The organism is Shewanella vesiculosa (assembly GCF_009994065.1).
GTDB lineage: Bacteria > Pseudomonadota > Gammaproteobacteria > Enterobacterales > Shewanellaceae > Shewanella > Shewanella vesiculosa.
On the sequence record NZ_JAACSD010000007.1, the window covers coordinates 346,028 to 403,698 of the forward strand.

At 40.6% G+C, this 57,671-nt stretch carries 53 protein-coding genes and 1 pseudogene (2 of these 54 running past the window's edge); 23 read left to right on the plus strand and 31 right to left on the minus strand.

The window, feature by feature from the left end; genetic code table 11:
* The 4 genes from infC to GW828_RS09600 form a co-directional block, all read left to right on the plus strand.
* Positions 1-253, plus strand: the 3' portion of a protein-coding gene (gene infC / locus GW828_RS09585; RefSeq protein WP_124014861.1) for a translation initiation factor IF-3. It extends 290 nt beyond the left edge of the window; 253 of the gene's 543 nt are visible here — the last part of the coding sequence; its start codon lies beyond the left edge, outside the window; it ends in the stop codon at positions 251-253.
* A gap of 82 nt (positions 254-335) precedes the next feature.
* A complete protein-coding gene (rpmI, locus tag GW828_RS09590) occupies positions 336-530 on the plus strand; it encodes a 50S ribosomal protein L35 (protein ID WP_011496149.1) in 195 nt (64 codons plus the stop codon).
* A gap of 15 nt (positions 531-545) precedes the next feature.
* Positions 546-902: a 50S ribosomal protein L20 gene (gene rplT / locus GW828_RS09595; RefSeq protein WP_025823422.1), complete on the plus strand. Its 357-nt coding sequence runs from the start codon at positions 546-548 to the stop codon at positions 900-902.
* 444 nt (positions 903-1,346) lie between these two features.
* Positions 1,347-2,540, plus strand: a complete 1,194-nt coding sequence (locus GW828_RS09600; RefSeq protein WP_182697353.1) for an amino acid aminotransferase — start codon at positions 1,347-1,349, stop codon at positions 2,538-2,540.
* A gap of 109 nt (positions 2,541-2,649) precedes the next feature.
* Here the strand turns inward: GW828_RS09600 and yvcK are convergent, their stop codons facing one another.
* Entirely contained in the window at positions 2,650-3,585 is a 936-nt protein-coding gene (gene yvcK / locus GW828_RS09605; RefSeq protein WP_124014863.1) for a uridine diphosphate-N-acetylglucosamine-binding protein YvcK, read from the minus strand.
* A gap of 268 nt (positions 3,586-3,853) precedes the next feature.
* Here yvcK and GW828_RS09610 point away from each other — a divergent pair, with 268 nt between their 5' ends.
* Positions 3,854-4,672 (plus strand): glucosaminidase domain-containing protein, encoded by an 819-nt coding sequence (locus GW828_RS09610; protein WP_124014864.1) that lies wholly within the window; start codon positions 3,854-3,856, stop codon positions 4,670-4,672.
* Positions 4,665-5,312 (plus strand): DUF2987 domain-containing protein, encoded by a 648-nt coding sequence (locus tag GW828_RS09615; protein WP_273058075.1) that lies wholly within the window; start codon positions 4,665-4,667, stop codon positions 5,310-5,312. The genes GW828_RS09610 and GW828_RS09615 overlap by 8 nt, the downstream gene beginning before the upstream one ends.
* Positions 5,313-5,373: 61 nt before the next feature.
* Here GW828_RS09615 and ttcA read toward each other — a convergent pair whose 3' ends face one another.
* From ttcA to ccoN, 11 genes and pseudogenes are all read right to left on the minus strand, one after another.
* The gene (ttcA, locus tag GW828_RS09620; protein ID WP_124014866.1) at positions 5,374-6,318 is read right to left on the minus strand and encodes a tRNA 2-thiocytidine(32) synthetase TtcA; all 945 of its coding nucleotides are present in this window, start codon (positions 6,316-6,318) and stop codon (positions 5,374-5,376) included.
* A gap of 90 nt (positions 6,319-6,408) precedes the next feature.
* Entirely contained in the window at positions 6,409-7,338 is a 930-nt protein-coding gene (gene uspE / locus GW828_RS09625; protein ID WP_273058074.1) for a universal stress protein UspE, read from the minus strand.
* A gap of 98 nt (positions 7,339-7,436) precedes the next feature.
* Positions 7,437-8,186, minus strand: a complete 750-nt coding sequence (gene etrA / locus GW828_RS09630; RefSeq protein WP_273058073.1) for an electron transport transcriptional regulator EtrA — start codon at positions 8,184-8,186, stop codon at positions 7,437-7,439.
* 337 nt (positions 8,187-8,523) lie between these two features.
* On the minus strand, positions 8,524-9,213 hold the full coding sequence (locus GW828_RS09635) for a sulfite exporter TauE/SafE family protein (protein WP_182697356.1): 690 nt from the start codon (positions 9,211-9,213) through the stop codon (positions 8,524-8,526).
* 128 nt (positions 9,214-9,341) lie between these two features.
* Positions 9,342-9,491, minus strand: a pseudogene (ccoS, locus tag GW828_RS19275) (cbb3-type cytochrome oxidase assembly protein CcoS); the annotation flags it as partial.
* A complete protein-coding gene (locus GW828_RS09645; protein WP_273058072.1) occupies positions 9,488-11,881 on the minus strand; it encodes a heavy metal translocating P-type ATPase in 2,394 nt (797 codons plus the stop codon). The gene GW828_RS09645 and the pseudogene ccoS, both read right to left, overlap by 4 nt.
* 56 nt (positions 11,882-11,937) lie before the next feature.
* Positions 11,938-12,417 carry a FixH family protein gene (locus GW828_RS09650; protein ID WP_124014871.1) on the minus strand — a complete coding sequence of 160 codons (480 nt, stop codon included), beginning with the start codon at positions 12,415-12,417 and terminating at the stop codon, positions 11,938-11,940.
* Between the two features lie 116 nt (positions 12,418-12,533).
* On the minus strand, positions 12,534-13,502 hold the full coding sequence (gene ccoP, locus GW828_RS09655; protein ID WP_273058071.1) for a cytochrome-c oxidase, cbb3-type subunit III: 969 nt from the start codon (positions 13,500-13,502) through the stop codon (positions 12,534-12,536).
* A gap of 5 nt (positions 13,503-13,507) precedes the next feature.
* A complete protein-coding gene (locus GW828_RS09660) occupies positions 13,508-13,684 on the minus strand; it encodes a cbb3-type cytochrome oxidase subunit 3 (RefSeq protein ID WP_124014873.1) in 177 nt (58 codons plus the stop codon).
* 9 nt (positions 13,685-13,693) lie between these two features.
* On the minus strand, positions 13,694-14,320 hold the full coding sequence (gene ccoO / locus GW828_RS09665) for a cytochrome-c oxidase, cbb3-type subunit II (RefSeq protein ID WP_124014874.1): 627 nt from the start codon (positions 14,318-14,320) through the stop codon (positions 13,694-13,696).
* 12 nt (positions 14,321-14,332) lie between these two features.
* Positions 14,333-15,760: a cytochrome-c oxidase, cbb3-type subunit I gene (ccoN, locus tag GW828_RS09670; protein ID WP_124014875.1), complete on the minus strand. Its 1,428-nt coding sequence runs from the start codon at positions 15,758-15,760 to the stop codon at positions 14,333-14,335.
* 270 nt (positions 15,761-16,030) lie between these two features.
* On the opposite strand from ccoN, the gene GW828_RS09675 reads away from it, so the two are divergent.
* The 3 genes from GW828_RS09675 to GW828_RS09685 all read left to right on the plus strand — a co-directional run bounded on the left by GW828_RS09675 (position 16,031) and on the right by GW828_RS09685 (position 18,614).
* Complete coding sequence (locus tag GW828_RS09675) at positions 16,031-16,483, plus strand: hypothetical protein (protein ID WP_273058070.1); 453 nt, start codon at positions 16,031-16,033, stop codon at positions 16,481-16,483.
* 426 nt (positions 16,484-16,909) lie between these two features.
* Complete coding sequence (locus GW828_RS09680; RefSeq protein ID WP_165870017.1) at positions 16,910-17,167, plus strand: hypothetical protein; 258 nt, start codon at positions 16,910-16,912, stop codon at positions 17,165-17,167.
* A gap of 139 nt (positions 17,168-17,306) precedes the next feature.
* Complete coding sequence (locus GW828_RS09685) at positions 17,307-18,614, plus strand: tyrosine-type recombinase/integrase (protein ID WP_273058069.1); 1,308 nt, start codon at positions 17,307-17,309, stop codon at positions 18,612-18,614.
* A 602-nt stretch (positions 18,615-19,216) separates the two neighbouring features.
* On the opposite strand, the gene GW828_RS09690 is transcribed toward GW828_RS09685, so the two are convergent.
* From GW828_RS09690 to GW828_RS09700, 3 genes are all read right to left on the minus strand, one after another.
* Positions 19,217-19,465 (minus strand): DUF2171 domain-containing protein, encoded by a 249-nt coding sequence (locus GW828_RS09690; protein WP_182722947.1) that lies wholly within the window; start codon positions 19,463-19,465, stop codon positions 19,217-19,219.
* Between the two features lie 376 nt (positions 19,466-19,841).
* Entirely contained in the window at positions 19,842-23,675 is a 3,834-nt protein-coding gene (gene putA, locus GW828_RS09695) for a bifunctional proline dehydrogenase/L-glutamate gamma-semialdehyde dehydrogenase PutA (RefSeq protein WP_273060403.1), read from the minus strand.
* A gap of 507 nt (positions 23,676-24,182) precedes the next feature.
* Positions 24,183-24,596, minus strand: coding sequence for a hypothetical protein (locus GW828_RS09700; protein WP_259396221.1), 414 nt, complete (start codon positions 24,594-24,596; stop codon positions 24,183-24,185).
* Positions 24,597-25,448: 852 nt separating this feature from the next.
* On the opposite strand from GW828_RS09700, the gene GW828_RS09705 reads away from it, so the two are divergent.
* Entirely contained in the window at positions 25,449-25,886 is a 438-nt protein-coding gene (locus GW828_RS09705) for a SirB2 family protein (protein ID WP_273060406.1), read from the plus strand.
* Positions 25,887-26,121: 235 nt separating this feature from the next.
* Here the strand turns inward: GW828_RS09705 and GW828_RS09710 are convergent, their stop codons facing one another.
* Entirely contained in the window at positions 26,122-28,515 is a 2,394-nt protein-coding gene (locus tag GW828_RS09710) for an EAL domain-containing protein (RefSeq protein ID WP_273059822.1), read from the minus strand.
* Positions 28,508-29,416: a phosphate/phosphite/phosphonate ABC transporter substrate-binding protein gene (locus GW828_RS09715; RefSeq protein ID WP_273059824.1), complete on the minus strand. Its 909-nt coding sequence runs from the start codon at positions 29,414-29,416 to the stop codon at positions 28,508-28,510. The genes GW828_RS09710 and GW828_RS09715 overlap by 8 nt, the downstream gene beginning before the upstream one ends.
* Positions 29,417-29,633: 217 nt before the next feature.
* Between GW828_RS09715 and GW828_RS09720 the strand changes: the two genes are divergently transcribed.
* A complete protein-coding gene (locus tag GW828_RS09720) occupies positions 29,634-30,395 on the plus strand; it encodes a spermidine synthase (RefSeq protein ID WP_273059825.1) in 762 nt (253 codons plus the stop codon).
* An 11-nt stretch (positions 30,396-30,406) separates the two neighbouring features.
* Here GW828_RS09720 and GW828_RS09725 read toward each other — a convergent pair whose 3' ends face one another.
* The 5 genes from GW828_RS09725 to GW828_RS09745 form a co-directional block, all read right to left on the minus strand.
* Positions 30,407-31,075: a glutathione S-transferase gene (locus GW828_RS09725; RefSeq protein ID WP_273059827.1), complete on the minus strand. Its 669-nt coding sequence runs from the start codon at positions 31,073-31,075 to the stop codon at positions 30,407-30,409.
* A gap of 164 nt (positions 31,076-31,239) precedes the next feature.
* A complete protein-coding gene (locus tag GW828_RS09730; protein ID WP_124014888.1) occupies positions 31,240-31,590 on the minus strand; it encodes a cupredoxin domain-containing protein in 351 nt (116 codons plus the stop codon).
* Positions 31,591-31,600: 10 nt separating this feature from the next.
* A complete protein-coding gene (locus tag GW828_RS09735; protein WP_273059830.1) occupies positions 31,601-33,847 on the minus strand; it encodes a heavy metal translocating P-type ATPase in 2,247 nt (748 codons plus the stop codon).
* Positions 33,847-34,317, minus strand: a complete 471-nt coding sequence (locus tag GW828_RS09740; RefSeq protein ID WP_273059832.1) for a MerR family transcriptional regulator — start codon at positions 34,315-34,317, stop codon at positions 33,847-33,849. Before GW828_RS09740 ends, GW828_RS09735 begins: the two co-directional genes overlap by 1 nt.
* 289 nt (positions 34,318-34,606) lie before the next feature.
* A complete protein-coding gene (locus GW828_RS09745) occupies positions 34,607-36,016 on the minus strand; it encodes a LysM peptidoglycan-binding domain-containing protein (RefSeq protein ID WP_273059834.1) in 1,410 nt (469 codons plus the stop codon).
* Between the two features lie 356 nt (positions 36,017-36,372).
* Here GW828_RS09745 and GW828_RS09750 point away from each other — a divergent pair, with 356 nt between their 5' ends.
* Both GW828_RS09750 and GW828_RS09755 read left to right on the plus strand, forming a co-directional pair.
* Positions 36,373-37,947 carry a YjjI family glycine radical enzyme gene (locus GW828_RS09750; protein WP_273059836.1) on the plus strand — a complete coding sequence of 525 codons (1,575 nt, stop codon included), beginning with the start codon at positions 36,373-36,375 and terminating at the stop codon, positions 37,945-37,947.
* A complete protein-coding gene (locus GW828_RS09755) occupies positions 37,940-38,830 on the plus strand; it encodes a YjjW family glycine radical enzyme activase (protein ID WP_273059838.1) in 891 nt (296 codons plus the stop codon). Before GW828_RS09750 ends, GW828_RS09755 begins: the two co-directional genes overlap by 8 nt.
* Before the next feature lie 34 nt (positions 38,831-38,864).
* Here the strand turns inward: GW828_RS09755 and GW828_RS09760 are convergent, their stop codons facing one another.
* Positions 38,865-39,788 carry a LysR family transcriptional regulator gene (locus GW828_RS09760; RefSeq protein WP_273059839.1) on the minus strand — a complete coding sequence of 308 codons (924 nt, stop codon included), beginning with the start codon at positions 39,786-39,788 and terminating at the stop codon, positions 38,865-38,867.
* 586 nt (positions 39,789-40,374) lie between these two features.
* On the opposite strand from GW828_RS09760, the gene GW828_RS09765 reads away from it, so the two are divergent.
* The 4 genes from GW828_RS09765 to GW828_RS09780 all read left to right on the plus strand — a co-directional run bounded on the left by GW828_RS09765 (position 40,375) and on the right by GW828_RS09780 (position 43,140).
* Positions 40,375-41,016 (plus strand): peroxiredoxin, encoded by a 642-nt coding sequence (locus GW828_RS09765; RefSeq protein ID WP_273059841.1) that lies wholly within the window; start codon positions 40,375-40,377, stop codon positions 41,014-41,016.
* Between the two features lie 67 nt (positions 41,017-41,083).
* Positions 41,084-41,953 (plus strand): MBL fold metallo-hydrolase, encoded by an 870-nt coding sequence (locus tag GW828_RS09770; RefSeq protein ID WP_182697393.1) that lies wholly within the window; start codon positions 41,084-41,086, stop codon positions 41,951-41,953.
* 17 nt (positions 41,954-41,970) lie between these two features.
* Positions 41,971-42,720 carry a sulfite exporter TauE/SafE family protein gene (locus GW828_RS09775; protein WP_182697394.1) on the plus strand — a complete coding sequence of 250 codons (750 nt, stop codon included), beginning with the start codon at positions 41,971-41,973 and terminating at the stop codon, positions 42,718-42,720.
* 15 nt (positions 42,721-42,735) lie between these two features.
* Positions 42,736-43,140 carry a rhodanese-like domain-containing protein gene (locus tag GW828_RS09780; RefSeq protein WP_273059844.1) on the plus strand — a complete coding sequence of 135 codons (405 nt, stop codon included), beginning with the start codon at positions 42,736-42,738 and terminating at the stop codon, positions 43,138-43,140.
* A 111-nt stretch (positions 43,141-43,251) separates the two neighbouring features.
* Here the strand turns inward: GW828_RS09780 and GW828_RS09785 are convergent, their stop codons facing one another.
* The 3 genes from GW828_RS09785 to GW828_RS09795 all read right to left on the minus strand — a co-directional run bounded on the left by GW828_RS09785 (position 43,252) and on the right by GW828_RS09795 (position 46,304).
* Positions 43,252-44,118 carry an MBL fold metallo-hydrolase gene (locus GW828_RS09785; RefSeq protein ID WP_273059846.1) on the minus strand — a complete coding sequence of 289 codons (867 nt, stop codon included), beginning with the start codon at positions 44,116-44,118 and terminating at the stop codon, positions 43,252-43,254.
* Positions 44,119-44,374: 256 nt separating this feature from the next.
* Positions 44,375-45,019 carry a Tll0287-like domain-containing protein gene (locus GW828_RS09790; RefSeq protein WP_273059848.1) on the minus strand — a complete coding sequence of 215 codons (645 nt, stop codon included), beginning with the start codon at positions 45,017-45,019 and terminating at the stop codon, positions 44,375-44,377.
* On the minus strand, positions 44,997-46,304 hold the full coding sequence (locus GW828_RS09795) for an NAD(P)/FAD-dependent oxidoreductase (RefSeq protein WP_273059850.1): 1,308 nt from the start codon (positions 46,302-46,304) through the stop codon (positions 44,997-44,999). The genes GW828_RS09790 and GW828_RS09795 overlap by 23 nt, the downstream gene beginning before the upstream one ends.
* A 257-nt stretch (positions 46,305-46,561) precedes the next feature.
* Between GW828_RS09795 and GW828_RS09800 the strand changes: the two genes are divergently transcribed.
* Complete coding sequence (locus GW828_RS09800) at positions 46,562-47,884, plus strand: sigma-54 interaction domain-containing protein (protein WP_273059852.1); 1,323 nt, start codon at positions 46,562-46,564, stop codon at positions 47,882-47,884.
* A gap of 26 nt (positions 47,885-47,910) precedes the next feature.
* On the opposite strand, the gene GW828_RS09805 is transcribed toward GW828_RS09800, so the two are convergent.
* The 3 genes from GW828_RS09805 to GW828_RS09815 all read right to left on the minus strand — a co-directional run bounded on the left by GW828_RS09805 (position 47,911) and on the right by GW828_RS09815 (position 50,390).
* Positions 47,911-48,441, minus strand: coding sequence for a NifB/NifX family molybdenum-iron cluster-binding protein (locus GW828_RS09805; RefSeq protein WP_273059854.1), 531 nt, complete (start codon positions 48,439-48,441; stop codon positions 47,911-47,913).
* 272 nt (positions 48,442-48,713) lie between these two features.
* On the minus strand, positions 48,714-49,970 hold the full coding sequence (locus GW828_RS09810; protein WP_273059856.1) for a Y-family DNA polymerase: 1,257 nt from the start codon (positions 49,968-49,970) through the stop codon (positions 48,714-48,716).
* Between the two features lie 6 nt (positions 49,971-49,976).
* On the minus strand, positions 49,977-50,390 hold the full coding sequence (locus GW828_RS09815) for a LexA family protein (protein ID WP_124014913.1): 414 nt from the start codon (positions 50,388-50,390) through the stop codon (positions 49,977-49,979).
* Between the two features lie 303 nt (positions 50,391-50,693).
* Here GW828_RS09815 and GW828_RS09820 point away from each other — a divergent pair, with 303 nt between their 5' ends.
* The 4 genes from GW828_RS09820 to GW828_RS09835 are packed head-to-tail and all read left to right on the plus strand — an operon-like array spanning position 50,694 to position 54,145.
* Positions 50,694-51,806, plus strand: a complete 1,113-nt coding sequence (locus tag GW828_RS09820; RefSeq protein WP_182697400.1) for an MlaE family ABC transporter permease — start codon at positions 50,694-50,696, stop codon at positions 51,804-51,806.
* 2 nt (positions 51,807-51,808) lie between these two features.
* Positions 51,809-52,573: an ABC transporter ATP-binding protein gene (locus tag GW828_RS09825; protein WP_182697401.1), complete on the plus strand. Its 765-nt coding sequence runs from the start codon at positions 51,809-51,811 to the stop codon at positions 52,571-52,573.
* A complete protein-coding gene (locus GW828_RS09830; RefSeq protein WP_273059860.1) occupies positions 52,570-53,541 on the plus strand; it encodes an MlaD family protein in 972 nt (323 codons plus the stop codon). The genes GW828_RS09825 and GW828_RS09830 overlap by 4 nt, the downstream gene beginning before the upstream one ends.
* Before the next feature lie 19 nt (positions 53,542-53,560).
* Positions 53,561-54,145, plus strand: a complete 585-nt coding sequence (locus tag GW828_RS09835; protein ID WP_165870025.1) for a PqiC family protein — start codon at positions 53,561-53,563, stop codon at positions 54,143-54,145.
* A 174-nt stretch (positions 54,146-54,319) separates the two neighbouring features.
* Here the strand turns inward: GW828_RS09835 and GW828_RS09840 are convergent, their stop codons facing one another.
* Positions 54,320-55,003: an RES family NAD+ phosphorylase gene (locus GW828_RS09840; protein ID WP_273059862.1), complete on the minus strand. Its 684-nt coding sequence runs from the start codon at positions 55,001-55,003 to the stop codon at positions 54,320-54,322.
* Positions 54,987-55,376, minus strand: coding sequence for an antitoxin Xre-like helix-turn-helix domain-containing protein (locus GW828_RS09845; protein ID WP_273059864.1), 390 nt, complete (start codon positions 55,374-55,376; stop codon positions 54,987-54,989). Before GW828_RS09845 ends, GW828_RS09840 begins: the two co-directional genes overlap by 17 nt.
* A 291-nt stretch (positions 55,377-55,667) precedes the next feature.
* Here GW828_RS09845 and GW828_RS09850 point away from each other — a divergent pair, with 291 nt between their 5' ends.
* Positions 55,668-57,671, plus strand: the 5' portion of a protein-coding gene (locus tag GW828_RS09850; RefSeq protein WP_182722968.1) for a M13 family metallopeptidase. It continues 66 nt past the right edge of the window; 2,004 of the gene's 2,070 nt are visible here — the first part of the coding sequence; its start codon is at positions 55,668-55,670; its stop codon lies beyond the right edge, outside the window.

Below are 57,671 nucleotides of genomic sequence, written 5' to 3' on the forward strand. Positions count from 1 at the left end.
AATTAAATTCCGTCCTGGCACTGATGAAAACGACTATCAGGTAAAACTACGCAACCTGATTCGTTTTCTGGAAGATGGTGACAAAGCGAAAATTACGCTGCGTTTCCGTGGTCGCGAAATGGCACACCAAAACCTAGGTATGGATCTTTTGAACCGTATCAAGGCTGATTTGGAAATATATGCGGTTGTCGAATCTTTCCCGAAAATGGAAGGCCGTCAAGCAATTATGGTGCTAGCACCTAAAAAGAAATAGTAGGGCAACCTAAAGTAGCAAAAGTCTCTTGAGGCTTTTGCTCGCCTTACGTTTATTAACGTCCCAATGCGGAGTTTTAGAAATGCCTAAAATGAAAACAGACAAGGGTGTAGCGAAGCGTTTTAAGAAAACCGCTAATGGTTTCAAGCGCAAGCAAGCACACTTACGTCACATTTTGACCAAGAAAAGCACTAAGCGTAAGCGTCACTTACGTGCTAAATGTTTAGTTGCTAAATCTGACGTTCCAGCAATCGCGCGTCAACTACCATACGCTTAATTTAGGAGATAGAAAATGCCAAGAGTTAAGCGTGGTGTAACCGCACGTGCTCGTCACAAGAAAGTACTTAAACTAGCTAAAGGTTATTATGGCGCTCGTAGCCGTACTTACCGTGTTGCTGTTCAAGCAGTTACTAAAGCTGGTCAATATGCTTACCGTGACCGTCGTCAGAAAAAACGTCAATTCCGTCAGTTATGGATTGCACGTATTAATGCAGCGTCTCGTCAAAATGGTCTGTCTTACAGCCGTTTCATTAACGGCTTGAAAAAGGCGTCTATTGAAATCGATCGTAAGATTTTGGCTGACATCGCTGTTTTCGACAAAGTTGTTTTTGCAACTTTAGTTGAAAAAGCAAAAGAAGCGTTAAACTAAGTAATTAGTTTGTCGCTTAAAAAGAGGAACCTTCGGGTTCCTTTTTTTATGCCTGTAACAATTTTAATATCTGCAATAATCACTCACCCAAATCACATTTATGTGTATTTTACCTTGGTATCTCACGCTTATATAAATGTAGCCATTGATATTAATTAATCGTAATACTGGGCTTTTTATTAATCAGTTAAGTGAGGCATTAAATACTGGCCTGTGAGTGATTTTTAAAGACGTACCTATAACAAGTGTCTAGTTAGGCTGATTATATTCGGTTTTACTAAACCTTAATGTTGATAATAATGATAATAAATGGGCTTAAATTTGATGAATATGTAATTTATTATCAAATTTGTCGCAACTATTAAAAGTCTCACTACTCAGCGCTTGCATACAGTGGTATAACTAAATAAATTTTGTCCATCCACTTCACTTAGGATAGTAGTAATGATCTTTTCTAAAGTCACGCTTGCTCCAGCAGACCCAATTTTAGGCTTAACAGATGCTTTCAAAGCTGATACTCGGCCTCACAAAGTTAATTTAGGGGTAGGTATTTATAAAGACGAAGCAGGGCAAACGCCGATTCTATCTTCTGTAAAAAAAGCTGAAGCCATTTTACTTGAAACCGAAAAGACAAAAAACTACCTGGGTATTGAAGGTGTGCAAGCCTATAATCAGGTCGTTCAAGAATTATTGTTTGGACCTCAGAGCACTATTATTACTGATAAACGTGCGGTTACAGCTCAAGCCCCAGGTGGAACAGGTTCGTTACGAGTAGCATCAGAATTTTTAGTTCGAAATACTGGGTCAACCACCATTTGGGTCAGTAATCCTACTTGGGCCAATCATCAAAATATTTTCGAAACAGCTGGATTAACGGTTAAAGAATATCGTTACTATAAAGCTGAAAGCCACGATATGGATTTCGATGCGATGTTAGCCGATTTATCCACTGCAAATGTTGGTGACGTGGTATTACTCCATGGTTGCTGTCATAACCCAACCGGTATCGATTTATCGTTGGAGCAGTGGCAACAAGTCGCTAATATTTGTTTAGAAAAATCATTATTGCCGTTATTTGATTTTGCTTACCAAGGTTTTGGCGCTGGTATTGAAGAAGATGCTCAAGGTTTGCGTGCCGTTGCCGCTGTGGTACCAGAGTTATTAATTGCTAATTCGTTTTCTAAAAACTTTGGTTTATACAATGAGCGTGTAGGCGCGGTAACTATAGTTGCAGAAACTCAACAAGATGCAGTGACAAGTTTTAGCCAAATTAAAAAAACCATTCGCGCAAATTATTCTAATCCTCCGGCACACGGTGGCTTAATCGTTAGCACCATTTTATCTGATGCTGCACTGCGTCAAGAATGGCAAGCCGAATTAACTCTGATGCGTGAACGTATTGCCGAAATGCGCACTTTGTTTGTTGAGAGTTTAAAATCTGAAGGCGTACAACAAGATTTCAGTTTTATCTCGCGCCAAAATGGTATGTTTAGTTTTTCTGGTTTAAACAAAAGCCAAGTGGCTCGTTTAAAAGATGAGTTTGCTATCTATATTGTCGGTTCTGGTCGTATTAGCGTCGCAGGCTTAACAAAAAATAATATGGCTGCAGTATGTAAGGCGATTGCACAAGTTATCTAGCATTGAATGCATGAGACACAAAAAGGGCTACTTTAAGTAGCCCTTTTTTATGCCTTTTTATAGTGACATGACAAGGTCACTCAAACTCAGCAACAAAGGCCACTTGAACTTAGGCTATGCAGTCAACCGGTTTATGGTGTAAGTCACAAACTTGGCCAATCGCTGCCGCTAATGCCAATTTATCATGAAGCCCAGGATGATGTTGACTGACTAATGGGAAACAATTAAAACGAACACCGTCGATATTTGAGTGATAAAGATCAATTTCTTTACCATGCTGAATAACATCAGCAATGACTTTTTTACCTATTACCTGATTAAACCAAGCAATTTTATCTTCAATACTAAAAGTACTTGCAGGTGAGTACTCCGCGGTTAAGTTATCAATTAACATCACATGTGCGTTCGAGTCACGAATGCTCTTGGCAATTTGTGGCAGTAATAAAGGTGGAAGTATACTGGTTAAAAAACTGCCTGGACCAATAATAATTAAATCCGCTTTTGCTAGGGCGCTACATGCTTCAAAAGTGGCTTCTACTTCGGGCTCTAATGATAAAGCAATCGGTGCCTCACTCATGCCATCAACGTTGAGTTCTCCAAACACTTTGTTACCACAATGGGACAGCGCAACAAGGTGAGTCGAGGCTTCAGACATAGGGATAATTTGGGTTTCAATTTTAAGTAAACCTCGAATTAAATTAACAGCTTCAAGAGGTCTTACGCAAAGCTGATCGAGTGCATGTAACACCAGGTTACCTAAGTTATGGCCAGAAAGTTCATTGTCGCCGGTGAAGCGATGATCAAACAACATCGAACCTAACGAAGGCCGTGATGCAAGGTGTGAAAGACAATTACGTAAATCGCCCCACGCGATAGTTTGCTGATCCTGTCTAAGTCGTCCGGTAGAACCGCCATTATCAGTGGTGGCAACAATGCCGGTTAATCTTGGGCCTAAAAAAGATAATGCAGCTAGAATACGGCCTAATCCATGTCCGCCACCAATGGCGACAACATGATGATAATTATTGAGTTGTTGATTCAACATAATTTTAGCTCAAGTCCTTGAGTTGTTGAATAAAACGATACGCAGTTAATGAAACACTGCCCCGTTGTCACTGTCGATTAATTTTAACTGTATATGGTCATTAAAGTGTAATTATTTTTAGGTTTTGCTATCTGAGACAATCACAAATGTCATTCTCAGATTTGGATCACGCTAATCACAAAAGTGCTTTACTGTATCCTATCGACCTTTAAGGTTATAATTAATTATATTTATAAATTGAAAATGCATTTTGATAAGGCAGGTACTGTTGAAAATAGGCACTATAGGTCAAGTGACATTTGCGTTAGGCTTAGCCGTTTTAGCACTGTTAGCAATTAGGCTATGGATTATCCCTAGTCAGACACAGGTCTCGGTAGACTCAGCAGCACAGCAGCTAAGTAACATTGACCTTGGTAAAGTACCTAAGTTTGCTGAAATAAGTGATATTCCTACTAAAAAACAAACTTTCTTTAATTATTTTCGTCCTGCTATAGAAGCTCAAAATCAAATTATTATTCACGAACGTCAATTTTTATTGGCTGTTATTGAGCAAATTGATAATGGTTTAGGATTAAGTGAAGCGGATAATAATAGGCTTACATCACTTTTAAACAAATACCAATATGACGTGAAATCATTTACTCGTAATACCTTGACGCCATTGTTAAAGCGCATTGATATTATTCCTATTGATATGGTGCTAATACAAGCAGCTAATGAGAGCGGGTGGGGCAGTTCCCGGTTTGCTATCGAAGGGTTTAACTTTTTTGGTCAATGGTGTTTCACTGAAGGTTGTGGCTTAGTTCCATTAGCAAGAACCGATGGCAAAACTCATGAAGTTGCAGTTTTTGATTCGCCCAAGGATTCTATTATTGCCTACATGATTAATTTAAATACCCATCCAGCATATCGCGTATTCCGGTCTATTCGTGCTGATTTACGTGCGCAGAAAGTTAAGCCTACGGCTGAAAAGTTAGTCTATGGCTTAATTAATTATTCAGAACGAAAAGATGAGTACATTGATGAATTACTCGAAATGCTAAAACACAATAAACAATATCTACAAGGGAATAACGCGAATGCGTAATCGTACGTTAATTAACGGATTTATTTTTATATCGTCTATTTTTTTAATCAACAGCAGTAGCGCTGAAACCGTGTCTTTAGAATACAAAGGTTTTTATGACCGATTAAAGCAAGTCAATAAGCAAAACTATCCATTAGTTGAGTTAGCATTTAGCGTTCCAATCACCCCAGATTGCACCATAGTCTCAGGCAGTATTACTACCGAGAGTGACCAATATCCATTAACGTATAGTAAACAACAGCGATTATTTATTCCTTATGATCCACAGTTAAAGTCTGATAGAGGGTTAGTCAATATTAAGGTGGCTGGAGAGGCTAAACAGTGCGCGATTGCCATGCAAGTTAGAGCGAAAGAAACCAAACAAGGTTTCACTCAAACTGAACTGTTAGCCTTAACAGAGGATATGAATAAACTGCTTGATGGTTTACAAGGTTTTCCGATGAAGTATTTCCGTAAACCGATTAATGGATTATCGTTTGAGTTTACAGATATGCAAAACCAGACAGTGAATGTCGTCATCGATGATGTGGAAACGATTGCTAAGGAAAAATATACCTTAACAGTTGAACAAATAAATCAGCTAAAACAGATTTCATTCACTCAAAAGCCTAGCATTATCAGCCCTCTGGTGACCCAGTAATAATAAAGGCGTTGATGTTCATCAACGCCTTTGATTTAAATCGCGAACGTTAACATGTTTACTAGGGTTTAAATGTTGCCACAACATCGATTCGATTGCTGATATCTAAATTAATATGACCATTATTACTGATATCGACAAAATCAAACGCTGGTAAGTCTGCATCCGCTACATCGCCAGTGTTAACTACATCTGGATTACGTTTTAGTGATACAAAATCAAACTGTTCACGATCTACACCTTGCGATGGCGAGGTGTTTTGCATTGCAGTAAAGATAGTTTCAAGACGACCCGGATGTTGTTTGTCCCACATCTGTAGCATGTCTTTAACGGCACCACGCTTTAAATTCTCTTGCGAACCACACAAGTTACAAGGAATGATAGGAAACGATTTCAGTGTCGAATACTCTTGAATATCTTTTTCACGACAATAAGCCAAAGGACGGATGACAATATTGGCACCGTCATCAGACAAGAGCTTAGGTGGCATGGCTTTTTGTTTGCCAGCAAAAAACATATTCAAAAATAATGTTTCGATAATATCGTCACGATGATGACCTAATGCAATTTTTGTGGCACCAATATGTTGAGCAAAGCCATAAAGAGTACCACGACGCAAACGAGAGCAAAGAGAACACGTGGTTTTGCCTTCAGGGATTTTTTCTTTAACGATAGAGTAAGTATCTTTTTCGAGAATGTGATAAGCAACGCCTATCTCATCTAAGTAAGCTGGTAAAACGTGTTCCGGAAAGCCAGGTTGTTTTTGGTCTAGATTAACCACCACAATTTCAAATTTAATTGGGGCACGTTGTTGAAGATTTAATAAAATATCTAACATGGTGTAACTGTCTTTGCCGCCAGAAAGACAACACATGACCCGATCACCATCTTCAATCATATTATAATCTGCAATGGCAGAACCAACGTTATGTCGCAGACGCTTTTGCAGTTTATTCATACGAGTAATATTTTTTTTAACGATTGTATCTACTTCAACTTCAGACATAAAAATGCGCCCAGTAACCAAGTGTTTCAGGGCGCGTATTATTCCAGTATTCTAGGTCAGGGTAAAGTAGTTAACCCATTCTAATGAACACTAATCTTGTAAAGGTGATTTATAACCATCGGGTTTGATCGCTAACAAGTCGCAATTTATGCTGTCGATAACATGCTCTGCAGTGTTACCAATTAATGCCGCAGAAAAACCAGTGCGACCAACAGTACCTAATACCACTAATTCTGCATCTAACTTTGCTGCCATTTCAGGAATAACATCTTCAGGTAAACCTTCTTCGACATGGCAATTTTCAAGAGGAATATTATAAGCTTGAGCTAAATATTGTACTCTTTGTTCATGCTGCATACGCACAGTGTTGTTATACACATTTGCATCAAAATCGGGCAACTCAATGGCTAAGTTAACTGGCGTACCAGGATAACCATTAACCAGATGCACACTGGCAGAGAACTTTTTAGCTAAATCAAGCGCATGGTTAATAATCTTACCGTTTAGGCTTTGATGATCTTCATCTTCACTCACCACATTAACGGCACAGACAATTTTGCCTTCAACTGGCCAGTCGTGTTCTTTAACCAGCAGCACAGGCACTGGAGATTTACGCATTAAATGCCAATCTGTCGGAGTAAAAATGACAGCTTTTAATTTATCGTGTTCATGGGTGCTTTTAACAATCAAATCATACTGACCTTTCATTGCATGATTAATCACGCTCTCAAAGGGACGATTATGCCAAACAACTTCAGTATTAATCTTGATATTAGACTGACTAAAACCACTAATCGCATTTTCTAACCAAGCAACACGTTGATCAATCACACCTTGACGCATCGCTTCACGTTCTTGGCTAGATAGGATTGAGGTCATCTCGTAAGAGAAGTCAAAAATAGATAAAAATGCAGTAATATCTGCCTGACTTCTTGTCGCTAATTCAACAGCACGTGCCAATGCGGGTTGATGATCCGTTGTAGGATTAATCACCACTAATATCTTCTTATAATCCTTCATATAACCTCCAAAGCTGTTGAGTTTTTTACTTGTTTATTTGTTGATAGTATTACCGTTTCCTAATGAATAAACTATGAGATAGATCATACAAATTTAATTTAAGTGGCAATACGCGCATTTCCGGCAAGAGTACTTAATGCTGCATGATCCACAATCGAAATGTATTTGCCTTTAACTTCAATTAATCCTGATTTCTGGAATCGGCCTAATAAACGGCTAATCGTTTCAACCGTTAACCCCAAATAGTTGCCAATATCACCTCGAGTCATAGTGAGACGAAATTCATGGGGAGAGAAACCACGATTACCAAAACGATTCGCAAGATTATTAATAAATGCGGCTAAACGTTCTTCGGCATTTTTCTTAGAAAGTAGGAGGATCATTTCTTGATCACTCATAATTTCATTACTCATTAATCGCATGATTTGCTGACGTAGTTTAGGCATAGTGCCTGATAACTGATCTAGGGTATCGTAAGGAATTTCGCAAACCATTGACGTTTCTAATGCTTGCGCAAAGCTTTGATGTCGTAGGGCATGAATACCATCAAAACCAATCACATCACCGGCAAGATGGAATCCGGTAATTTGTTCATCGCCTTGTTCTGTAATGGTATAGCTTTTAATCGTACCAGAACGAATAGCATACAGTGACTTAAGTGTGTCACCAGACTTGAAGATAAGGTCACCTTTTTGAATGGTTTTTTTACGTTCAATAATGTTATCAAGTTTATCAAGCTCATCATTGCTTAACGTAAAGGGAATACACAAGGCTTCCATGCTGCAGTCATGGCAATGAATGGCGCAACCTGTTGTGGATGGACGAGCTTTTATCAAATCTGAAGACATACCCATTCTCAATTTATGAAGACAATTATATGTTATACCATTCTGAACTAATAAGGTACTCCGACGCTATAGAGTAATGTTAGTAAACAGAAGTCTATTTATCACACCATGTTAGCTCTCAATACGTCATGGAAATGTGTATTAATTGCGAGTTCACTGACAACAATCTATACATTAATGCTTGTTATATTATCTTATTTTCACAGTAACTCAATGTATAGAGTACACACCAAGCAATTGATTTTAATATAAATTACATTCAGCCTTTGCTAATGCATATCAGCTAAAGTGGATTTATCATTGGCTGTTACAATATCATAAAATAACAGCGATCGAACTATATGAGTTGTTGAAAAGCGATGTAAAGTGTTTGCAAACCAAATACCACTAATAAGCCACCACTGAATAATCTCACTGCACGCTTTTGTACCCATTGCGCCAAGGTTTTTGCCGCTAAACCAGCAGCAAATAAAGCAGGTAAAGTGCCTAAACCGAACGCCAACATGATCAAGGCGCCTTGTAATGCGCTACCTGATGCAACAGACCAAGTGAGTGTGCTGTACACCAGTCCACAGGGTAACCAGCCCCAAACCATACCCGCCATAACAGCCTGTAGCGGGTGAGTTATCGGTATAAATTTACGGGTTAGCGGTTGTATATATTGCCACAACAATTTACCCACTTTCTCAATATGCACAATGCCGAACCATATCTGAGCAATATAAAGCCCAGTCAATATCATCATGACTCCAGCAAAAATTCTCAGGAATATTAAATAGCTATCGGCATCAAATAAATGACCTAAGGCTGACACACTGCCACCGACAATGGCCCCCGCGATGGTATAACTAAAAATACGCCCAAGATTATAGCTAAAAAGAAACGTCAGTTGATTGCCTAGGCGACTTTGGCCATTAGTGGGAATGTTGGCTGAAAAAGCACCAATTAATCCGCCACACATGCCAAAACAATGTGCAGCCCCCATTAAGCCAACAATAAATGCACCACCAAGATTATATTCAATCACAAGCTTTACTCTGGTTTATGTGCAGTGTCTGAGGCCATGGGTTCTGGCTTATTTTTTACAGCAGCGATATGAGTATCACTGTTTGATGGTTGTTTATCGATATCACTGGTTACACTGACGTTACCTTTATTGTTGGTACTGTCTTCATCAAATAAAATCGACACGCTTTGTCTATCAAGATCATCAAATTGTTCAGACTTTACCGCCCAAAAGAAAATTGAAACTGCAATTAATACAAACAACATCGCAATAGGTATTAATACGTAAATGATACTCATAATTTGATCCTAAGAAGGCGTAAACTGTTACTCACCACTATCAATGAGCTAACAGACATACCAATAGCGGCAATATACGGAGCAACATGTCCGGTAACCGCTAATGGCAAAATAATAATGTTATAAGCGAAAGCCCATAAAAGATTTTGATGAATGATGCGCTGGGTTTGCTTAGCGACATAAATAGCATCATTAAAACGTGATAGGTGATCGCCGAGTAAAATTAAGTCCGCACTGTTTTTGGCAATTGCACTTCCGCTTCCCATCGCAACTGACAAATTTGCACCGGCAAGTACTGGCGCATCATTAATACCGTCGCCAAACATGGCTACATTAGCATCTTGCTGTAAGCGATTCACTAAGGCTAACTTATCTTGAGGCGATAAACCTGAATGCACATCTGAAATACCGATTTTATGTGCTAAAAACTCAACATGTCCGGAATTATCACCACTGGCAATACTCAATTTTATATTGGCAGCCTTTAGTGCATTAACTGTCGCGATGCTATCAACACGTAACTTATCAAGCATTTCGATTTTGGCAATTAGCTCGTTATCAATAGAAAGGTAAATCCACTGACTTTGAGTGGCTTTTACTGATATCGGTAACATATCTGGGCTAACAAATTGTGCCGTTCCAATAGACACTTGCTGTTGGTTCATAATGGCTTGAATGCCTAAACCAATATGATGTTCAACTGTGTCTACTTGATGTTGATTATCATAAAAAGGGCTAAACGCTAATGCAATCGGGTGGAGAGATCCTTGTTCAATGGCCGCTGCAATAGACAGTACTTGCACTGATGAATATCCAGCAAAGGTTTGTACATCACCAATTGATAATTGGCCACAGGTAAGCGTGCCAGTTTTATCAAACACCACATGATTAATTTTGGTCAGTTTTTCAAAAATACCTGGTTTTCGTGGGATCACACCTAACTTAGTGAAAATAGCGGTTGCGCAAGTAACGGCAGTTGGCGTGGCAAGGGCGAGGGCGCATGGGCAGGTTGCGACCAACACGGATAATGTAATCCAAAAAGCGTCTTCTGGAGATACGAACGACCAGACGACATATGTTATTGCCGCTATGGATAAAACCGTACCGGAAAAGTATCGCGCTAAACGGTCGGCAATTAAAGCAATGGTAGGTTTATTATTTGATGCAAGTTCTTGTAAACGAATGATCTCTGCAACCAATTGATCTTGCCCAAGGGCTGTCACTCGCACTTCAATAGGTTGCTCGATATTGATGGTGCCGGCATAGACTTTATCTAAAACGCGTTTACTGATCGGCATTTGTTCACCGGTAAGCATAGCCTCATTGACGCTTGATTGTCCGGTTACCACTTCGGCATCAGCGGCAATCACTTCGCCTGGTTTGACTAAAATAATATCGCCAATGGTCAATTGTTTAGCGGCAATCTCAGTGATCTCACCCTCATGACATAAATGCGCTGTCAGCGGCACCAGTTTGTGCAAATTACTCGAACTAACAGAAGCTTTTTGCCTTGCAGCTTGTTCAAAGTAACGACCTAATAATAAAAAGAAGGTAAACATGGATACGGATTCAAAATACACTTCGCCATTGCCTTGCATAGTCGCAATACAACTGGCGATATAAGCACCTAAAATTGCAATTGAAACAGACACATCCATATTAAGTTTGCCACTTAATACACTACGAAGAGCACTAAAATAAAAGGGTTGAGCTGAGTAAAGCACTACAGGCGCTGCAAAAATTAAACTTACCCAGCGAAAGTAATCACGAAATTGAACATCCAGATCAGTAAAGTATCCGGTGTATAAAGCGAGGGCAAACATCATCACTTGCATGGTCGCAAAACCTGCAAGCCCTAAGCGAAGTAAGAATTTACGACTGTCTGCTTTAGATTGTTTTTCTTGTTCATCAACCTGGTAGGGCGCAGCTTGATAGCCAATTTTACTGATTATTTGTAAAATTTCACTGAGTTGAATACGTTCACTGTCCCAGCTCACTAACGCCCGTTGTGTGGTGGAATTAACCAGCACATTAGTGACACCCGCAACCGGTTTGAGTTTATGTTCAATTAACCAGGCACAAGCAGCACAGGTAATACCGTCGATAGACAAAGAGGTTGAATCAATAGCACCTTGTTTATGGACAAAATCTTGCTGCACTTCCGGTAAATCGTAGGCACTGTATTGCGACAACTGTTCTGGCACCAGTGCCGTCTGACGATTTCCAGGTTCACTGCGAAATTGATAATAACTGCTCAGGCCTGCATCCATAATGGCCTGCGATACTGCTTGGCAACCTGGGCAGCACATAGGCTGTGCCTGCCCATTTATTATCGTAGTAAACTGATCTCCCGTAAGAACTGGCTCATTGCAGTGAAAGCAAGATGTCATGTGGCTATACCAACTTCATTTAATAATTTTTAATCAGATACGCAGTCAATGTGTTATTAATTGAGCCAATATTCAACATCATCTTTAATATCAATTCGTTGCTGGATACGCCATTTGGCATCAAATCCTTCAATGCGTACTTCCCAAGGCCCTGTTATCGCAGAATCTAATGGGATGTGATACACGTAATTTGCGTCAGCAGTAGCATTTAAACTGAAGTCTTTGGCTTCTATTGTCGGATGGTAAAACTGCACATTCAGCGCTGCACGATATTCCGGACCACCTTGTTGGGTAATTTTTAATTCTTGATCTGCAACCGTGACTAAAAATTTCATGCCAATTTGTTGAGCATATTTTATTTTGCGCAAATCCATGTTTATCGCTTTACCTTGCTTATAGTAATCTTCTGCTACCAATGAGTCAGAATTATCTAAAGCAATCTTTAAGGTCGTTAAACTGGCAATAACGGCACACAAAGGCAAGATGATTAAAAACCAAGGCCAAAATTGCTTATACCAAGGGAGTTGATCCGACATAATACATCCTAAAATAGTGGTAATAATTCGGGGGACATTTTACCCCGTAATGGCTTAATAATCACTTAAAAAAAAGGCCTCGATAATCTCGAGGCCTTAATATTACTTATAACTAACTATTTGTTTGATAAGCTATAAACGTAAGCTGTAATGACGTGAACTTTCTCTTCACCAAGAATGTCTTTCCATGCTGGCATCACACCGGCACGACCATTAATGATAGATTCAGCAATCACACCACGGCTTCCGCCATATAACCAAATGTTATCAGTTAGGTTGGGCGCGCCCATGAACTTGTTACCTTTTGCATCCATGCCATGGCATGCAAAACAACCTTTCATGAATGAACCTTGACCTTGGGCTGCTAACGCTTCGTCATGTTCACCACCAGATAGTTTTATGACGTATTCAGCTAGACCTTTAATCTCGATGTCTTCGATAGGTAAACCACCTTTAGGCGGCATCATACCGTTACGACCATTCATTAACGTGGTTTTAATAGTGGCTAAATCGCCACCATATAACCAATCGTCATCTGTTAGATTCGGGAAGCCTTTAGAGCCGCGAGCATCAGAACCATGACACTGTGAACAGTTTTGTAAAAACAAACGTCCGCCCACTTTTAATGCTTCAGGATCTTTTACCAACTCTTCTAACGGAGTTGCTAAGTAAGCCGCAAAAATAGGACCGTATTTTTCATCAGCGTGAGCCACTTCGCGGTCATACTGTGATAAACGGTTATCATTTTTTGCTGCTTCAATCGCTGCCGCTGAGTCAGCTTTAATGCCTTTGTCAGTGCCAATACTTTGGTTAGAACTTGTCCAACCAAACAGACCTTTATAGTTTCCTAGGCCTGGATATAGAGCTAAATAGATCACACCGAAAACGATGGTTAAGTAGAACATGTACGCCCACCACTTTGGTAGTGGGTTGTTCAGTTCTTCAATACCATCAAAACTGTGGCCCATCGATTTACCTTCTTCTACACCAGTGTAGTTATTATTAACTACCTTAAGAAGGATAAAACAACCAGCAATGACCACAATCGTCAGTACAGAAATCCAAATGCTCCAGAAGTTACTCATAATCATTACTTCTGATCTCCCGAGTCTTTCGACATTTTTGCAAGTTCTTCTTCTGTAAACACTAAGTTCGCCGCTTCGTCAAATTTTGACTTGCTGTGCTTACTGTATGCCCAGAAAAATATCCCCACAAAAGTCACCATAACAATTATGGTCAAAATACCTTGAAAAGTACCGTAATCCATTATTGCCTCCTATTTGAGTGCGTGACCCAAAGATTGCAAATAAGCGATCAGCGCCTGCATTTCTGTCTTACCTTCAACCGCTTTTTTAGCGCCAGCAACTTCTTCATCAGTGTAAAGATCATTACCTTTGTAGCCGCCTTTATGCAGGTTACGCAGGATAGTCATCTTGTCACCGGTCAGTTCACCGTCTAGCACATTTTCTGCTAACCAAGGGAAACCAGGCATGTTTGATTGCGGTACAACGTCACGAGGATTGTTTAAATGAACTTCATGCCATCTGTCGCTATAACGCCCACCAACACGTGCTAAGTCAGGACCTGTACGCTTAGAGCCCCACTGGAATGGATGATCCCAAACAGACTCACCAGCAACAGAGTAGTGACCATAGCGCTCAGTTTCAGCTCGTAAAGGACGGATCATTTGGCTGTGACAGTTGTAACAACCTTCACGAACATAAATATCACGACCTTCAATTTGTAAAGCTGTATACGGAATCAGACCTTCAACTGGTTCAGTTGTGTCTTTTTGAAATATCAGCGGAGTAATCTGCACTAAACCACCAAAACTAATGGCGATAACAGTGAAGATAGCAAGCAGACCGACATTCTTTTCAATTAATTCATGATTAAATTTCATCGAATCGGCTCCTTAAGCTTCTGCAATAGCAGGTAATGAATCTTTAGACGCTTTAACGGTACGAATAACGTTATAGGCCATAAGCAACATACCGGATAAGAAGAAACAACCACCAATAAAGCGTACAAAGTAGAATGGGTAAGAGGCTTCTAAACTCTCAACGAAACTGTAAGTTAGAGTTCCATCTGCGTTAACCGCACGCCACATAAGACCTTGCATAACACCTGAAATCCACATACTGACGATATACAATACAGTACCGATAGTCGCTAACCAGAAATGAACGTTAACCAGCTTCATGCTGTACATACGGCCATGACCGAAAAGAATTGGGATTAAATGATATAAAGAACCAATAGACACCATTGCAACCCAGCCTAGCGCGCCAGAGTGAACGTGACCAATAGTCCAGTCAGTATAATGAGATAAAGCATTAACTGTTTTGATTGCCATCATTGGGCCTTCGAAGGTAGACATACCATAGAAAGACAATGAAACAACTAAGAAACGTAATACAGGGTCTGTACGAAGCTTATGCCACGCACCAGACAGGGTCATAATACCGTTAATCATACCGCCCCAAGAAGGTGCGAATAGGATTAATGACATTACCATGCCTAATGACTGAGTCCAGTCAGGTAGGGCAGTGTAATGTAAGTGGTGAGGACCGGCCCAGATGTATAACGCAATCAATGCCCAAAAGTGGACGATTGATAAACGATATGAATAAACTGGGCGACCAGCTTGCTTAGGCACGAAGTAATACATCATCCCCAAGAAACCAGCAGTAAGTAAGAAGCCTACCGCATTATGACCATACCACCACTGAACCATCGCATCGACTGCACCAGAGTACAGAGAGTAAGACTTAAATAAGCTTACTGGTACTGCCATTGAGTTAACAATGTGAAGTACTGCAACAGTAATGATAAAGGCACCAAAGAACCAGTTAGCCACATAAATATGGGACGTAGTTCGTTTAGCGATTGTGCCAAAGAAAACAATTGCATAGCTGACCCAAATAATCGTAATCGCGATATCGATAGGCCATTCTAATTCTGCATATTCTTTACCTTGAGTAAACCCCATTGGTAAAGTGATAGCAGCTGCAATAATAACGGCTTGCCAACCCCAAAACGTAAATGCGGCCAATTTAGGCGCAAATAGACGGACTTGGCAAGTGCGTTGCACAACATAGTAAGATGTAGCGAAAAGAGCTGATGTTCCGAACGCGAATATCACAGCATTGGTATGTAAAGGTCGTAAACGACTAAACGTTAACCAAGGTGTGTCGAAGTTCAGTTGCGGCCAGATTAACTGAGCAGCAATAAATACACCTACTGCCATACCAAAGATTCCCCACAAAACTGTGGTTAATGCGAATTGGCGAACAATAGTGTAATTGTAATCAGCGCCTGTAGACTGGGAATGGTTCATCATAATGCTTCCACGGCTTATTACTTATACTTTTAATATTTAGTAAAGCGAGCTTTACCAGTTAGATTGACAGAAGGTTATAAATTGAGCTTTTAAAAGCTATTTTTAAAGCCATTTGTCAAGGTGTTACCTCATGTTAATTCTCTCTAGCATGAGGCGGTGTTATGATACTTGAGCTAAGTCAAAAAAGATACTTCACAAAATATACCAAAGTTGATCTAGATCAAGCTCTGGAAGATAATGTTACTAACTCAGCCTAAAAGGTTAAAAATTGTGCACAAAATTATCCAGATTTTCATTTTGACCATTTTCTTAATGTTTTTAGTAGCCTGTGACAAACCAAAAACACAAGAAAAGGATGATTTAGCAATTGATACCAGTTTATGTCAATTTTCTGCTGGAGAATGTTACAAAAAAGTAGCCGACTTACGAGTTGGTTTACTGATTGATCCCGTTAATACTCCTAGCGAGAAACCATTAATAGTTACGCTGAATAGCAATCAAGCGATCACTAATATTTCAATGAGAATAGAAGGGCGCGATATGTTTATGGGGATTATCCCCGTTTCATTGTCCGAAATTAAAGACAATACTTATCAAGGCTCTTTAATCTTTGGCTCATGCAGCAGTAATTATATGGTGTGGCGGGTATTTATCTCATTTGATTACCAAAAACAAACACGTACCTTGATATACGACTTTTTAGCGGATAACGATAACCAGTAGGTCAATGGTTTAATCATCCTGCATATCAATACCTTTGCAGGTTAGGGCAGAGGTAACTTAAACCTCGATACGAAAACAACGTTTTCTTGCTCTGAGATTGAACCTCTGTTCCTATATTTATTAAACGCTGCTGTAAAATGTGATTATTAACCTTTTTGACCCCATTCTTATGCAAGCCAATCATTTCTACTCACCATCCATTGTTGAAACATAACTATTGATGTTAACTAAATTGTGACAAATCGCGCAGAAGTGACGTTAACACTAATAACGTAATTGATAATCATTCTCATTAATGTATGATAAATCTAACTCGCTCAATCTTCAAACTGAGAAGGGAAGAGGGTAAACGTGACAGAGCCCAGAATCAACGTGGCTAGTTACAATAAGCGCTTAATAGATATAGTTAAAGAGAAGGGGGTAGACATGAACAGATTAAATGTCTCTATTGATGCAGATAAAGTGGCCCAATTAATCAAAGCAGGCCATTTATGTGCTGCCGACCTGCAATGTTTAGATAAGGCAAGTAAACAAACCGTTTGGCAACTATGTCTATGGAGCTGTCAAAAACGAACATCTTGCCACAATAAGCAATGCCATCAGGCGTGTACTAGATTAAACCCCATAGATCATTGTGTGTCGCAACTGATATCAGACCAGCATATTGCCGTAAACACATATTAAAATGACCCACATTAAAACCTACAATTGAAATCTGTTTCGTTAAAGAATCATCATCATTGATGCCGATAAATAACATTATCGGCATCAGGCAAAAAATAGTATAATAAACTAATGTAATCAATAACCTATATTTAAGACTATGCCAAAGAACATAAGTGATGAGTTACCGCCAGTATTGCCACTATTTGATGCGGCAGAGTATGTACTTCACGGTAATGCTTACATAAATCAATATATTACCAAAATATCAATCGAAAAAGTTGCTGATGCAGGACTCATAATAGAGCATTGTGCTGATTGGTTATTTGAGCAAAAGCAGTCTGAAAATAACTATAAAGCCTATCGTAGCGAATTAACTACGTTTCTACATTGGTGTTTCGATGTTGTGGCATTATCGCCTATATCAGTCACACGAAAAGACATTGCCAAATACATCGATTACTGCCAATCACCACCAAAAGCATTAATCGGGTATTTTAATGTTGCGCAATTTAAACTCAATAAAGCCTCTGGAGAGCGATCACCAAACCCACAATGGCGACCATTTATAGGCAAAAAACAACTTGGGAAATGTTTACCATATCAACTAAGTGATAATGCACTTAAGACCAAAGTTGCCATATTATCGTCATTTTATGGCTATCTCATTAGCGAGGAATATACCGAGCGAAACCCAGCTCAGTTATGGCTTAAACACAGTCGGTTTGCCATAAAACGTAAATTCACTATCGATGAAGACAATAATCATCACGCATTTACCGAGTTACAGTGGTCTTATGTTATTAGCACCGTTAGCCAATTGGCCAGCACTCAGCCGGAACAACATCAACGCAGTTTATTTCTCATTACACTATTATATAGCTGCTATTTACGCATATCTGAAATCAGTGCCCGTGCAGGTTATGCGCCCATCATGAGCCAGTTCAGACAAGATCCACATTCTGGTATTTGGTATTTCCATGTACCATTTTCCAAAAGCGGCAAAGCCCGTAATATTGCCATATCAAAAGCCTTGCTGGCTGGATTAGTGGATTATCGACGTTATCTAAAGCTCAGCGATTTACCCAATATCAACGATCAACATCCTATATTTGTCAGGCACAAAGCCGCAGCCCATGGACGAGAATCTGGTGTCATAAACGCCAATCTTGGTATTCGGCATATACGAGACGAAATAGACAAGCTCATTAACTTAGCTGCAGACAATGCCGCTAAAGATGGTTTTGATCATGACAGTCAACTTATGCGAAAACTCAGTGTTCATAATATTCGTCACACTGGGATCACCCATGATATCAATATCAACCGGCGGCCATTATCACATGTCCAGGCCGACGCTGGTCATGAGAGCATCGACACAACATCACAGTATTTGCACACCACACAAACTGAACGACATCAGAGTGCATTCAATAAACCATTAAATCATCTCGCTGAGATTAAATAATTGCTAGGAACAGACCGTAAAAAATTAAAGTATGCAATCTCAGCACGATGTTAAACACAGTATTTATGTCTGTATGCTAGGTTTTGATGAGAATGCCCACGTAAATGAAACATACTGTTGATTCATATCGTTATTGAACATAACTGCAAATGTGCGCATATATATCACCTCACATAAGTATGCGCACAATGTATATTATGTTAAATACAGTATTTGTGTAAGGTAATCAAATACTGTTTTGTGATATTCGACATTGAGATCGAAACTTGATCCCACTGAAATTTGAATGGCTCTAGCCCACACCACTATTGGCCTAGAGCCATTTTTCATTGATATCAGGAAAAGTGAGATTCAAATTTCACGTGAGATCTAGCTATTCTAGTTTCAGAAAATAATGCCAAAGAGAAAAATGTGCCTGACATTCTTGTAATGCGCGACTACGTAAAATCTGTACGAACTCGACTAACACTGTTTTTGATGTCTATCATTTTGGTGTGAGTTTTTGGAGAAAAGTGATGGCGGGAAATAAATTCAGTACTTCCCGCTCTGGTCTTAAGATGGCATGAGTGCATGCCATCTCTGTTTAGCGGTACAGCAAGACTTTAGTGTCCTGTAGCTGTTGGCGGAGTTTGAGACCATTCCTGCATAGCTTGGTCTCCTGGACGATCGATTTTAACTTTATCGCCCTCAATTGAAGTTACCCAGCTCAGCGGAATGTAATGGTGTTGACCGCTGTCATCTTTTTTCAGCTTGAGGGTATCGGTGCCCTCCATATGATCTACAGTAGCAAATTGACCATCTTCGGAGCAGACAACAGGCATATCAGGTTGAATTTGGTTGGTTTGAATCATAGTTTCTCCTCAGGGCTCAGTACAAGCCCTTCTATTTATAAATGTGCAATCAGTCATCTGACAAGCTTCACTAATCGGGATTGTCTTTGACTTTAACTGCTATTATTGGTTACTTAATGATCCTAATCGCACAGTAAAATCATACCGATAAAATCAAATGCAGTCTGTTCGACAACGAACAGACTGCATATCCAAATCCTCTGTTACCATTGATGGTCAACTCGAATAATACATCTGTTTGTCTATCGTTTTAGTTTGCCTGTTAGGTCGTTTTAATTTTATCGATTGCCACTAAAGTGAATAATTTCATCAACGTTTCAGTTGATGAAATTATAAATATTCAGAATGTTTGTTTAACTATAACATTCTAAAATAGTTAGTTTTCTTCATCTAAAGTCATCAACGACGTATTACCACCAGAAGCGGTTGTATCAATGCTAACGGTTTTTTCTGTTAATAAACGTTGAATGAGATTATCAAAATACTCTGAACTGATGACCGGTAAAATTGCGCCTTGACGCTCGGCTAGTCTGTCACTGATATAATGTTTTCGGTCACAATGACTATCAACAACAACTCCTGATAACGCCGGATGTGCCAACAAAGTGGTTAAATGACCTAACCGGGTAACTTGAAAAACATTCTCATCAGCACCTGTTGTAACGAACTTATCTCTAATGGCTAGCGCTTGATCATAAAATAAATCAGAAACCACCGAGATAACGGTATTTCCGGTTGCCAAAGCCGTCACGATAGAGAGCATCCAAAAATGGAAAGTTACATTTTTATCAGCAAAGCAGATGATATTACCGCGGTTTTCCAAATAGAGAATATTAGACTCACCTGTTGGACCTGGAAGTGTTGTTGGCTTTTGCAGGTGTTTTTCAACAGACACTAATTGTGAATTAGCGGCTGTCAAAGTACGATTTAAGTCATCGGCTAAATCATCAATACTATCGATATTTGCCATTTCGACTAACATTTGACGAACAAAAGCAATACGCTGATTTAGCTCGGTCATGCGCCAGATTTTTTCTGCTACATCCGCCCTATCCATCAATAATTCTGCTTCTGCTTTTGATCCCGTATCGCTCACTAAGGCATCGACTTGCGATGGCAACAAGTTATATTTATCGGCATCAGGAGTGGCTTTCTCTTTCACTAAACGCGTTAAATAATAGGGGCCACCCGCTTTTGGCCCTGTACCTGAAAGGCCACGCCCCCCAAAAGGTTGCACCCCGACAATAGCGCCAATCATATTACGATTTATATATACATTACCTGCACGCGATAGTGTCGCCAAACGAATGGCTCGCTGTTCAATCCGGGTATGTATACCCATAGTTAAACCAAAACCTGTACCATTAATATCATCAATGACTTTTTCTATTTCATCGCCTTTAAAACGAATAATATGCACACAGGGACCAAAGACTTCATGCTTGAGCACGCTAATATTGTCTATTTCATAAAGTCGCGGTGCAAAAAAGAAAGCTTCGTTTTGTGCTATTTCATTTTCTGCATTAGATATCGCACATTGATACAATAGCTGACCATGAGTTTTCATATAATCACTGTGAGCATTGAGTGATTCTAGCGCTTTTTGATCAATGACAGGCCCCACATCAGTGCTCAGTTGTTCTGGATTATCCACATGCAATTCTGCTAATGCGCCTTTAAGCATTGTAATAACCGTATCAGCAATATCTTCTTGCAAAAATAACACCCTGAGCGCAGAGCAACGCTGACCTGCAGACTGAAATCCTGAAGAAATTACATCATCAACCACTTGCTCTGGCAAAGCTGTGGAGTCAACTATCATACAGTTTTGACCGCCCGTTTCAGCAATGAGAGGCACTTTTGCGCCATCTCTATCAGCCAACGTTTGCGAAATCATAGTCGCTGTTTTAATTGAACCCGTAAAAATAACCGTTTGAATATGTGCATTAGGAATAATAATACTGCCTACTTCACTCCCCTTGGCAATAACCGCTTGTACAACCCCGTGAGGTAGTCCAGCAGATGTCATGAGTTCAATAGCGCGTAATGCAATTAAACTTGTTTGCTGGGCGGGTTTTGCCAACACCGTATTACCAGTAGCAATGGCTGCAGTTACTTGGCCGATGAATATTGCTAACGGGAAGTTCCAAGGGCTGATACATAACACCACCCCTCGAGCTTCTAGACGATCATCTTCTGCAAGTTTAATCGCTTGTTGTGCATAATAACGACAAAAATCAACAGCCTCTCTGACTTCATCAATACCATCTTGAGTCGTTTTTCCCGCTTCCTTGATGCATAAGGCTATGAGCTCGTCCCTATGATGTTCGAGAATATCGCCGATACTGCATAATAAGGCTGCGCGCTCCGATACAGGCTTTTGTGACCATGAGGCAAACGCCGTTTGAGCCGTATCGATCATCGCGAGCATGTCATCTTTGCTATGATGTCGCTGGAAACCAATGATTTCACTTTGCTTTGCTGGGTTTCTAATGGCTACAGCCCCTTCTGGGATATTACTCTCACAGAACTGGTTAGCTTCAACCCAGTTATCTAGTGATGTTTTTAACGGGGTAAGCATATTGATGTCGGTTAAATCTAGGCCCTTGGAATTATCTCGACCCACACCATTTTCATCATGGTATAACGCAATAGGTTTGATTATCTGGTAGTTATATTTGTCTGTTAAGCGAGTCATTTTTTCAACCGGGTCTTCAAGTAACGATTCGACCGGTTGAGAATCATCAATAATGGCATTAACAAAAGAAGAGTTAGCGCCATTTTCTAACAAACGACGGACTAAATAGGCGAGTAGCTCTTTATGAGGACCAACCGGTGCATAAACGCGACATTGAACATTTTCACTGGCAACAACTTGATCATATAAAGAACCACCCATGCCATATAGACATTGAAATTCAAAACTTGTTTTGTCATTGCCCGCCAGTTCAAGAATAGTCGCCACAGTATAAGCATTATGTGTAGCAAACTGTGGATAGAGAGTATCTCTATATTCGAGTAATTTTTTCGCACAGGCGAGGTAAGACACATCAGTAGAAGCCTTGCGAGTGAATACCGGAAAATGCTGATAGCCGCCTTTTTGAGTGTTTTTAATCTGAGTATCCCAGTAAGCACCTTTAACTAACCGCACCATCATTGTCCGGCCAACACGAACGGTTAACTCATGCAACCAATCAAGAATAAAAATAGCCCGCTTTTGATAAGCTTGCAGCGCCATCGAAAAGCCATTCCAACCGGCTAATTCGTCATCACTAAATACCGCCTCAATAATATCAAGGGATAAATCTAATCGCTCAGATTCTTCCGCATCAACCGTTAAACCAATATTGTATTTTTTAGCTTGCAAACAAAGCGCTTTAAGTTTGGGCACAGCTTCAGTCATTACCCGTTGTTTTTGCGCAAATTCGTAACGAGGATGGATAGCAGAAAGCTTAACTGAGATACCAGGAACCCTGCGAGGATCGTCCTTACCTGACGCGAGTGAAACCGCACCAATAGTATCTATAGCAACTTGATATGCTTTAAAATACTTATCCGCATCATCCATGTTGCGCGCACCCTCACCTAGCATATCGTAAGAATACACGAAGCCTTGCCGATCTTGTTTGGTAGCATGCTCTGTTGCTGCTTGAATCGTTTCGCCCATAACAAACTGCTCCCCCATAATTTGCATGGCATAGTTCATTGCTTTACGAATGACAGGCTCTCCTAAACGACCAATAATCTTTTTCAATAAATCAAAACTATCTTTTTCGCGCTCATCAGCATAATCAACCATAGTGCCGGTAACTAATAATCCCCACGATGAGGCATTAACGAACAGTGAATCACTGCTGCCCAAATGACTTCGCCACTCACCTTGAGAAATTTTGTCGCTAATTAGGGCATCTTGAGTGTGTTTGTCTGGTACACGCAATAAGGCCTCGGCCAAACACATCAACACCACACCTTCTTCACTGGATAATGTGTATTCTGCGAGTAAGGCATCTACAGCACCGTTTCCTGACTCATCTCTACGTATTTTTAGCGATATTTTACGGGCTTTTTCCCACGCTCTGCTGGCAGCTTCAGGGTTAACCTTTGCTAACGGTAAAATATGCTCTACCGCAACACTTTCATCAATACGATAGAACTCGCGAATTTTCTGACGAATAGGAGAGTCCGAGATATTCGAATTATTAAAAAGCATGTGCTCACCTCAATATTAATAAATTGTATTTTGCAATGACTAGAGACATTTGATATCTAAGTGATACCTAAGATTTGATGACTAACGAGTAAATTATACTGATCTTTAGTTTTAGACTCTGTGCGTTAGCGTACTTTCGAAAATACGCTTGATAGTGGCTTTATTTTCGATTTTAATGTTTGTATTCATAACGTTAAAAAATCTGAACACTGTGAATAACCTGTCATTTTTTTGCTAACATCGCGGAGTTTTATTGCAGAGTCACACCAAGTTAAGGTCATAAAACCAATAAATTCGGCTTAGATTTGTTGAAATGTAGCATTATCTATATATGGCTTGATGTGAATTCGCCGTTGTTGCCAAATTAACGCTAATTTGGTGGCTAAAATAACGTATAAAGTCAGCCACTAAACAGGCTTTGCTTACCAGGGGAGCGCATTCTGCATAGTTTCTAATACGAAACCACTCAGCATGACGCCATGACTTTTGGTCTGAGGAGTATTGATGCTACAAATCGTCAATTTGTTTCATGTTACGTGCCAATAATCTTCCCTCTGCCTCTTGAACCGACAATATATCGTTAAGAAATTCCGTCACGGAAGGTGCACAACTGCACTTTTGCAGATACTCAAATAGTCCGACAATATTTTTGTGATATTCAAGAGTGACAATCGCTATTTCATCTGTATCCATCTTTTCAAACGGATGCTCACCTTCAGTGTGAATTGAAATAGCGAGTTTTTCGTAGTAATGCCGACTGTAAGTGTTAAGCGCACTGTTATTACCACTGTCTTCGAACTTTTTCATTATCTGCGCCATTTTTTTTTCGTGCTCTGAAATGTACTTAAGCAGCAATCCAACTCTTACACTATCGCTTTTTAGTGCACAATTTGCTGCAAAATAGTGCAGTTCTTGGTGCATGTTTTTAGTCCATTGCATAACATCGTGAAGTGTTTCTATTTGCATATTATCCTCAAAATTGACGCGTTTAGATCACTTTGCTGTGCAAAGTGAAGCGCCTGCCTAGCATAAAAATAAAAAAATGGTAAAAAAATATCACCATCTGTGGCTTAAATTGCAATCACATTGAACTCGTTCAGTCTATGCAACATTATGTATTGACTACATAAATAAGAGTTAGCGACCACAATTAACTCATGATGTTAATGTTCATCATACGTGTATTTTATTTTTCACTCTGTTCGCTGCCGCACTCAGCTTGGCATGAATATTTGTCTGATCTACATATTTAGAAACCTTACCGAGAATAGTATGGCCCACATAAAGCCATTAGAATTATTTGTGTGGATTGGGCGATATCATCAAAGATGTCTACATCCTCATTGAAAAATATCCTGTTATCTTTGGATAGGACGAAGCTAAATGAGATGAACGCTTGGCTAGTAAATTCATTGTAAAGTCAGTGCGCAAAGTGTAATGGTTTAATACAAGAAACCGACAAAAAGCCCAAAGATAACACCTGAGCAACGGATTAAGGAGTTAGTACTCATGAGCTGCGCTAAAATGAAAAAACTGTAGCCTACAGTGCTGTATTGCTGATATGAGGAGAAAGCTTGTAAGAGAAAGTTTGATGCCTATTTTTCATATAAGCACGATACTCAAATACAATAATTAGACTTGGTTGGTGATATTGATCTTAACGCCACCCTAGTACGTAATTAAGGTTCGTTGGTTACAGACTTTGCTTTAAACTACAAACACACGGTATAAGTACTATATCCACATTACTTTTTAGGGAACAAGACCATGTACATGATAGTTAAGCACACCCACCTGACAATAATTGCGCTGACGTTTATATTTTTTATCATTAACTTTGTGTTGACGATGAAAGGCTCTGACAAGGTCAATAATAAACTGCTAAAGATAGGTCCTCATATTTTGTATGCTCTGTTTATCTGCACCTTTGTTTACATGATTATCGTTAATCCATTGAACTTGTACCCGTTTGTGAACGGTTGGGCATCGTCTAAATTAGGTGGTTTCGTACTTTATGTACTCTCGATTACCTTTACGCTTAAATGGGCAAAATCAACGCTATGGCGCATTGTGGGCTTAATTAGTACGATATTTTGGTTATTGATGACTGCACGATTGGGTTTTGCCCATCATCTTAAATCGAAAGGGATTGTTGATGATGCTAATGCTTATCTTGAGTTGGGACAGTCTATGTTAACAGGCATTTGTTAGATAATGTCGAGTAAAGTGGCTAATTAACTTTAGCCACTATTAGTCCATCATGTTGATTCATTCGGTGTTTATTCCAGCGGCAACATGACCCCTTATACGCACACCTCAAAATAAAAATCTTAGTGTTTACTTCGCTTTATCTCATTCCATGTTCTACGCAATAGCCGCTTTATTGACTCTAAGTCAATAGGCGCATTTTGCTTATCGTCGCCCTAGCCTACTGGCATCTGCCTAATTAAGCGATTTGAGGTATTAGGCTTTCAAACTGGTCAATTGGTATCGGTCTACTGAACAAGTAACCTTGAAAATTACGGCACCCTTGGCTGATTAAATATTGCTGTTGTTGTTCAGTTTCTACACCTTCTGCAATTACACTTAAACCTAAGCTCTGTGCCATCGAAATAATGGTCTTAACAATCGTTTTATCGTTACTATCAACACAGAGTTCACGCACAAATGACTGATCAATCTTAAGCTGATGTAATGGGAGTTTTTTGAGATATTGTAACGATGAATAACCGGTACCAAAATCGTCTAACGAAAACTGGATACCTATAGCCGCTAAAGTATTCATTTTTTCGATAATGGTTTGAATATTATTTAACAGTACACTTTCAGTTAATTCAATTTTAAGTAATTTAGGATTAACACTATATTTATCAATACTTTTTTTGATTATGTCGACAAAATCGGCTTTATGGAATTGTTTGGCGCTGACATTGATAGATAATGATAATCCTGCGGTATTGACATGTTGCTGCCAGGCATTGAGTTGCCTACAGGCCGAATCAATAACCCACTGTCCTATTTCGATAATCATGCCGGTTTCTTCTACCAACGGGATAAATTCTAAGGGGGACACAATGCCACGCTGTGGATGGTTCCAACGGATCAGGGCTTCGGCGCCCACGGGGATGTTTGAGCTGTCGACTTGTACTTGGTAATACAATTGGAATTGATTATGTTCTAGTGCAATGAGTAAATCGCGTTCAAGCACCACTCTATTGATAATGCTGATTTCCATTTTAGGGTCAAAAAAGCAGACAAGGTTTCGACCTGATTTTTTGGCTTGATACATGGAAATATCAGCTTGCTTGAGTAACTCATCTGGGGTGGTATTATTGCCGAGAAACAAAGTCGCGCCAATACTGGTACTGGTCGAGTAACTATGGCCTGCTATATTGTAAGGCTGGTTAATGGTATCTAAAATAGCCGTGGCAATCGCTTTTATCTGTGTGGCGGCAACAAAAGCATTAGAATGAATGCCTTCTAATATGATCACAAACTCATCACCGCCAAAGCGAGTGACTGTATCACCTTCACGGATAATATTGATAAGTCGATTGGCCACTTGTTGCAATAACAGGTCACCAATATCATGTCCTAGGGTGTCGTTGAGTGTTTTAAAATTATCCAGATCAAGAAATAATATCGCACCATAATACTGATTCCGATCACTAAATATTAATGCTTGTTTTAACCTATCATCTAATAACCGCCGATTGGGTAATTTCGTTAGCGGGTCAAAGTAGGCTAGTCGCTCTATTTGAATAGCATCTTCTTTTTGCTTGCTGATGTCTTGAACCATTGCCAGAACATAATCAATACTGCCATCGTTTTTACGCACACAACGAACGACTAACATGGTAGGGATCACTTTGCCTGTTCTGCTAATAAAACGTTTTTCTAGACTATAGCCATCAATTTCATTGGCAAGTAACCTAGTGAATTGGGCTTCATCAGCCTCTAAATCATTAGGGTAGGTTAAATCATTCCATGTTAATTTTTTCAGTTGCTCTTCGGTGTATTCCAGCATCTTACACAAACAAGGATTGATACTGATCAAGCCTTTATCTGGTGACGTAACCGTTAAACCGACCAAATCTAAAGAATAAAATGAGGCTAATTGAGATTCCCTTAATGCCAAGCTATCCAGCATTTGATCAAATTGTTTAGCAAGTAACGAAGCTTCATCAGTTCCCTTCATGTTGACACGTAAATGAGTGGCGCCAGTTTGGACTTTGTCGGCTACTTTTTGAATGATATACAAACGACGAGTTAAATAACGACTGGCTAAAGTGGTGATTAAAACACCAAGTAAAATGGCAGTAAGTGCATAAAAGAAACTGTTTATTTTTATTTGGTTAATTTCTTCTAAGTAAGCGCGTCTATCTAAATCAATCACCACCCAGCCAATTTCTCGATCCGCTAAAACAATGGCTTTAGTCACATCAATACTACTATCAGAATAATGTATCTGTTGCAGATCATTGTCTTGGTTGAATGCATCGATATACAAACCCACTTTAGTTAAATCTGTATGTGCCAACACTTGGCCACGTAAATCGATGACGATAGCTTGCTTTAAATTAGGGTATTTTGAGACACCATTAACGATTTCCTGCAGACCGCTGACATCTCGTGAGGCAACCCAAATAGCAGACGAAGTCGCTAAAGTATCTGCAAGGGCAATAGCTTGATCTTTATATTGTTCTACTTTAATTTTTTGCTGGCGGTGAGTGGTATCCCAGACAAATAATCCCATCATCAAAGTGATGATGAGCGTCATGCCAATCATCATTTGACGGCGCAATGTGCCTAATAGAATACGTTGCAATTTTTTAATCATTGATTAAACTTTCCACTGGACGCACTTTACTCTCAAAATTATTTATATAGCTGCGTACAACATCGTAATCAGCATCTTCCGCCTGACTAAATCTAGCGGTTTCCATACCGAGCATAATCGCCTTACCTTCTGGTGAGTCTGCTAAAGTAATCAGTAAATGTTGTATTTTTTGACTAATCTCTTTAGGAAAGTCATCACGTACCATAACTGAGTTATTGATTAAAGATGGTGTTTGCCAAATGACTTTAAGCTGGTTTGCTTTTTCTGGGTGATCTTTTTGAAATAATCGCCAAGGAAGTGGCCAAGTTGCTGCTGCAGCTACCTTACCAAGATATGCATTCATGATTGAAGACTCTTGTGAACCCACATAGATATTATCAAGATCTTGGTTAATATCGATTCCATTAGTGTACAAAAAATACTGTGGCATAATTGTCGCAGCAAGCGCTGTTTGTGCAGGATAACTCACTCTTTTACCCTTGAGCTCAATTGGTTTTTGGATATTATTGTCTTTTCTTACAATAAAAATCCCTTTGAAATCATCAGCATCACCAGCCATGGCAATCACTCGATATCCGTTGTCTCTAGCCTGCAAGGTCTGCCATGGATTAGGCAGTAATAAATCTGGCTTTCTGTCGCGGATTTTTTGTTCATAGGAGGCATAATCGATTGATGCTTCGAGTTCAATATCAATCTCAGGAATTTTATGATTGATATAATCGATCAGCGGTTGATAAGCTTCGAATAACTTTTGCGGATTGTGTAAAGGGTGAATCGCAAATCGATAGGTTAACGCGGTATTATTACTAGGCGAACGACTGTACTGCAGGGCTTTTTCTGTAGCGGGTTGTTCGCAAGCGAATAGCAAAATGATAATTAAGGTAAAGAGATATTTTTTCATAAAAAATCAATTTGTTATTTTCATAATAATCATAGTAGTTTTATATTTGAAAAAAGTCACTTTCTGGATACATTATATTAACTTAACCACGAATAATTTAGCCGTTTGATATCAACTAAAAGAGCTTTACTTCGTAAGCAATTAATTTACCGCGTCTATTATCAGCTATACTGCCCTACCCGTTACATGTACGTATTTAAGCGATGTTAACAATACCATGGATATCAAAGGAACCTGCATCTCATCAACTGAAGATGAGCACGGCCCAATTTATGTTTATCAAACAAAAAATAGCCGTATTCTTAGCTTCGATGGGAAAATCTATCAAAGCTGCATGAAACTCAATGATATAAATGGATTACATCTTGGTTATACCCAAGCCATGATGAGCGGATTATTGTTTCTTCCGACAGTGAACAGCGCCACTATTATGGGGCTGGGGGCGGGATCGATGGCAAAGTGTTTACTCAATAGTTTCGTTAACATAAACGTCCATGCGGTTGAATACCGCGAAGCGGTAGTCAATGCCGCCAAAGATTACTTTTATTTACCCGATACCCATCGCATCGTTACTCATATAGACGATGCAGTCCATCACATTAAATATACTACTGTCAAAAGTGATATTATTTTTTCAGATTTGTATAACTCACAAGGCATGGAACCTAACCAAGTGCAGTCATCCTATTTACGGGATTGTAAAAATGCACTCAATGAAAATGGCGTTTTAGTACTCAATATTTGGCATACATCGGTAGAACTTCGACAAGAGTTGGATGCATTACTTGCGCTAGAATTTGAACATCGCTTAATCAGTTTCGAAGTTGACAGTGGCAACAGGATCATTCTGGCATTCAAAAATGCCATACCCCAAATAGAAACTGAACAACTCATGCGTAAGGCTCAAATATTGCAACAACAAATCAATATTCCAATGGCGCGCTATGCCGAATTAATCTTAAATACTCAAGCTCAATAAAAATAATAGCCCTAGACACCAGCGCCAAATATCAGGCGTTGTTTAGTGTCTAACCACATTGAATTTTGTACCATTACCTTGCTGAACATCCGACTTTGCAAAAAATGATTCAACCACTGGCGCAATTTTGGATAGGGTGATTGTAGATACCATTGCCGCTCTACTTGGGCAAACTGCCGCATAAACGGCATTAATGCCAAATCAGTTAAGCTCGGTTTGTCGGACATCAAATACTGGTGCAGAGAGAGTCGCGATTCCAGATCGGCAAGATAACGCTCACATTGCTGTCTATCTTCTGGTAATGAGGGTTCATGGTAACGTTTTGAGCAGCGATACTGTTCAAGATGACCTTTAAATTCATTATCAAATATCGCAATAACAGCCAACATTTCATCTAAAGCGTTGGGGACAGCTTTGTTAGTGTAACCTTCTGGGTCTGTTTGTAAAAATGCCCATTGCATGATGGCTAGGCTTTCATCGATCACCTGGTTATCAGTGGTGACTAGTACCGGGACGGTGCCTTTAGGTGACACCTTAAGCATCTCATCAGGTTTGTTACTTAACACTATATCGCGTAGCTGAACTTGCTGGCCTGAAGCATAAATCGCCAACCTAGCCCGCATTGCATAAGGGCAATTTCTTAAAGAATAAAGTATGGGTAAGTCAATTGTCTGGGTCATTTTTGCTCAGTAAATTCATTTTGCCGATAGGCTTTGTTACTTTAACTATATTCATTAATTAAATCTTAGGGTGACATTACACTATCAAGTTCTGAACGTCATTTTGTTCATGTCCCCCAAAGATTCATTATCCAATCCGTTATGCCATAACGGGCTGGTAACGCTTACTCAACGATCAACACGCCTTTATACATTTGCATCTGACAATGAAATGGATACTCGCCTTTTTCCAGAGCAGGTAATGCTACCTTGGTGGGTTTATCCAGTGCTAAATCTTGGCTAATATCTAAGTCGGGTAGCAAGACTGTGGCGGAACATCCGGATTTATCTTGGCGTAAAAAGGTTATTTCTGTCGGCGTATTGGCGCTAATGTTAATTCTTGCCGGCGAATACACCCCGTCTTTAACCACTATTGATGTGCTAGCATCAACCTTAGTTTCATTTGATGGTTTATACAGCCAAAACCACCAAATGATAAAACCGATTAATGCGATACACAGTAAATTAATCAACATTTTGAGTCTCCTAGTGTTCTTTAGCTTTAAACAGACGTAAACGGTTGGCGTTACTGACGACGGTAAGCGATGAAAAGGCCATCGCCGCCCCGGCAATCACTGGGTTTAACAAAATACCAAATACCGGATAAAGCACTCCTGCCGCTAACGGAATACCCGCAACGTTATAAATAAATGCACCAAACAAGTTTTGTTTAATGTTGCGCAGCGTTGCTTTACTAATGGCTATCGCATCGGCTAATCCATGAAGTGATCCACGCATTAAGGTAATATCGGCACTTTCTATCGCGACATCGGTACCCGTACCAATTGCAAAGCCGACATCGGCTAAGGCTAACGCTGGAGCATCGTTAATGCCATCGCCAGTCATGCCAACAATTTCATTTTGTTGCTGAAGTTCAGCGACTTTTTTGGCTTTATCTTCTGGCATAACTTCAGCGAAAAAGTCATCAATACCGACTTTCTTCGCCACTGCGGCTGCGGTGGCTTTATTATCTCCGGTTAACATAATCACTTTAATGCCACTGAGTTTTAGTCTCGCAATCGCTTCGATTGAATCGGATTTTATCGGATCAGATACTGCGATAATGGCAAGTAACTGCCCTGCAAGCGCCAAATACATAGGTGTTTTAGCCTCTTCTGCTAAGGTTTGGGCCTTGGCTTGGTAGTCACTAATCGCAATATTGTTGTCTTGCATCAGTTTTTCATTACCAAACAGTAATGTTTGTCCATCCATCTGCGCTTCTACACCTTGACCCGAAATGGCATTAAAGTGTTCAGTGTTAATGGCTTTAATGCTTCTAGCGTTGGCACTGTCAACAATGGCTTGTGCTAAGGGGTGTTCGGAGTGACTTTCAATTCCAGCTGATAAGGCAATTACCTGCTCTTCACTGTCTGCATGAGCCAGAATAATATCGGTAACTTGCGGTTTACCTTCGGTAATGGTGCCTGTTTTATCTAAAATCATTGCGGTGATTTTAGAGGCCGTTTGTAAAGCTTCACCGTTACGAATAAGTACCCCAGATTCAGCCGCCTTACCAACGCCAACCATTACCGACATTGGTGTTGCGAGTCCGAGGGCACAAGGGCAAGCGATAATCAACACGGTTGTAGCAGATACTATGGCAAATACCATTGATGGCTCAGGTCCAACGTTAAACCACACCATGGCACTGACAATGGCAATGATCATAATGGCTGGCACAAAATAAGCGGCAATGACATCCGCTAATCGACCAATCGGTGGCTTCGAGTTTTGTGCCCGTTTGACCATACTAATAATGTGCGCCAGTGCGGTATCTTTTCCGACCCGTGTTGCTTTAAATATGATTGAGCCAGATTTATTTAAAGTACCGGTGACCACATCATCATCTACAGCTTTTTCAACTGGCATGGGCTCACCGGTCAGCATTGACTCATCAATGGTACTTTTACCTTCAATAACCACCCCATCCACGGGGATTTTTTCGCCAGGACGGACTCTAACATGATCGTTAAGTAACACTTGGGCAATGTCGATATCGATTTCTTTGCCATCACGGATAACCCGCGCCGTTTTTGCTTGCAGGCCAATAAGACGCTTAATGGCTTCAGAGGTCTTACCGCGCGCTTTTACTTCTAGTGCTAAACCAAGATTAATTAAACCAATGATCATTGTGGTTGCTTCAAAGTAAACATGTCTTGCCATTTCAGGAAACCACTGCGGAAATGCCACAATTAGCATCGAATATATCCAAGCCGTTCCTGTTCCCAAGGCGATGAGGGTGTCCATATTGGCGTTATGGTTTAAAAAAGATTTCCAAGCACCAATATAAAAATGTTTACCGGATATCAACATAATGGCCAAGGTAACTACACCAACCAGCCCCCATACCATTTGCTCTGAGAGGCTTGATACCGTCATTTCACCAATAAAAAGTCCATAAACCATCAACGGAATACCGACTGATAAGGCGATAATAGTATGGCGTAATAGACTTTTATAATGCTGTAAATCAGCCTGTTCTTTTTCGTTCATGGCATCTTCTGCCGACTCAGCTTGGATTTGAGTGGCGTTATAACCGGCACTTTCTACCGCTTTTATAATCAACTCGGCAGCAGCTTTACCCTTAACCAGTACCGTTCTGTCGGCAAAGTTCATCTCGGCCGAATCAACGCCTTGCACGCTGTTAATCGCTTTTTCAATTTTGCCCACACAGCTAGCGCAGCCTGCGCCGATAATATTGAGCTGTATAGGTGAATGCGTTGTGTGTTCCATTACTTAACCTCCGTTGGTGTTAATGTAATCTTATCATCCTGATTAATATTTGCAGGAGTACCATCTGTTTGATGTGAACCTTCAATCAAATGGCAAATCATATTTCCTGTCGGTAAGTTATCTGGCATGGTTGACCATTGCTCAACTGCGTGTGCAAGCCTTGAACGTAGTCTAACCATTTCATTAAATTGTCTTTCCGTTTCAGCCAGCTTTTGTTTAACTAACGTTCGCACAAGATGGCAGGCACTTTCACCATGATCGGTTTTTGAAAAAATCACTTTAATTTCTTCAACTGAAAAATCAAGTCTTCGAGCGCTTAAGATAAATTGCATACGCGACTTATCTTTATGGTCATAGACTTTATAACCATTGACTGGAGATTTATTGGGATTAAGTAGGCCAATGCGAGTGTAAAAGCGCACTGTGTCGGCAGTAATACCTAATTCATTAGCAAGTTGGTTCACTTTCATGCAGCCTCCACCGCTAAGGTTAATCATTATAATCATCTGACTATAAACCTATGTGTAACACACAGGTCAAGTAGGGATTTTAACGACTCAAGCTAAAGTGATAATCATTTGGGTGAAAGGTGAACAAGAAAAGCTGTCGATACCGAGCAGAAAATAATAGCGATGACGTCTCACTGTTCATCAAGTCATGGCGCATTAATCGAGAATTAGATGAGAAGCAGATTTAAAATATGTGAACCTCTCATCTCACATTAGCCAGTTTTGTATGATGAGATTAAAGACTAGACTGTTAAATATTGTTTTTTACCGTCTGGTGATAAAACATCAAGGTTTTACCTACACTTAACCTGTCTTTATCCGTCATATTATTCCAACTCGTGATCTGATCAACGCTAACCTTATACACTTTTGCAATACTCCAAAGCGTATCACCAACTTTGACAGTGTGATGATCTTTTGCCTGCGGCTTACTGGCATTTAACATTACTGACGGCTTGTGAGACGCAGTCTGTATTGGCGATAATATGTGAGTAGGCTGAGCTGTAACTAACGCTACTTCGTCAATGGCTGGCGTTCTGATATGCGGCATAAACAAAAATTTACCGGCAACGATTTTATCACTATTAATGTCGTTCATTTGTTGAATTTTAGACACAGTCGTTTGATAACGTTTAGCAATAGCACTCATGCTATCGCCCGGTTTTATTTGATATTTAGACCATTTCATTCTGGCACTAATGTCAGTATCAGCAAGTGCCTTTTTAAATTCATTTACCTTGCTAACAGGCACTATTAATTGATGCGGTCCGTCTGGCGATGTCGCCCAACGATTAAATCCTGGATTTAGATTTTGTAGCCGAGCAATGGGCATATTTGCAAGCTCAGCTGCCACCGATATATCGATTTGACTGCCAACATCAATGACTTCAACAAGTGGTTTGTTAGGAATCGTTTTGAGTGCAATACCATAACGTTGAGCATTTTTTATCACATCGGCGATTGCCAGTAATTGCGGCACATACTGTCTGGTTTCTTTAGGTAATGGTAAAGACCAGAAGTCAGTACTCAGTCCTCTCGCTTCATTGTATCTAATCGCCTCACGCAAGCGACCTTCACCGGCATTGTATGCGGCTAATGCATATAACCAATTATCGGTCTTTTTGTACAGGTATTCGAGCATATCTAATGCTGCGGATGTAGCCGCTGGCACATCTCTTCGACCGTCATACCACCAATTCATCTGCAAGCCAAAATGGCTGGCCATTGGTGAGGTGAACTGCCATAGACCTGACGCATCGGCACTGGAATACGCGAAAGGATTAAATGAGCTCTCAACCATAGGTAGTAAGGCTAATTCAATAGGTAAATCTCGATGTTCAAACTCTTGCACAATCAAATACAGAAACGGCTTTGCGCGTTGCGAAATACTCTCAAGATGCTGTGGATTATCGATATACCACTGTCGATATTGGTTAACTAACTGCTCATCTGGGATTGGCATATCCATTGAGTAGCGGATGCGTTCCCACACATCACCATTGTCTTGGTAATTTCGGCGGGCTAAAGACTTAGGGATCGTTGAGGTTGTTTTATTGGCAGTACTGATATTGCGGTCTGCGTCGGCATCTTTAATTGCCACCGTTTGGCAACCACTTAACAGGATAAAGCCTATTGTGATAAAGACAATTAATGTTCTCAATTAAAGATGTTCCTTAGATCTTACGCTGGCATTTTATGCTCAGCTCGCGAATATTTTTGAAGCAAAAGTCGTCCATTGTAATTGAGTTTTATTTTTCTATCTATCAGTTTTAAAAAGCCAATTTAGAAAAGTTTATCAATGACTTCAACCGTTAATCAATTCAGCTTAACGATAATCATTATGCGTTTAGAATTATTAGGACATAGTATGGAGTAGAGAACTTGATTGATTGTGATCTGCATCATCGGATTTCGATTTTATCAATGCCAACCTCAGCTATTTTCACTGTTTGAACACCCGGTCACTGAGTAGATTAATGGCTATTAAGCATTAGCCTTTAAAAAGTGAATTCAGTCATGTCATTACAAGAAAATATTATCCAAATAGTCAGCCACCCTCACCTTTCTCCTAAGCAAAAATCAAATTATTTGGCCCTAGAAGCTGAAAATAGTCTGCCATATGTGGCAGTGTCTGAGCAGGTTAGTAATGCGATGAAGGACGGTATTATTTGCGATATGTTTGAAGGCCACGCGCCGTTTAAACCGCGTTATGTTCTGCCCGACTACGCTAAATACCTGAAGCAAGGCTCAGAGTACTTAGAGTTATCACCGGCTGAAGATTTTGATGATGCCCTTAATGCGTTAATGGTGCTTTATCATCATGTGCCGTCGGTGACCAATATTCCGGTGTTCTTAGGTCATTTAGATGCGTTATTGATGCCTTTTGTTGCTGGGCTTGACGCTGATGCCATTTATCGCAAATTAACTCGTTTTTGGATCTTACTTGACCGCATATTGCCCGATGCATTTATGCATGTGAATATTGGTCCGACTGATAATATTATTTGCCGGACTTTATTGCGCATTGATCTTGAGTTACAACAAATTGCGCCTAATTTGACCTTTATGTACGAGCCTGCAATAACACCAGATGATTTATTATTGCAGGCGACCACCAATATTTGTTTTTGCAATAAGCCTCACATCGCCAACTATTCGTTGCATGCTGAAACATTCGATAAGCGTGGGTTTGGTATTGTCAGTTGTTATAACGCGCTCCCATTAGCTGGCGGCGCCAATACGTTAGTACGACTTAACTTAAAACAAGTTGCCTTAAAAGCCACTAGCATCGATGATTTTTTTCAACAAGTACTGCCTTATTATGGCCAACTCACCTTTGAGCTTATTGAAGCGCGTTCGGCATTCTTACATCAACAATCACATTTTTTCGACAGCTTTTTGGTTAAGGAGCAACTCATTGATGAGGACCGTTTTGCGCCTATGTTTGGGATTTACGGTATGGCTGAGGCGGTCAATATTTTACAAGCCTTGTCTGCTAAGGAGTTAGCTGCCGCTATTGGATCGCAAGAGGCTACTGATCTATCCAGTAACGCATATGGTCACAGCCAGGCAGCTAATGAATTAGGCCTAAGGATCTCAGCTGCATTGGCTAACATGGTGACATCAACTCCGGTGACCTATGGTTATAAGGGCCGTGCGTTATTGCATTCTCAAAGTGGTATTAGCGTCGATAAAGATGTGACTCCTGGTGTTCGTATTCCTTATGGCACAGAGCCTGATCCTATTAGTCATATTCAAGCGTTAGCGAAGCATCATCAATATTATACTGCGGGAATTAGCGATATTCTTAGCATAGATGAAACCGTAAAATCGAATCCACAAGCCATGTTCCAACTTTGTAAAGGCGCATTTAGCTTAGGTTTTAGGGAGTTTACCGCCAATGTCGCGAATAATGATTTAGTCCGCGTTACTGGTTACATGGTCAAACGATCTGACATTGAAACATTTAAACAACGTGGTTCACGCAGCAATACTAGCGGTTTAGCTGCTGAGGCTGCCATGAATACCGGCATATTACAGCGTCAAGCCCGTGTTATTGCTCACGAACAAGCGCCTTTTGTTTATGAGTAAACTGGCTGTTGTAAGCCAGATATTGCCGTTTTCATGCGTCGATGGACCGGGCAGTAGATTGGTAATTTTTCTACAAGGCTGCAATTATCAATGCAAAAATTGCCATAATCCGCAAACGATAAGTTTGTGTAGTGCATGTGGCGATTGTGTTGATCATTGCCCTGAGCAAGCATTGACGCTCATTGCGTCGCAAGATACAGATTTAAAATGTAAGCCACATATCGTGTGGCACAGCACTAAGTGCACTGAATGTGATACTTGCCTTAGGGTATGCCAAGCACAATCCTCGCCCAAAACGGTAACTTATACGCTTGAGCAAATCCTTGAGGTCATTAGTTGTCAGCGATATTTTATTAACGGTATTACGGTTAGCGGCGGCGAAGCGAGTTTGCAATTACCTTTTGTTATTACTCTGTTTAAGGCGATTAAATCATCTGAGCAACTAGCACACTTAACTTGCATGATCGACACCAATGGTAGTTTAAGTCGCACGGGATGGCATAAGTTACTCCCCTATTTAGATGGTGCTATGGTTGATTTAAAAGCATGGCACCAAGCTACTCACTACTATATTACCGGGCGAGACAACAAAGCGGTATTTAACTCAATTGAGTTACTTGCTCAGCACAATAAGCTGTATGAAGTTAGACTGTTACATATTCCTGAGGTTACAGATTATGATACCCAGATAGATGCCCTAGCGGCTTATTTAACTCAGCTACCAAGTGATACCCGAGTTAAACTAAATGCATTTCACCATCACGGAGTTGGTGAAATCGCTTCAACATGGAAGCAATGCACTCAGGCTGATATCGAAAAATTAGCCGCGCTGCTGAACCAGCGAGGAGTAAATAATCTTACCTTACCGGTCCTATATCTTTAATTCAATTAAGTCGATTTAATCTCGACATCCTATTTCAGCAATGACGACAGTGTAATATTTGCTCATATAACCATCGGTGTGCGGGATCATTCATGCTTTGTTTATGCCATACGAGGCTATAAGCGACTTTGCCATAATCTATAGGTAAAGCTTTAATGATCAGCCCTTGGGCTTGTTTGGCTGTGGCTCCCCAGTGGCGCGAGCAGGTAAACAGTAATTCACTGTGGTGACACATTAAGGCGGCACTACCAAAGTCTGCTACTGAAATGGGGATCGCGCGTTTTTTGGATTGCTGAGCCAGCAAAATATCGAAAAAGGGTGTGCTTAAGTCGGTATCGGTTATACCTATATGGCTGAATCGCAAATAGTCATCAAGGCTGATGTCTTGCTGCAAAGCCAAAGGATGTGATGCATTCATTAAACAAACCATCTCATCATTGATCAAGGTTTCCCAGACTAAATCGTCATCAATATCCGTCGGCTGACTTAGGTCGTGGGGTAAAATAATGAAATCTAACGAGCCCTTTATTAAGCCATCAAAACCAATATTGTCTTTACTGTAAATATCTAAATGGATGTTGGGCGCTAACTTAAGAATATGAGCGCTTATTTTTGCCGCCAGTAGTTCAAAGGTGCTTTCACGCATAGAGAGCGCAAAACGGCCCTGATAATCAGCAGGACTAAACACATCTTGGCTCATGATATGGTTCATATCATTGATCATCTGCTGCACACTAGGGCCCAGTCTTCGCGCTAAGGGTGTGGCGATTAGCGAGTTACCATGTCGATAAAATAATTCATCATTAAGGCTGTTTCTTAGCTGACTCAAGGTTTTACTTACCGATGAGGGGCTTAAACATAAGCGTTCAGCACTGGCAGTGACACTGAGGGTATCAAGCATCACATGCAAAGTGATTAAGTGTTTCATGCTAATACGGGAAAGCTTTGCCAAATCCATTAGTGTCTTAACCCTTTATAAATATTGGATTTAATCATTAAAATATAAAGCTAAAGAGGATATGTGTATAGGCTCAAAAGTCATAATCAAGAGCCGCTTCACAGTGCTGACGAATAAAGAGTCTATTTAAGGCCGTTCAACGTCATTCTAGTTGCTCATGAGTCTTGGCTTATTTCACATTAACCTTTGCTGATCCGTTAATTTCTTTTCTATTCAATATCCAATCACATTTCCCCCAGCACTTCACATGCGTACTAGGCAGCAGTGTTTCTGATCTCGTGGATTGGGTTCAGGGTTTATTACCATCAATAACTGACCTCTCTATGCCATATTTGTCACCATTATTGTCGCTGGTGTCATTTATGACAAAGCATAGCGAGACGATAGTCGCTATTAGATAACACCGATATCAAGCCTTATAAAGCTAACTGATTTAAAAGTGATAATTTTCAATATGTTATAAATAATATGCCAATAAGATCTCGCACCAAGCTAACTTGGCCCACCAATTGCTATTACTAAGTATGTTTGTAATCTGTTTTACAGATTAGGCGGAATTTAAGTTAACCACTACTGGAGTAATAACATGACTGATTCTATTGTTTCTTTTCCACAATTAAACCGACCAGCACCTGCATTTAATACCAAGACGACTCATGGTATGCGCTCTCTCACTGACTATAAAGGCAAGTGGTTGGTGTTATTCTCGCATCCAGCAGATTTCACCCCTGTATGTACTACTGAGTTTATGGGATTTGCACAACACGCTGCAGAGTTTGCTGAGATTAATACCGAATTATTGGGTCTATCTATCGACAGCATTCACTCTCATATTGCTTGGGTACGTAATATTGAAGAAAACTTTGGTGTTGAAATTACCTTCCCTATTATCTCCGATTTATCAATGGCAGTGGCTAAAGCCTACGGCATGATCCAACCTGGCGCGAGTGATACCGCCGCTGTGCGTGCAACTTTCATTATCGATCCTGAAGGTATATTACGTGCCATGGTCTATTACCCAATGAGCAACGGCCGTTCTATTAGCGAATTTGTTCGTTTAGTCAAAGCATTGCAAACCAGCGACGCCAACGGCGTAGCGACTCCAGAAAACTGGCAGCCTGGTGATGACGTTATTGTCCCCCCACCAGCTACTACTGCTGAAGCCAAAGCCCGTTTAAGCCAAGGTTATGAATACACTGATTGGTATTTCAGCAAAAAATCGCTTTAATTTTGCCGGCACAGGGATCTAAGTTCCTGTGCATCTTTTACATAGGATTAATATAGGAACTTTCATAATGAACTCTACTTTTAGTGTCCATGAGTTTTTAGATGATGACAGTGAAACGTTCACTTATGTCGTTGCCGATAATGCCACTTCATATGCCGTTATTATTGACCCTGTTTTAGATTTTGATTACAAGTCAGGTCGTACTGATACTCGAAGTGCCAAACGAGTTTTACATTGGATTGAACGTCAAAACTTGACGGTAAAATGGATATTAGAAACCCATGCCCATGCAGACCATTTATCTGCCGCCAGTTTTATATGTGACAAAGTCGGTGGCAAAATAGGCATTGGCGAGCATATCACCGAAGTTCAAGATACTTTTAAAAGCATATTTAATCTTGAGGCGAGTTTTTTGCCGAATGGCAGTCAATTTGATCGACTATTTAAACATGGTGATCGGCTACAAGTCGGTGATATGACCATACGCATTATGCATACTCCAGGGCACACACCTGCCGATTTAGCCTACATCATTAACGAACAAGCCGCGTTTGTAGGTGACACTATCTTTATGCCTGATGTGGGGACTGCGCGATGTGATTTCCCTGGTGGCGATGCCAATACCTTATATGACTCAATCCAGACATTATTCAGTTTGCCAGACTCGACCGACATTTATGTATGCCATGACTACCCTACTGAAGGCCGTGACCACCAATTTAAAACTCAAATCAGTCAACAAAAACAACACAATATTCATGTTAACGACACCATGTCAAAAGCCGACTTTGTTGCTTTACGACAAAAACGAGACGCCACACTAGCCATGCCAAGGCTGATATTGCCATCGATTCAAGTCAACATTCGTGCAGGAAAAATGCCTGATGCTGAAGACAATGGCACAGTCTATTTAAAAATCCCGATTAACCTTCTTTAAACCTAAGAGTCATCAAAATGATACAAGCAATTATTGGCGCATTATTGATTGGTTTAGTGCTGAGTGTATTGGGCTCTGGAGGCTCAATTATTACGGTTCCAGTGTTGTTATATCTTATTGGTATGCAACCACAATTAGCCATAGCTTCATCATTATGTATCGTTGGTGTTATCAGTTTAATCAGCAGTATGCGTTTCATTAAGCATAAAAAGGTTTCTTGGCGTCATGTGTTCTTATTTGGTTTACCTGGCATGGCGGGGACTTACTTAGGTGCTTGGACAAGCACTTTTGTGACCAGTGACATTCAACTGACTGTGTTTGTCATTTTAATGCTTATGGGTGCCGTCATGATGTGGCGTAATCAATCAAGTCGATGTAAAGCAGGCACGCTGGATGTGACCAAAATCCTCTTACAAGGCTTAGGGGTCGGTGTTGTGACTGGTTTTGTTGGTGTTGGTGGCGGCTTTTTAATTGTGCCGGCTTTGGTGATCCTCGGTGGTATTGATATTGGACTCGCGATTGGCACCAGCTTACTGATTATTACCATGAATTCATTCGTTGGCTTTATAAAATACTACTCATTGCTTTCAGATAAAGGGCTTGAGTTTGACTGGTCGGTTATTGGGATCATGATTACTGGCGGGTTTGTCGGCAGTATTGCAGGTCAATGGATAAGCCAATATTTACCTAAAGCAATATTACAGAAAATATTTGCCGTGTTTTTAGTCCTAATGGCGCTATTTATCCTAACTAAATCTATTATTTAATATCACGAGGTACACATGAAAACTGCTCAAGAATACATAAGTGAAATCAAAGCTAACATTATTGAAGTGAGTACCCATGATTTACTCACGGCAATGCTTACCCCTGATGTGGTTATTATCGATGTCCGTGAACACGAAGAATTTTTATTAGGCCATATCGAAGGTGCAGTGAATTTCCCTCGTGGTGTATTAGAGATGAAAATACACGAGCATCCTTTGGTCAGTCACCATTGCGAATGGGTTTTAGCATTAAATGAATTAGCAGAAAAAGAGATATTTCTGATTTGCCGTACTGGGGGGCGCTCCGCACTTGCTGCTGATTCATTACAAAATATGGGCTTTAAAAAACCACTATCTGTAGCAGGTGGTATGGTGCAATGGCAACAAGATGGATTTCCATTAGTGCCGTATAAGGTTTAAATCACAGTAAGCTAGATATGCTCTGGCTAATGGCTGATATCTTTCACGGCCATTAGCTGGAGGCCGTTTATTTGACCACCAATTGGTAAGATGATTATTTTCGTGATGTGATCACAATTGATTTAGCGGTATTTTAATATAATAGTTATCTTCACCTTCTATGGGTGAAATATTGCCTGCACGAATATTGATTTGGATTGCGGGTAGTAGCAAAGCTGGAGTATCAGCATTTATATGACGTTGTTGATGTAACTGAACAAACTCAGTAAGAGTGACTTTACCCCCTACAACGCGGTTATTCCTTTTTTGCGCAATAACCGATGTTTCTAATTGATTCTCCGCGTTTTTATCTGTGAACGGATAATGTCCTACAAATACACGGGTACAATTTGGCAATGCTAATATCCGTTGAATTGAATGGTATAAGGTGGTTGCACTGCTATCTGGGAATTCAGTACTCGCAGTCCCTAACTCAGGTGTCGATAAGGTATCACCGACAAACACTGTGTCTTCAATAAGATAGCTAACACAAGCTGGTGTATGCCCAGGAGTGTGCATTACGTGAATATTTAAATGACCGAATTTAATCAATTCTTCATCGACAAACAGTTGGTCAAACTGCTCACCATTACACTGAAAGCTTTCATCAAGATTAAGTAATCGCTTAAACGTGTGTTGGACTTTGGTGATATTCTCGCCAATTCCCGTTATCCCTCCTCGATTTTTCTTTATATAGCATGCCGCTGAAATATGATCATCATGGGCATGCGTTTCTAAAATCCATTCAATTTCATATCCATGTTTATCGATATGCTCAATCAGCATATCAGCAAAATGGGTACTTATGGTTCCAGAGGCGATATCAAAGTCTAAAACAGGATCGATTATGGCGCTTTGACGCGTAGCAAGATCCGTCACCACATAAGTAATCGTATGGCTAACGTGATGATAAAAAGGATCGATGCGGATTTTGCTCATGACACATTACTCCCAACAAAATCCCTTGGGCATTTGTTAGATAAAACCTCATATGAATATCGGTCACATTCGCAACATCATTTATCGTTGACTGAGGAAGTTTGATTATTACAGTATAATGTTAAGTCAAATCATCATCTTTTACTGCGAATTATGTCGCAATAAATTGCGAACGAATAAACTCACTATGATTTAGGTTTTGCGTAATAAGACTTAACGTTTGTTAAGCCTTATTACGTCATTATTTACGTCTTTATTAGGGTTTGGCTGTCATCGGCGATACTGGATCACTGATGACTTTTTGCAATGAAAATGCACCTCTAATATCACCAAGGGCAAAGTTAATTGCTTTATCATCAGGATAGGTTGTATTAATCAATGCACTCAGTTCAGGGTTAATATTACTACCATGACAACCTAAGCATAACTCTTGGGTTGGAATGGCTTTCATATAACGAAACTCAGTATTATCGCCATTAACAATATACTCGCTAGCCACTATCGGTTTATCAACGGATGACTGTCCTGAAGACTGAATGGCTTCAAACTTTTGTAATTGTGCTAACTCCCATGCATCTGGCGTATTGTCTGAATTACGCACCCGCAAACTGGTTCGAGCGAGCGTCCAGCCTTGTTTCGCATTCTGTGCAGTAATTGCAGGCGCTACCGACTTACACACAGACACAGCATTGGGCAATCCACCTTGCTTTATGGCTGCCTGTAACTGACCTTTTAATGTTTGGCTAAATTCGGCAATACGCTCATTAGCCTCTTGCTCAAGCATTTGCTGTTCGGTTAATGATGCTGCTTGGCTAACACTGGTCATACTCGCGAGTATTAGTAAAGCGCCTAATTTGCCAGATCCTGCCACGTGTTGATTACAATTCTTTGTTAATGTCATTATCATCATCCTCTGCTTCTAGGCGCGTGATGCCCATGAGTTTCAACGCATATTTTTCGTATAATGGTTCACTGCTACCAGTCTTCATTTTTCGTAGAAAGTATTTTTCAAAACCAATTTTGGCAAAATGTGCCCATTTCCCTTTTTTAAACCAAGAGACGTTACGCGGTGCTATTTGAGGCATTGCCACAAATACTGCACCTGTGTCACCCATATCGGCAATACAAATTGCATTCCAGGTGCCTTTACTTTTAGGCGGGCTGTTTTCAATAATAATGCTATGCAAATTGTGAGCGATTGCAGTCATCATCGACTCAATCATGTAACCTGTTTTTGGCATTCCGGTTGGGACTGGCGTTATTTCTGCTGGCGGGATTGCCACACAAACGCCACCCGCAAAAATATTACCAAATGTTGGTGAACGTTGATGTTCATCGGTAATAACAAAGCCTTTAGGGTTGCATAGTCCTTCAACATTCGCGACAGCATCAATACCAGCAAATGGGGGGATTAACATTGAATGTTGAAATGGCAATGAGTGAGAAAAATCAACATTCCCCTTTCTATCAAGCTCTGAAATATGCATCACGCCCTCCTCTACAGAGTCAACCGTGGCATTGCATATCCATTTTATATCTCTTTGGCGTAACTCAGACTCGAGCATTGATTTTGAATCACCAACGCCACCTAAACCTAAATGCCCAACATAAGGCTCGCTAGTGACAAAATGAATTGGCACTTTGCTTCGAATGCCGGCATCACGTAACACCTTGTCTAAAATAAACACGTATTCATAAGCCGGCCCAAAGCAGCTTGCACCTTGAAATGCCCCCACGATCACAGGACCCGGATTAGCTAACAGTTTATCGACATCAACTTTGCACTCTACTGCATGTTCAAGTGTGCAAATAGATTGAGTAAAGTGTTCAGGGCCTGCTCCAGGTATAGTGTTAAATGCCAGTTTAGGACCGGTTGCGATAACCAAATAGTCATAGTCAATAATGTCTTCATCAGCAGTTATAAGTTGATTTTTTTCAGTATCAATTTTAGTCACTCTGGCACATTTAAATTCTATTTTTTTATCTGCTAAGTGTTTTTCTATCTGGAACGTAATGGCTTTAGGTTCTCGCCACCCAACGGCAATCCAAGGATTAGAAGGGGTAAAACGAAATGTATCATGTTCGTTAACCATTAAAACTTGATGGTCCTTACCCAAAATCTCTTTTATTTCGTATGCGGCTGGCATGCCACCAGTACCGGCACCTATCACAACAATTTTAGCCATTGAATGTTCTCCCCATTTACAGTGTCTTTGAACTCAATACGGCCATCAGACATGTATATTAGAGCTATACAAAGCTTGTGCCAGATCACATCTTAAATTTTAAGGCAATGAAATCAGTTACCTAGAGCCAATCAATGTTTAGATAATGTAAATGCAAGGTTACCAAGTGACAAATGTGGCATTGACGTGACAATTATGGCACCTATAATGACATATTAGAATTAACTGATGCATATATAGACAAGTGAGAGCAATAAATGGATAACACTACCGTAGTCCAATCGATGATAAACGCGATTGATAAACCGGCAATATTTATTACCCCAGACTATGTCATACATGCGGTCAATGAAGCCTATGCAGAAACATATGAGACCAAAGTGATATTGGGTCGAAGTAAGTGTCATCAGATTTCCCATCACAGTAACGAACCTTGTGACAAACACGGCGAAGATTGCCCTTTACAGCAATGCTTGAGTACGACTAGAGCAGCCAATGCGATGCATATCCATAGCACGGCTCATGGCAAGTCATATTGCGATATTTTAATGAAACCGATTAAAGATAATGATGGCCAAATCTTAGGATTTCTAGAGATTCTAGATGCTATTGATTATGCATCGATCGAATCTAAAAAAGGCACTATGGTCGGTCAATCCGCGCCGTTTAAGGAAATGCTCAATCGGATAAATCGCGCCTCTCAATCCAACATTGCAGTACTATTGCAAGGTGAAACAGGCGCTGGTAAAGAGCTGGTCGCCAAAGCTGTACATCAAGCCAGCAGTAGAAGTGATAAGCCATTTGTGGTGATTGAATGTACCGGACTGAGTGAGAATCTATTCGAAAGTGAATTATTTGGCTATGAAAAAGGTGCCTTTACCGGGGCGACCACCAGCAAAAAAGGTCTGATTGAAATCGCCCATGGTGGGACGGTGTTTTTTGATGAAATTGGCGACGTACCAATGAATATGCAAGTCAAGTTACTCAGATTACTTGAAACTCAATGCTATCGCGCCGTTGGGGGCTTAAAACAAAAACGTTCTGATTTTAGATTAGTCAGCGCCAGCCATAAAAATTTACTCGATTTAGTTGAAAAAGGAGAATTCAGACGTGATTTGTATTATCGCATTGCAGGATTTCCGATTTACTTACCCTCGTTACGTGAACGCCATGATGATATTCCAACGCTCGTTAATCACTTTATTAAATATTCTGAATACAAGCATAAAAAGTTTTCAGCTAATGCGTTAACCTTACTCAGTCGTTATGCCTATCCAGGTAATATTCGTGAATTGAAAAACATTATTGAGCAATCAGCATTAATAGCCAACGAAGATATGATCCACAGCAGTGATTTACCTGAAATTGTTCAACCTAATAACCTGTCGACCGAAGAAAACAATTCCCTAAAAACGGCAACCACGATCATGTCATTAGATGACGTTGAGTATAGGTATCTTTTTCAGGTCTGTGAGCAATTTCAAGGGTCTCCAGCAGAATTAGCCATTAAGCTTAATATTAGTGTTCGTACTTTATATCGTAAATTACAGCGCTATGATTTAAAACTAACAGCGCTGTAAGCACATCACTTCGACCTGCGCATTCACTAATGTTGGTGCATGAGTGAGTGCTTTTTATTACAACAAGGTTTCATCATGGCGCTTTCTGCGCCCGCTTTAGTTTCACAGCAACGTTTCTTTATCACCTCAGGTCCACTGTGACAGCCCGCTTCTCCATCAGCATGATCATGATCGCAACAACCGCCATTAGCTTGCTTAGCAATATGTTTCACTGACGGACGCCCCTGACTTACTTGGGTATATTGTTCACAGTCGGATAAAACAGCAGCCGCAAAATGCTGTAACTCTGTACGGCCGTTTTTTGCATGAAATACACTCAAATTCTGGTTTAGTAGCTTAGACAATAACTGCTGGCCAATATTACGTATGATCACCCGATTAGCGCCTTGTGCCAGTATCAAACTGACTAATTGCTGCTTGCCCTCACATCCATCGAGTAAAGCTGGGTTGGTAAAACGTCCGACGACTTGAGCTTGGTCATTAATAAACAGTACCTCATCGGCTTTGCTAAAATGGTTGGAAATATTTTCTGCTTTCATGGGTATGGCTGTAATCATGGGGGCTGTCCTCACTGTATAATATTCAATTTTATCATCGAGATACCATTTATTTTAAACGGCATAAATGGTTATGGTTGATGACATTAATGCTTGCCATTATCGATTAATAGTAATTGGCATATGCTATATATACGCCGATTAATGGCATATGCCAATTAGCATTGATATTTTGTGACTGGTGCCACGCTTAGCTCAATATCAATAATCGAATCAGTGATTTCTATTTTATTTACTCAATGACAATTTTAATGATGGAACCCATAAAAATATTAACATTTAATCTTGGGTAAGCATTTCCATTGAGTTGAATATTGAGGAGTAAGCAAATCACGACGCATTGCCCACTTTTGTTGTATTCCTTGTGCAGCAAGAAACACAGTATCGCGGCCATAACGTTGGTTGATGCTATCAAGGGTGTGCATGAGGGCATAATCGACCTTAGCAGGATTGAATAAATCAAATTGAAAATATTTCTCGCTGGCTAAATTAACAAGGCCTACGCCAATTTTGTAATACCGCACCCCGACGCGAAACAACCTTGGTGCAGCTTGTCTAAGCGCTTTGGTGAGTTCAACAGAGCAATGTGTCGGGCAAGGGAAATGGACAATGACCTTATCACTCACGGGCCGTTCGTCATGAGGGGAATTACTGGCAAACAGCAACATGGTTTTGCAATACGAGCCTTGCTGACGCGCTTTAAGCGCCGCGATAGCGATATGTTTACTCAATGCCTGTAATAGCAATTCATAGTCAGTGATGCGCTCACCAACACTACGAGTCGAGAAAATTTGTTTTTTATCTGCCCTTGCCTCATCCCATTGTTTACAGACTTGACCATTCAGTTCACGAACCGTTCGCTCTATTTCAATACTAAATTGTTTTCTCGCAAGGCTCGGTGGCATACAGGCAAGATCATATGCGCTGCGAATATTCATTACTTCAAGTTTTTTACTTATACGCCTACCAATGCCCCATACATCACCGACCGCAAGCTGACGCAAAATGTCAGTGCGTTGCTGCAATGTCTCAATTACGCAAACACCTTGGTATCCTGGGATTTTTTTAGCGGCATGATTGGCTATCTTGGCTAAGGTCAAGGTGTCGCCCATACCGACACAGACGGGTAAACGCGCTTCTTTCCAAACCGTACGACGGATTAACTGACCATGGGTATGCAGGCATTTAATCGCGGGGTAACTGTGTTTAAACGACAGGAAACATTCATCGATGGAGTACACATGCTGATCGGGCGCAAAGCGGCCTATTATCGCCATCATTTTTGCTGATAAATCGGCATAGAGCTCATAGTTAGATGAACACACAATCACATTACGCTCGGCACATAGCGCTTTAACTTGAAAATAGGGTAGAAATTTTTGTATGCCCGCTTCTTTTGCTTGTCGATTAGCAGCCACAATACAACCGTCGTTATTGCTCAGTACAATGATTGGCTTACCACGCCAATCAGGGCGAAATACCTGTTCAGCACTGCAATAAAAAGCATTGGCATCAACTAAGGCAAACATTGTTGCTTACCCTTGGTGGCTAACAAACATGGGGCTTTGGCGATGACAACGAATTGAGCGGATCACCACACCTTCAATACTAAAGTCATCATAATCGCAAATGGTTACTGGTAAATGTTGCTCATGAGATGACACTAGCATTCGCCGTTGCAGATCGAGAATTTTACACACAAATTCACCATTAAAATTAGCCACAATCACGTCGCCACTTTTAGCCGTTTCATGACGATCGACAATCAGTAAGTCGCCATCGAATATCCCAACACCTTGCATTGACTCACCTTGGGCTAAGCCGATAAAAGTCGAACTTGGATGTTGCACTAACATCTCATCAAGACTGAGGCCTAATTGAAGATACTCAGCAGCAGGGCTTTCAAAACCGGTAATGCCAGCACTGGCGACAATGGGAATAAAGCGCATACGCTAACCTCGTACATTTATACTAGATACTGTATAAAAACACAGTACCATTTATAGGGTACATAGTAGCGCTAAATTTTGTCTGTGCAAGTTTATTTATGTTAAATCGCGATATGCAAGCGGCATATTTAGCCATTGAAGGTTGTTATTAGCCAGCTAGATAGCGTTATCAGTTTAATAGTTAATGAGTTTATTTGTTCAAGGTCAAAATACAATCTGAGCGATTGGTCTACACTTGTGATCAGTACAACAATGAACTTGATGCAAATATACACTTGATTGCTACTTTTTTTGGGGTCTAGTATGACACTCGCCACATTTGATATCGACATGCACGATGACAACTGCGACCTGAGTCTTGCAGGTGATTGGCAATTAGGCCAAGCACCACTAGGTGCCGATATTTGTGCCGCCCTTCCCGCAACTTGCCATACTGTCAGATTAGTGACGACTGAATTATCTCAGTGGGATTCAAGCCTTGCCATTGCCTTATTACAATTATCCCGCTGGTGTGAACAACAAAAAATAACCCTCAATATTCAAGATACCCCACAAGGATTACAACAATTACTGCAGCTAGCTACCGATGTGCCTGTGTATCAAACGGCGAATGATGGTGTCATTGGTGGCATGTGGGTCACGCTTCGTAAAGGCATGATTGTACAAGGCTTACAGGTGCACGATGGCTTAGTGTTTGTCGGGGAAAGCACGTTGGCATTAGGGCGTTGGTTAAGAGGTAAAGCCAGTACTCGGCGCAGTGATATCGTATTTTTTATTGAACAAGCAGGGCCTAAAGGACTGGCGATTGTCACTTTGATTAGTCTGCTAGTGGGAATGATTTTAGCCTATTTAGGTTCAGTGCAGCTGCGTCAGTTAGGTGCTCAGGTGTATGTCGCTAACCTAGTGGCTATTGGAATGGTACGCGAAATGGGCGCCCTGATGACAGGCGTTATTATGGCTGGCAGAACGGGAGCCGCGTATGCTGCTCAATTAGGCACCATGCAGGTCAATGAAGAGATTGATGCGCTGCGAGTCATGGGTATTTCCACCATGGAGTTTCTGGTGTTACCTCGCTTGTTGGCATTGATTTTCATTATGCCATTAATGTGCATTTACTCTGACGTGATAGGCATGATCGGCGGTGCAGTAGTTGCCAATGGCATGGGCGTGAGTTACACCCAATATATTTTACAAACTCAGGTTGCCATTGATTGGGTAGACATATCCACCGGGTTGATAAAAAGCCTTATTTTTGGTTTTTTGATTGCGATTGCAGGTTGTCAGGCCGGGCTTAAATGCGGGCGAGATTCTAATGCCGTTGGTTTAGCCACGACCAGTGCTGTAGTTAAAGCCATTGTGTTTCTGGTGGTTTCCGATGCCGCGCTCAATATCTTATACGATAAGTTAGGGATCTAATTATGGTGGATGATGCCTTCATCAGTGTACGCAATCTTAGTGTCGGTTATGGTACGACCGAGGTACAAAAACAACTGAACTTCGAGATTAACAAAAATGATATCTTTTTTGTCATTGGCGGAAGCGGTTGCGGCAAAACAACCTTACTTAAATCAATGGTAGGATTGTTAACCCCACTTAAGGGAGAAGTACTTTATCAAGGTAAAAACTTTTATGACGCTGATGAACCAGCGCAAGTGGCCATGCTCAAAGACTGGGGGATCACGTTTCAAACTGGCGCGTTGTTTTCCAGTATGTCGCTTGCCGAAAATGTGGCTTTACCGCTACAACTGTATACCGACCTTTCGGATCGGCAAATAGCAGAGGCTGTGGCATATAAGCTTGCTTTAGTCGGCTTAGCTGGATTTGAAAAATTTTACCCTGCCGAATTAAGTGGCGGTATGCATAAGCGTGCAGGCTTGGCACGCGCGATTGCACTGGATCCACAATTGTTATTTTTTGATGAGCCTTCAGCAGGCTTAGATCCCATTAGCTCTATGCGCTTAGATCACCTAATTGTGCAAATTTGCCAAGCACTGGACTCGACCGTGATTATCGTATCGCACGAGCTACCCAGTATATTGTCAATCGGCACCCGCTGTGTGTTTCTCGATAATCAAACCAATACCATGCTTGATTGTGGCGATCCGAGAGAATTAAAACTTAACAGTAGCCAAGCTCGAGTGCGACAATTTCTCAATCGTGCTGATAAAGTGGAGGCATCATGAGTAAAAGCCAGCGACTTCCTCTTGCGATTGGGGCCTTTATCTTTGGCGCGATTATTTTAGTGTTTATCGCCCTGCTATTTTTTTCTGGTGGGCGAATATTTGCCGAAAAAGCGCCTGTGGTCATGTATTTCAATAACTCAGTACAAGGGCTTCAAGTCGGTGCACCAGTGAAGTTAAAAGGCGTAATCATTGGTGAAATAAGCGATATTAGCATTGATTTCCCCAACGACAGTAGCCAAGGTGTCACGGCCTCAGTTCACGCCGATTTACTGTTGAAACGCATCAATCTTAAAGGCATACAAGTTGGAGAAGAGTTTTTCTCCCATGCGATAGAGAATGGCTTACGTGCTCAGCTGAATTATCTGAGTTTATTAACCGGACAACTCTATGTTGAATTAGATTTTTATCCCAACACATCCGCACATTTCCATGATGACAAAGATTCATTATTGGAGCTACCAACCATAGCGACTGATTTCGAATCCTTGTTTAAAGATCTGCAATCATTGAACTTGAAAAACGTCATCACCAATGTGGATAAATTGGCTCAGCAACTTAGCGACATTGCCGCCAGTGGCAAAATACAGCAAGCGCTGGATAATTTTGATAGCGCTGCAACAGCCGTTAGAAACACCGCTGTGCATATCGATACAACTCAGGCGACATTAGGCTCCAAGAGTGTCGAAGTACTGGCTAAACTAGATAGTTTATTGATGCAGTTGAATAAAGATGAACCGCAAATGGTTGAGTCCCTCAACCTCAGTTTAGCGGCATTGCACAAAACATTAGTCAGTATTGATCAGTTGGCGAATCAAGCAGGTAATTCTTTAGATCAAAACTCCCCACTTGTGATTGAATTAACCAATACATTGGCAGAAATTAGCCGCACAGCTCGGGCGTTACGTAGTTTAAGTGAAACCTTAGATGAGCAACCCGAGGCAATTATACGTGGTAAGCAAGGAGAATAATGTTATGAGGCTATCTTGGATGAGATCACTATATTGGAGTGTGAGTTTATTGGCACTTAGCCTGATCAGCGGCTGCCAAAGCTCACCGCCAAAACAGTACTTTGTGTTAACCGCACCGTCCTTGCAGATAGAGCCCGGCAGTACATCACTCGAATACGATATTGGCATTGGCCCTATTGAAATACCCGAGTACCTAAACTTTACTCAAATGGTATATCCGCTTGAAGATGGCAGCCTACAAAGAATGGCCAACAGCTACTGGGCTGAGCCATTAGATCAAGGTATCGGCCGTGTCGTGAGTATTAATCTCAACCAAAGCGATCATAGTCGTAAGTTAGTGTTATTCCCCTGGGGAGCAGAAAATAGCCCGCAGTACAGTGTCAAAATAAAGCTTATGAGCTTAAGCAGAGACAGTAACAATGTCAGATTAAATGTTTATTGGGATCTTATCGATAACCAAGTAAACCGACATATCACCCAGCAACACTTCACTGCTGTCACCAAAGCAGGAGCAACGGCGCCAGACATGGTTAGTGCATACAGCCATTTATTGACTCAGTTATCTGAGCAAATCGATAAGTCACTGCAACAACTGCCAGAGTAACCGGAAAGTTTAAGCATAAGAGATAATGCAATTTATAGAATAGTGAGGTTGATTCTAGATAGCGGCTTGAGCGTCTAACGTGTAAAAGATTTAGGTATTAAACAAGTTGTAGCATTAGATGCGATTCATTTTACATTTGTTTATCTGAAGATGAGAACCGTTAAATGGCTGCGGTTACTTAATCAAATTGACTTCTAATATGTGCTCAATCTTTTGCTTTTTACTACTCCAGATGTATTTGTAATGCCCACCTTGCTGTGGGATTGTGACGGCTTTAGGTTTGAATGCCGCAATACATTCACCACCACAGTCTCTTACACTACGATATACCAGGCCATTACTGTCACGGGCACGCAATGCTTTAGCAAATTGCTGTGCTATCGCGTAGTCATCTGTGTGTAAGTCATCAAATTCTTGGGATCTAATATCATGCAGTGCCAACGCGACTTGATTAATATAGCAACGCATAGTGAGTTCGGTATCGGGCTCATTAGTCGCGCGTAAAAACACTTCTCGGTGGTAAATGGTTTCAGCAAAGGCGGTATGTAACGTTTTAGCCGCATAATACACTCCAAATTGACAACCATTGGTAAAGCGTGACGGCGTACCAATATGGGTAAATGCCGCCATTATTGGCGAGGTTCCAATACCAGAAATACGTTGTTCTACTGGCACCAGGGCCAACTCGCCTGCTTCTTCACGTAAGCGGTCGTTAGTGAGTGATTCAATAGCAAAAACTATCTCAAGCTCATCAGGGTTGGCGACCTGTTCAAATAAGTCGATAGGCGGAAAATGGCTGGGCACTAATCTGTACAGCTTATCCGCGTTAGGCTCAATGGTATTAACCTCGTTGTGCATCAAGGTATCTCCGCATATCACTCAAATTTATCATGCTACCTTTTAGCATATACTCCAAAGCTGTTTGATTATTAAAGGCTTGATTGACTTTTTGAGGCCAAGCATCGGCTTGATCTCTTGTCGGAAATAAACTCCCAAGGGCTTTATAAATGCCTAAAACGTATGAAATACGCTCCAAGGTATCTGGCGACAATGACGACACTTTACCTTTTTTCCAATTATAAAATGTCGACTCGGCCGGCTTACCTAACAGCACAATTTGATCTTTTGCTCTTACATGCCAAGCATCCATGATATTAAAAAACACCTTCAGCGCGACTTGGGCAGTTTTTTCAGGATTTTGCTGTAACACAGCTTGCTCAATTGCAGACATATCCAGCCCCCTCAGAGATTTATACAGCGATATAAAACGAATCATTACCACAACCAATAATACTCCACACATGGGGTTTATTCAAATTATACTATTTTTACGGTGTAAAATCATCGCGAGATAAGTGGCAAAAAACCATAGTTAACAAGGAAGATTCATCGCTGAAATGTCTTATTAATAACCTAGTTGCTAAAATTTGCTAACAATTCAAATGTTGACATTTTGTGTCATTCTTTCAAGATGACGAAGCAAATAACTCTGTCAACACATTGGCTAAGGAATACGATAACAATGAATAGATCCTTAATTGCGATTGGATTAACCACTGCACTATTAGCAGGTTGTGGTGTATCTGATACAACGAATACTCAGGTTGCAGCCGTCACTTCGCCTGCTCCCGCTAAAGCTGAATTAGGTACTTTTGGTATTGACTTAACAGCGCGTAATGAAGCGGTTAAACCTGGCGATGACTTCTTTATGTATGCCAGTGGTCATTGGTACGACAACTTTGTCATGCCAGCAGACAAAACCCGTTACGGCGCATTTAATGCCTTAGCTGAGCGCAGTGAAGATCAAGTCAAAGCAATTATTGATGATATTGCTGGCCGCAGTGATTTAAATGCAGAAGAACAATTAATTGCTGATTTTTATCATGCCTATATGGATACCGAAACCATTAATAAGTTGGGTATCACACCAATTAAAGGCACCTTAGATCAAATAGCGGCAATCAACTCGACTCAAGACTTAACAAAAATATTCGGCGAAGCCTGGCTTACAGGTACATCATCACCTATTTGGGGTGGAATGTGGTTTAACCGTTTAGACCCTAATCAATATGAAATGACCATTGGCGCTGGTGGCTTGGGTTTACCAGACCGTTCATATTACCTAGAAGAAAGTGATCGCTTTGTGAATATTCGTAAAGCTTATGTTGAGCATATCGCTGCAATGTTGGCTTTTGCGGGGATAAAAGACGGTGAAAAACGTGCCGCGGCGATTCTTGCACTTGAAACTAAAATAGCACAAGCACAATGGCCTAGAGAGAAACGTCGTAATCGCGATTTAACCTTAAACCAACTTAAGCGCGCAGATCTTGCTCAGCAATATCCTGGATTTGACTGGGATTTATATTTTGCACAAACAGGCTATCAAGTCCCTCAACTCAATATATCTGAACCTGAACCGGTTAAAGCTATCATTGACTTGATAAATCAACAGCCATTAAATGTATGGCAGGACTATCTGACCTACCACACGGTCAGTAATAATGCCGGATTATTGTCAGAAGATATTTTCAATACTAATTTTGCTTTTTATGGCAAAGAGTTAACAGGTCAAGAACAACCTCGTCCACGTTGGAAACGCGCGGTAGAAGAAATGTCAGGCACTCAATCATTGGGCTTTGCAATCGGTAAAGTGTATGTATCACGTTACTTTCCTGAGTCGTCTAAGCAACAAATGGCCGAATTAGTTGAAAACTTACGCACAGCACTTGGACAGCGTATTGATGGTTTAGAGTGGATGGGCGATGAAACTAAAGTAAATGCCCATGCTAAATTAGCGGCATTTAACCCTAAAATTGGTTATCCAGATTCATGGCAAGAATTTGATGGTTTAACCCTGACTAAAAATGATTTAGTCGGTGATATTAAAAATCTGCGCAAATACTTCCAAGCCGACAGCGTAGCTCAGGAACTGGAAAAAACCGATCGTAATCGTTGGGGCATGACCCCGCAAACAGTCAATGCCTATTACAACAGCTCGTTTAATGAGATTGTGTTCCCTGCGGCTATATTACAACCGCCATTTTTTGATCCAAGCGCAGATCCCGCGGTGAACTATGGCAGTATTGGTGCGGTCATTGGTCACGAAATGGGTCATGGATTTGATGATCAAGGCTCTAAATCAGACGCTAATGGTATTCAGCGTAATTGGTGGACCGACAAAGATCGTGCCGCCTTTGATGCTAAAGCCGATAAACTGGCTGAGCAGTACAGCAAATATGAGCCTATTCCAGAAAACTTTGTCAACGGACGTAACAGTTTAGGTGAAAACATCGGCGACGTTGGTGGCTTATCAATGGCGTACCACGCTTATAAGTTGAGCTTAAAAGGTAAAGAAGCACCGGTTATTGATGGCGTTACTGGCGATCAACGCTTCTTTTTAGCTTGGGCTCAAGTGTGGAAAGAAAAACGTACCGAGCAAAGCATGTTAAGCCAACTTCGTGCTGGCACTCATGCACCAGGTCGTTACCGCGCCCTCGCCCCACGTAACCACGATGCTTGGTACAAA

Coding starts and splice junctions, on each gene's coding strand:
- ccoO (WP_124014874.1), bottom strand. CDS start 14,320: ATGAAATTTAATCATGAATTAATTGAAAAGAATGTCGGTCTGCTTGCT.
- GW828_RS09750 (WP_273059836.1), top strand. CDS start 36,373: ATGTCATTACAAGAAAATATTATCCAAATAGTCAGCCACCCTCACCTT.
- yvcK (WP_124014863.1), bottom strand. CDS start 3,585: ATGTTGAATCAACAACTCAATAATTATCATCATGTTGTCGCCATTGGT.
- ccoP (WP_273058071.1), bottom strand. CDS start 13,502: ATGAGTAACTTCTGGAGCATTTGGATTTCTGTACTGACGATTGTGGTC.
- GW828_RS09765 (WP_273059841.1), top strand. CDS start 40,375: ATGACTGATTCTATTGTTTCTTTTCCACAATTAAACCGACCAGCACCT.
- GW828_RS09705 (WP_273060406.1), top strand. CDS start 25,449: ATGATAGTTAAGCACACCCACCTGACAATAATTGCGCTGACGTTTATA.
- rplT (WP_025823422.1), top strand. CDS start 546: ATGCCAAGAGTTAAGCGTGGTGTAACCGCACGTGCTCGTCACAAGAAA.
- GW828_RS09680 (WP_165870017.1), top strand. CDS start 16,910: ATGAACAGATTAAATGTCTCTATTGATGCAGATAAAGTGGCCCAATTA.
- GW828_RS09795 (WP_273059850.1), bottom strand. CDS start 46,304: ATGGCTAAAATTGTTGTGATAGGTGCCGGTACTGGTGGCATGCCAGCC.
- GW828_RS09800 (WP_273059852.1), top strand. CDS start 46,562: ATGGATAACACTACCGTAGTCCAATCGATGATAAACGCGATTGATAAA.
- GW828_RS09835 (WP_165870025.1), top strand. CDS start 53,561: ATGAGATCACTATATTGGAGTGTGAGTTTATTGGCACTTAGCCTGATC.
- uspE (WP_273058074.1), bottom strand. CDS start 7,338: ATGAAGGATTATAAGAAGATATTAGTGGTGATTAATCCTACAACGGAT.
- GW828_RS09775 (WP_182697394.1), top strand. CDS start 41,971: ATGATACAAGCAATTATTGGCGCATTATTGATTGGTTTAGTGCTGAGT.
- GW828_RS09725 (WP_273059827.1), bottom strand. CDS start 31,075: ATGACCCAGACAATTGACTTACCCATACTTTATTCTTTAAGAAATTGC.
- GW828_RS09805 (WP_273059854.1), bottom strand. CDS start 48,441: ATGATTACAGCCATACCCATGAAAGCAGAAAATATTTCCAACCATTTT.
- GW828_RS09710 (WP_273059822.1), bottom strand. CDS start 28,515: ATGATTAAAAAATTGCAACGTATTCTATTAGGCACATTGCGCCGTCAA.
- GW828_RS09715 (WP_273059824.1), bottom strand. CDS start 29,416: ATGAAAAAATATCTCTTTACCTTAATTATCATTTTGCTATTCGCTTGC.
- GW828_RS09845 (WP_273059864.1), bottom strand. CDS start 55,376: ATGTCTGCAATTGAGCAAGCTGTGTTACAGCAAAATCCTGAAAAAACT.
- GW828_RS09615 (WP_273058075.1), top strand. CDS start 4,665: ATGCGTAATCGTACGTTAATTAACGGATTTATTTTTATATCGTCTATT.
- GW828_RS09780 (WP_273059844.1), top strand. CDS start 42,736: ATGAAAACTGCTCAAGAATACATAAGTGAAATCAAAGCTAACATTATT.
- GW828_RS09740 (WP_273059832.1), bottom strand. CDS start 34,317: ATGAAAGTGAACCAACTTGCTAATGAATTAGGTATTACTGCCGACACA.
- GW828_RS09815 (WP_124014913.1), bottom strand. CDS start 50,390: ATGCGCTTTATTCCCATTGTCGCCAGTGCTGGCATTACCGGTTTTGAA.
- GW828_RS09820 (WP_182697400.1), top strand. CDS start 50,694: ATGACACTCGCCACATTTGATATCGACATGCACGATGACAACTGCGAC.
- GW828_RS09785 (WP_273059846.1), bottom strand. CDS start 44,118: ATGAGCAAAATCCGCATCGATCCTTTTTATCATCACGTTAGCCATACG.
- ttcA (WP_124014866.1), bottom strand. CDS start 6,318: ATGTCTGAAGTTGAAGTAGATACAATCGTTAAAAAAAATATTACTCGT.
- rpmI (WP_011496149.1), top strand. CDS start 336: ATGCCTAAAATGAAAACAGACAAGGGTGTAGCGAAGCGTTTTAAGAAA.
- GW828_RS09840 (WP_273059862.1), bottom strand. CDS start 55,003: ATGCACAACGAGGTTAATACCATTGAGCCTAACGCGGATAAGCTGTAC.
- GW828_RS09660 (WP_124014873.1), bottom strand. CDS start 13,684: ATGGATTACGGTACTTTTCAAGGTATTTTGACCATAATTGTTATGGTG.
- etrA (WP_273058073.1), bottom strand. CDS start 8,186: ATGTCTTCAGATTTGATAAAAGCTCGTCCATCCACAACAGGTTGCGCC.
- GW828_RS09720 (WP_273059825.1), top strand. CDS start 29,634: ATGGATATCAAAGGAACCTGCATCTCATCAACTGAAGATGAGCACGGC.
- GW828_RS09600 (WP_182697353.1), top strand. CDS start 1,347: ATGATCTTTTCTAAAGTCACGCTTGCTCCAGCAGACCCAATTTTAGGC.
- GW828_RS09735 (WP_273059830.1), bottom strand. CDS start 33,847: ATGGAACACACAACGCATTCACCTATACAGCTCAATATTATCGGCGCA.
- GW828_RS09830 (WP_273059860.1), top strand. CDS start 52,570: ATGAGTAAAAGCCAGCGACTTCCTCTTGCGATTGGGGCCTTTATCTTT.
- GW828_RS09790 (WP_273059848.1), bottom strand. CDS start 45,019: ATGACATTAACAAAGAATTGTAATCAACACGTGGCAGGATCTGGCAAA.
- GW828_RS09760 (WP_273059839.1), bottom strand. CDS start 39,788: ATGGATTTGGCAAAGCTTTCCCGTATTAGCATGAAACACTTAATCACT.
- GW828_RS09645 (WP_273058072.1), bottom strand. CDS start 11,881: ATGACATCTTGCTTTCACTGCAATGAGCCAGTTCTTACGGGAGATCAG.
- GW828_RS09825 (WP_182697401.1), top strand. CDS start 51,809: ATGGTGGATGATGCCTTCATCAGTGTACGCAATCTTAGTGTCGGTTAT.
- GW828_RS09730 (WP_124014888.1), bottom strand. CDS start 31,590: ATGTTGATTAATTTACTGTGTATCGCATTAATCGGTTTTATCATTTGG.
- GW828_RS09650 (WP_124014871.1), bottom strand. CDS start 12,417: ATGTCGGATCAACTCCCTTGGTATAAGCAATTTTGGCCTTGGTTTTTA.
- GW828_RS09685 (WP_273058069.1), top strand. CDS start 17,307: ATGCCAAAGAACATAAGTGATGAGTTACCGCCAGTATTGCCACTATTT.
- GW828_RS09690 (WP_182722947.1), bottom strand. CDS start 19,465: ATGATTCAAACCAACCAAATTCAACCTGATATGCCTGTTGTCTGCTCC.
- GW828_RS09810 (WP_273059856.1), bottom strand. CDS start 49,970: ATGTTTGCCTTAGTTGATGCCAATGCTTTTTATTGCAGTGCTGAACAG.
- putA (WP_273060403.1), bottom strand. CDS start 23,675: ATGCTTTTTAATAATTCGAATATCTCGGACTCTCCTATTCGTCAGAAA.
- ccoN (WP_124014875.1), bottom strand. CDS start 15,760: ATGATGAACCATTCCCAGTCTACAGGCGCTGATTACAATTACACTATT.
- GW828_RS09770 (WP_182697393.1), top strand. CDS start 41,084: ATGAACTCTACTTTTAGTGTCCATGAGTTTTTAGATGATGACAGTGAA.
- GW828_RS09700 (WP_259396221.1), bottom strand. CDS start 24,596: ATGCACCAAGAACTGCACTATTTTGCAGCAAATTGTGCACTAAAAAGC.
- GW828_RS09755 (WP_273059838.1), top strand. CDS start 37,940: ATGAGTAAACTGGCTGTTGTAAGCCAGATATTGCCGTTTTCATGCGTC.